Origin of the sequence: Streptomyces sp. NPDC056128, assembly GCF_042263835.1 — a bacterium.
In the GTDB taxonomy this organism is placed as follows: Bacteria; Actinomycetota; Actinomycetes; order Streptomycetales; family Streptomycetaceae; genus Streptomyces.
This window is the reverse complement of sequence record NZ_JBHJVQ010000005.1, coordinates 1-57,671: the sequence shown is the minus strand read 5'-3', so window position 1 is coordinate 57,671 and position 57,671 is coordinate 1. Positions and strand designations below refer to the sequence as shown.

Genomic DNA, 57,671 nt, shown 5'->3' with positions numbered 1-57,671 from the left:
CGAAGCGGGCCCGCTCGATGATCGTGTCGTGCGGCAGGACATCGCCGGAGGCGACCAGCGTGAAGACGCCGGTGTCCGCGGCGGACGGGGCCGGCGCCGGTCGCTTCGGCGGTTCGTGGTCGCGGGCCTGGCAGGCCGCGCCCGCGGTGAGGAGGGCGGTCAGGGCCAGGGCCACCTGACGACTGCGTGTGATCATCCGTTCACTCCGCTGAGGTCGCACACACCGAGGAATAGTCACATTTACCTACAAACAGGTAATGAGGCTCATGGCGTCACAGGCGGCTCCGACACGCCCATTAGCCCGTCCGGCGTGCGCGAAAGGGGTGCGCGACCGGCCGGACCGGACGCGCCGACCGTTCGTCGTACCGTTCATCGACGCGATCGACCGTCCGTCGCACACCCGTGCGCGCGCCCTGTCCCCGGGCGGCGCCCTGCGGTGCCATACGGCCATGACGGCCGGAATCACCCTGACGGACAGGACGCACGGGACGACCGCCGAGCACGAGCTCGCCGCACTGCAGCGCGAGCACGGCCGGCCGCTCTTCGCGCTGCTGCTGCGGCTCAGCGACGGCGACCGGCAACGCGCCGAGGACCTGGTGCAGGAGACCCTGGTCCGCGCCTGGCAGCACCCCGAGGCGCTGCGCGCCGAGAACTTCGACTCCGTACGGCCCTGGCTGCTCACCGTGGCCCGGCGGCTCGCGATCGACGCGCGCCGGGCCCGGCAGGCCCGCCCGGCCGAGGTCGGCGACGCCGTACTGGAGAACGCGCGGGTCTGCGCCGATCACGCCGAACGGGCCGCCGCGGCCCTCGATGTGCGCGAGGCTGTGAAGACACTCACTCCGGAGCACCGTGAAGTCCTGGTGCTGGTGTATTTCCAGGGGGCCAGTGTGGCGGAAGCCGCCGCGGCCCTCGGCATCCCACCCGGTACCGTGAAGTCCCGCGCGTACTACGCGTTGCGCGCCCTGCGCAGGGTGCTACCGGGTTACGCCGCCGACCTGCGGTGAAACCGGCCGAATGGTCAAACCTCCGTAAAGCGCCTTGCCTGGGACCCCGGTTGAGTAATCGGCTGTCCTCATCCGTGTTCCGGACGGGGGCCCATGACCCGGGTCGGGCGACGCGCACGCACCGGAGGAAGGCAGGAAGGGATGCTGCACAGAGGTCAAGAGAGCACGGACGGCACCGGTGGGGGCGAACTGACCGTCCCCATGGCGTGGTTGTACGCCGAGTACATCGCCGACGAGCTGCTGCGGACCGGCGACCTGATGCCGCCCACGTCCTTCGAGTTCCGCGCCGGGCGTGACGCGCTGGCGCTGACGGTCTTCCTGTCCGACACGGAGAACGAGCTGAGCGGCATCCGGGTCGTCACCCACCTGGAGACGTGGCTGTCGCTGACGGCCTACGACCAGCCGTGGCACGAGTGGGTGCGGGTACGGCTCGCCGAGGTGACGGCCGACGCGATCGCCGCCGGCCGGCACTCGCCCGACCTGGAGCTGGCCCGGGCGGCCTGGCGGTGGCTCCAGGACACCGAACTGCTCGCCCCGGACCTGAACGCGGTGCCCGGCGGTGCGGGGGTGACCGGCGAGGACGAGGGGCCGAAGGTGTGGACGCCGGCCTGGCAGCTGGGGCTGCCGCTCGGCCATCTCGCCATCCACTTGTTCTAGCCGTCCGGACCGGCCCGTGAACTTTTCCGGAGGCGGACCAATCCACGCCCCCGGCCGCTCCGAACACCTTGGCCGCGATTCTGCCGTGGCTTGAGTGATTCGGCCGTCCGGTGCGTACGGGTGGGAGCAAGGAGTAACCCCACCCGCACCCAACGGCACGAGGATTCGGCATGAGGTCCCTGGAAAGGCATCGTGACGTCGGCGCCTACGCGCTCGGCGTGCTGGACGAGGCGGAAGCGTTCCGCTTCGAGGACCACCTCATGGAGTGCCCCCGGTGCGCGGCCCAGGTGACCGAATTCGGCCCCGCCACCCGCCAGTTGATGCTGTACCGACGCGCGACACCGCGCCTCGTCCACCCCCTGACCAGGCCCGGACCGCGGCTCCTGGACCGCCTGCTGTCCGAGGTGGCCACGCGTCACCGGGCCGGCCGCAGGCGGGTGCTGTACGCCGTGGCCGCCGCGGTCGTGTGCGCCGTGGCCGCGCCCGGCGCCGTGCTCTACGCGAGCCAGGGCGAGCGGGCGGTGCCGCTCAGCGCGACCGACGAGCGGTCCGGGGTGTGGGCGCGGATCACCGCCGAGGACGAGGTCTGGGGCACCGACGTCATGCTGGAGGTCAAGGACGGGGCGGGGCCCCGGCCGTGCCGGCTGGTCGCCGTCGGCCGCGACGGCACGGAGCAGACGATCACCAGCTGGAACGTCCCCGGGCACGACGACCGGCCGAACACCATGCGCGGCGGGGCCGCCCTGCACCCCGACCAGATCGCCCGCTACGAGGTGCGGACCGCGCACGGGGAGCACCTGGTGACGCTGCCCGCGGGCTGACCGTCACTTCAGCAGCCGGGACATCCTCCGGTCCGCGAGCGGCTTGCCGCCGGTCTGGCAGGTCGGGCAGTACTGGAGCGAGGAGTCGCTGAAGGAGACCTCGCGGATGGTGTCGCCGCACACCGGGCAGGGCTCGCCGGTGCGGCCGTGCACCCGCAGCCCGCTCTTCTTCTCGGCCTTCAGCCGTCCGGCCGCGATGCCCCGGGAGCGGTCGACCGCCTCGGTGAGCGTGTCGCGCAGGGCCGCGTACAGCCGCGCGGTCTCCTCGTCGGTGAGCGAGGCGGCCAGTTTGAACGGGGACATCTTCGCCGCGTGCAGGATCTCGTCGCTGTACGCGTTGCCCACGCCCGCGATCAGGCTCTGGTCGCGCAGGGCGCCCTTGAGCTGCCGCCGCTCGTCCCGGAGCAGCCCGGCGAGGCGGGCCTCGTCGAAGTCGTCGGCGAGCGGGTCGGGGCCGAGCCGGGCCACGCCCGGCACCTCCCGCGGGTCGGCCACGACGTACACCGCGAGCCGCTTCTGCGTGCCCGCCTCCGTCAGGTCGAAGCCGGCGCCGGTCTCCAGGGCGACGCGCAGCGCGAGGGGTCCCTTGCCGGGCCGGGGCATGCCGCTGGGGAGGCTGTCCTTCCAGTGCAGCCAGCCGGCCCGGGCCAGGTGGGTCACCAGGTGCGGGCCGCCGTCGGTCGCGACGTCGAGGAACTTTCCGTAGCGGCGCACCGCGGCCACCTGGTGGCCCTCCAGGGCGGTGAGCGGAGGGTCGTACGTCTTCAGGACGCTGATCGCCACGGGCAGGACCCGGACGATCTCGCGGCCGGCGAGGTGCTCGGTGAGGAAGTCCCGGAGCGCCTCGACCTCGGGCAGTTCTGGCATACGTCAAGAGTGCCACCGGGGACCGACAACGCCCGCGGATTCAGCCCGCCCCGTGCGCCGTGCGGTGGGACACCATGAACTCGGCCCACACGCACTTGCCGCCGCCGCGCGCCTCCACGCCCCAGACGTCGGCGAGCGTGTCGACCAGGAGCAGCCCCCGCCCGGAGACACCCTCGTCCCCGGCGTCCCGGCGGCGCGGCAGGGCGCTGGAGGAGTCCTCGACCTCGACCCGCAGCCGCCGGTCGGTCCCGGTGAGCAGCCGCAGGGTGACGATCGCGGAGCCCTCGGTGTGCATGAGGGCGTTGGTCATCAGCTCGTCGGCGACCAGTTCGATCTCGTCGCTCTGCCCCTTGGCCCCCCAGGACCGGACCGCGGCGCGGACCATGTGCCGGGCCTCGGTGAGGCCCTCGGGGTCGCCCGGCGACACGTGCTGCTGGACCCGGCCGAAGGTGCGGGGCGCGCCCAGTCCGTGGCGGCGCAGCAGGAGCAGTGCCACGTCGTCGTCGCCGCGCCGTTCGTCGGCCACGTCGATGAGCCGGTCGGCCAGGTCCCGCACGTCCAGCGGGCCCGCGGTGATCAGGGCGGTGAGGACGTGCATCCCCTCGTCGAGGTCGGCGCCGGGCTGCTCGACCAGCCCGTCGGTGCACAGCAGCAGCGTGTTGCCCGGGTCCAGCTCCAGGGTGGCGACGGGGTAGGCGAGGCGCCCGAACTCGGCGGACAGGCCGAGCGGCAGCCCGCCCTCGACGCGGATGTGGCGGCAGGTCCCGTCGCCGTACCGCAGCAGGGGGTCGATGTGCCCGGCGCGGACCACCTGGACCACGCCGGTGCCCAGGTCGGTCTCGGTGTACAGGCAGGTCGCGAAGCGGTCGGTGTCGAGTTCGTGGAGGAAGACGGAGGCCCGTGCCATCACGGTGGCCGGCGGGTGGCCCTCGGCGGCGTAGGCGCGCAGCACGATGCGCAGCTGGCCCATGACGGAGGCGGCGTGCGTGTCGTGGCCCTGGACGTCGCCGATGACGGCGCCGACCCGCCCGCCGGGCAGTGGGATCAGGTCGTACCAGTCGCCGCCGATGTCCCGCCCCAGGGCGCCCCCGATGGAGGCGGCGCGGTAGCGGACTGCGACGTCGCAGCCGGGGACGCTGGGGATGGTGCGGGGCAGCATGGCCTGCTGGAGGCCCTCGGCGAGGTCCATCTCCTGCTCGTAGAGCATGGCCCGCTGGAGGCTCTGCGCTATACCGCTGCCGAGCGCGACCAGGACGTTGCGGTCCTCCGCGGAGAAGCCATGCCGGTCGCTGTAGAGCAGCCCGATGGCGCCGATCGGCCGGCCCTGGGCGATCAGCGGCAGATAGGCGGCGGCGGTGATGTCGAGGTGGGTGATGTCCTTCCACAGCCGGGGGTAGCGCTCCGCGAACTCCTCCGGCGACTCGATGAAGCGGGGGCTGAGGGTCCGTACGGCCTCGCTCATCGGGTAGGGCTCGTCGATCCGGGTGACCCGGGTGCCGGGGACGAAGCTGTCCTCGGGGCCGTCGGCGACCAGCCGGATGCGGCCCGCCTCGACCAGGCCCATCACCAGGCTGGTGGCGCCGAGCCGGGTGAGGCCGTGGGTGTCCCGCAGGACCTCGATGACCTCGTCCACCGTGCGGGCGTGCGCGAGCGCGGCCGTGGCGAGCTGGACGACGTTGGTCAATCGGCGACGGGCCTCGTCCTGCGCGGCCTGCTCGCGGCCGGCCTCGATGTCGCCGATCTCCTGGGTGGCGTCCCGGACGATGCCGATGATCCGGCGGGGGCGGCCGGTCTCGTCGCGGCGGATGTAGCCCTGGGTGCGGGTCCAGCGCAGGGTGCCGTCGCGGCGGCGCAGGCGGAAGTACGTGCCGTAGTTCTCGCTGCCGTCCTTCATGGCCTGGGCGACGATGGCGTCCAGGCGGCTGCCCTCCGCCGCGGGAATGCGCACGGCCAGGGTTTCGGGGCGCCCGTCGTATTCGTCCGGGCGCACATCGAACACCTCGTGGGCCTGGGCGTCCATGTGGAACAGCCCCGTGTCCAGGTCCCAGTCGAAGCTGCCCATGCGGTTGAGCGCCAGGATCGGGTCCGGGTGGGCGGGCCAGTCGTCCGGGACTGACAGGGCGCTCGCTCCCCGATCAGCCATGGACCCCACCTTGCCAGGATTCGCCCGATTCTTCGACTCCTGGTCCACCGCCCGGGGCCGCGGCAGGCCCCGGCCGAGCGGGGTACACGGAGCGTGGACGAGAGGAGCCCGCCCCGTGGAGTGGTTCACCGCACCCGACTACTGGCTGAGCCGGCTGGTCTTCCAGCGGGCCCTGGCCGCTGTGTATCTGGTCGCGTTCCTGACGGCGGCCCTCCAGTTCCGGGCGCTGATCGGGGAGCGCGGGCTGCTGCCCGTGTCCCGGTTCGTCGAACGGGTACCGTTCAAGCGGGCGCCGAGCCTGTTCCAGCTGCGCTCCTCGGACCGCTTCTTCGCGGGCTGCGCGTGGGCCGGGTGCGCGGTGTCGGCGGCCCTGGTGGCGGGGCTGGACTCGCTGCTGCCGCTGTGGGGCGCGATGCTGCTGTGGCTGGTGCCGTGGGTCCTGTACCTGTCGATCGTCAACGTCGGGCAGACCTGGTACTCGTTCGGCTGGGAGTCGCTGCTCCTCGAGACCGGTTTCGTCGCCGTGTTCCTCGGCAACGACGAGGTGGCGCCGCCGGTCGTCGTGCTGTTCCTGCTGCGCTGGCTGCTGTTCCGGGTCGAGTTCGGGGCGGGGCTGATCAAGATGCGCGGCGACGAGTGCTGGCGCAAGCTGACCTGTCTGGACCACCACCACGAGACCCAGCCGATGCCGGGCCCGCTGAGCTGGTTCTTCCACCACCTCCCCCGGCCCGTGCACCGCGTCGAGGTGGCCGCGAACCACGTCACGCAGCTCCTGGTGCCCTTCCTGCTGTTCACCCCGCAGCCCGTCGCGACGGCCGCCGCCGCGCTGATGATCGCGACCCAGCTGTGGCTGGTGCTGTCGGGCAACTTCTCCTGGCTGAACTGGATCACCATCGTGCTGGCCCTGTCGGTGGTGCGGTACCCCGGCGACACGCCGTCCGTGGCGGCCGCGCCGCTCTGGTACGAGGTGGTGGTCCTGGCGGTGGCGGCGCTGCTGGTGTTCCTCAGCCACCGGCCGGTGCGCAACATGATCTCCCGCCGCCAGGTGATGAACCGCTCCTTCGACTCGCTGCACCTGGTCAACACCTACGGCGCCTTCGGAACCGTCAGCCGGATCCGCTACGAGGTGGTGGTCGAGGGCACCGCCGACGAGGTGGCCCGGGAGGACTCCGACTGGCGGGAGTACGAGTTCAAGGGCAAACCCGGTGATCCACGCCGCTGGCCGCGTCAGTTCGCGCCCTACCACCTGCGCCTCGACTGGCTGATGTGGTTCGCCGCGCTGTCGCCCTCGTACGCCGGGTCGTGGTTCGGCACGTTCGTGGAGCGGCTGCTGGAGAACGACCGGGCCACCCTCAAGCTGCTGCGCCACTCCCCGTTCCCACCGGACGCGCCACCCCGCTTCGTGCGCGCCCGCCTCTTCCGCTACCGGTACACGACGTGGCGCGAGCTGCGGGAGACGGGCGCGTGCTGGGAACGGACCTATGTGCGCGAGTACCTGCCGCCGACACGGCTGGGCCGGGTGCCAGAGCGGCCGTAGGGGCGCGGACCCGGCCCACCGGGTGGCGGACCGGACCCGCGGGGTCCGCTAGGCGCGCTTCAGCCGCAGGGTCATCAACTGGAACGGACGCAGCCGTACGGCGATCCGGTCGCCGTCGGTCTCGACCGCGTCCTCCGCCCCGGCGAGCGGGCGCTCCAGGAGGTCGGTGACCTGCACCCCGGCGACCGGGAAGCCGGCCGTCAGGGTGGCCCGGACGCGGCCGCCGTGCGCCTCGTGGAAGCGGACCACGACGTCGCCGCTGCCGTCGTCGGCGAGCTTGACGGCGGTGACCACGACCGCGTCCCGGTCGGCCGACACCAGCGGCGCGACCTCCCCGGCGCCGGTGACCCGCCGCTCGGGCAGGTTGATCCGCCAGCCCTCGCGCACCGCGTCGCCGATGTCCGCGCCGGGCACCAGCGCGTGCCGGAAGCGGTGCACGCCCTGGTCGGTCTCGGGGTCCGGGAAGCGCGGGGCGCGCAGCAGGGAGACCCGGACCGTGGTGGTCGTACCGGCGTCGCCGTCGGTGCGGACGGTGCGGGTCACGTCGTGGCCGTACGTCGAGTCGTTGACGACGGCCACGCCCCAGCCCGGCTCCGCCAGGTGGACGAAGCGGTGGTTGCAGGCCTCGAACTTGGCCGCCTCCCAGCTGGTGTTGGTGTGGGTCGGCCGGTGGAAGTGCCCGAACTGGGTCTCCGACGCGTACCGTTCGGCGTGCACGTCGATCGGGAAGGCCAGCTTGAGGAACTTCTCCGTCTCGTGCCAGTCGACCTCGGTGTCCACCTCGAGCCGCCGCTCCCCTGGTGCCAGCGTCAGCACCTGGGTGACGCGGGAGGAGCCGAAGGAGCGGACGATCCGCACCGAGGCGCCGTCGTCCCCGGGGGCGGTCTCGTCGACGTCGGTGAGGTCGGTGACCGTGTTGCGGTAGAACTCGTCGACGTCCCAGGCGTCCCACATGTTCGGGAAGTCGGGGTGCAGCTGGAGCAGGTTGCCCGCGGTGCCCGGCGCGATGGTCTCGCGGTCGGAGGCGAGGTCGTACGCCGACACCACCAGCCCCCGGCCGTCGATCTCGACCCGGAGCAGCCCGTTGTCCAGGACGTGTCCGCCTTCGGGGCGGGGGGTGACCTCGGTGCGGCCCTCGGTGGCGGGGGCCGCGGCGGCACCCGCCTGGACGCCGGACCGGGTGTGCGGGGCGGAGTTGAAGACCAGCGGGATGTCGCCCTGCCCGGCCAGGGCGCGCTGGGCGGCGTCGATGACGGCGTTCAGCTCGTCGGCGACGCGGTCGTAGGTCGCGCGGGCCTCGCGGTGCACCCAGGCGATGGAGGAGCCGGGCAGGATGTCGTGGAACTGGTGCAGCAGGACCGTCTTCCAGACGCGGTCCAGGTCGTCGTACGGGTAGGGGAACCCGGCGCGCACGGCCGCGGTGGCCGCCCACAGCTCGGCCTCCCGCAGGAGGTGTTCGCTGCGGCGGTTGCCCTGCTTGGTCTTGGCCTGGCTGGTGAGGGTCGCGCGGTGCAGTTCGAGGTACAGCTCGCCGACCCAGACGGGCGGCTGCGGGTTCTCGGCCTCGGCCTTCTCGAAGAAGGCGTGCGGGGTCTCCCAGGTGACCGTCGCCGAGCCTTCGAGGTCGCGCAGGCGGGCCGCCTTGGCGATCATCTCGCGGGTGGTGCCGCCGCCGCCGTCGCCCCAGCCGGTCGGGGCGAGGGAGTGCCGGGCGACGCCCTTGTCCTTGAAGTTGCGGGCCGCGTGCGCGATCTCGCTGCCCTTCATGGAGCAGTTGTAGGTGTCGACGGGCGGGAAGTGCGTGAAGATCCGGGTGCCGTCGATGCCCTCCCAGCGGAAGGTGTGGTGCGGGAACTTGTTCGTCTGCGACCAGGAGATCTTCTGCGTCAGCAGGTACTTGGCGCCGGCCGCCTTGATGATCTGCGGCAGCCCGGCCGCGAAGCCGAAGGTGTCCGGCAGCCACGCCTCGTCGTTCTCGACGCCGAACTCGTCGAGGAAGAACCGCTTGCCGTGCACGAACTGCCGGGCCATCGCCTCGGAGCCGGGCATGTTGGTGTCCGACTCCACCCACATGCCGCCGGCCGGTACGAACCGCCCGTCGGCGACGGCCTTCTTCACCCGGGCCCACACCTCGGGCCGGTGGTCGCGCACCCACGCCCACTGCTGGGCCTGGGACATGGCGAAGACGAAGTCCGGCTCGTCCTCCAGGAGGGCGGTCATGTTGGAGGTGGTGCGGGCGACCTTGCGCACGGTCTCGCGCAGCGGCCACAGCCACGCCGAGTCGATGTGCGCGTGGCCGACGGCGCTGATCCGGTGGGCGGAGGGGACGGCGGGGGCCGCCAGGACCTCGGTGAGCCGGGAACGGGCCTGTGCGGCGGTGCCGTTGACGTCCTGGAGGTCGATGGCGTCCAGCGCCTTGTCGATCGCGCGCAGGATCTCCCAGCGGCGCGGCGAGTCGACCGGCAGCTCGGCCATCAGCTCACCGGCCACCTCCAGGTCGAGCACCAGGTTCCACACCGTCTCGTCGAGGACGGCGAGGTCCATGCGGACGAGCTGGTACTGCGGCTCGCTGCCCGCGGTGTCCTTGTCGCCGAGCCGGGTGGGCACGAAGGGGTGGTAGTCGAGGATGACGGGGTTGGAGGCGGCCTCGACGTGCAGGCGCACCTCCTCGCCGCCCTCGACGGGGGCGCCGATCCGCACCCACTGGTTGCGCGGGTTGAGGCCCTTCACCGGGGTGCCGTCGGGCCGGTAGACCAGGCCCTCGCACTGGAAGCCGGGCATGTTCTCGTCGAAGCCGAGGTCGAGGATCGCCTCGACGGTCTTCCCGGCCCATTCCTCCGGGACGGTGCCGGTGACGCGGAACCAGCTGGTGCCCCAGGGCGCGCCCCAGCGGGCGCCGACCTGGATGGGCTCGGGTTCGGCGGCGAGTCCCTCCTCGACCGGGACGGGCTCGCCGGGCGCGTGCCACACCGCCACGTCCAGTGGCACGGACTCGGGGTAGAGGGCCGGGCGGACGCGCTCGTCGAGGACGCGCTTGAGGCGGGCTTCGACCAGGTTGCGGTCGTCATGCATGCGGGGTGCTCCTGGTTGACGGGGCGGGTGCGGGCAGTGTGGGGGGTTACCAGGTGTGGGTCGCGGTGGCGGGCTGGGACGTGGTGTACAGCTCCCCCACCGCGCGTGGTTCGAACCGTGCGGAGGTCACGGGCGGGCGCCTCCCTGGCGGACGCGGAGTCCGTGCGGGGTGGGCGACACCTGGTCGGGCGTGACGACCTCAGTGATGCCGCGGGCCGCGAGGTGTCCGGCGTCGGCGGCGCGGGTGTCCAGGACGGTGGTGGGGCGGGCGCCGTCGGCGACCAGGTGGAAGAAGGCGTCGAAGACCGGGCCGCCAGGGGCGCAGGCCGAGCGCGCCGCCGGGTTGGCGGGGACGGCGAGGGCGGTGGTGCGCGGTGCGGGGGCGGGGTGGGTCCCCTCGCGTGCCGCGAGCGCCGCGCGGGCCAGGACCCGGGCCGTGTCCTTGGGGCGGCGGTCGTTGGTGAGCAGTCCGAGGCCGTACTCCAGCTCGGGGAAGTCGGCCAGCTCCCGGGACACGTCGTGCGAGCACCACCAGGTGACGCCCCACAGGTCGGGGCAGTCCAGGGCGTTCGCGACGGTGGCCTCGGTGAAGGCGGCGGCGTGCTCGGCGGGGACGAGGGGCGCGGGGGCGCCGACCTCCTGGAGCCAGACCGGGCGGCGGGGGTCGTCGGCCCACGCCTTGCTCAGCTCGATCAGGTAGGCGGCGTGGTGCTCGCTGGGCACGGAGGTGCGGCCGTGGCGCTGGGCGGTGCCGTTGAAGACCCAGGAGTGCACGGCGGTCACGGCGCCCCGCCGGGCGGCCTGGGCCGGGGTGAAGGGTTGGTCGTCCTGGTACCAGGTGGCGTCGTACTCGGCGTGCAGGTGCGTCCGGCCGGGGGCGCCCTCCTCGCAGGCGGCGAGCATCCGCTCCAGCCAGGCGTCGATCTGGTCGCTGGTGGCGCGGTCCGGGTCGGGGTGGGGTCCGGCGGAGAACTGGTTGACCTCGTTGCCGAGGGTCATGCCGAGGAAGTTGGGCCGTCCGGCCAGGGCTGCGGCGAGGGTGCGCAGGTAGGTGGCCTGTCCGTCGATGACCTCGGGGTCGGTGAAGAGGTTGCGGCGGTGCCAGGTGCGGGTCCAGGCCGGTACGTAGTCGAAGCTGCTCAGATGGCCCTGGAGGCCGTCCACGTTGACGTCGAGGCCGCGTTCGCCGGCCGCGTCGACCAGCGCGACCAGGTGCCCGACGGCGCGCTCGCGGATCAGGGAGCGGTTGGGCTGGAAGTACGGCCACAGCGGGAAGACGCGGACGTGGTCCACGCCGAGCGCGGCGACCGAGTCCAGGTCGGCACGGACCGAGTCGAGGTCGAAGTCGAGCCAGTGGTGGAACCACCCTTCGCTCGGGGTGTAGTTGACGCCGAAGCGCACGGCAGGGGGCATGCGGTGTCCTTGTGGAGAAGAAGTACGTGGCTCAGCCCTTGACCGCGCCCTCGCCGACGCCGCGGAAGAAGTACCGCTGGAGGCAGGCGAAGAGGGCGATCAGCGGCGCCACGGCGATGATCGTGCCGGCGGCGACGAGGCGTTCGTCGTTGGCGAAGGTGCCGTGCAGGTAGTTGAGGCCGATGGTCAGGGTGAACTTGGACGGGTCGCTCAGCACGATCAGCGGCCACAGGAAGTCGTCCCAGGCGCCCATGAAGGCGAAGATCGCGACGACCGCGAGGGTGCCCTTGACCGAGGGCAGCGCGATCCGGCAGAACCGCTGCCAGACGTTGGCGCCGTCGACGTAGGCGGCCTCCTCGATCTCGTAGGGGAGGTTGAGGAAGGCGTTCCGCATGAGCAGGACGTTCAGGGCGCTGACACAGCCGGGCAGCAGGACGCCGACCAGGGTGTTGTTGAGGCCCAGCTCCCGCATGGTGGTGAACTGGGCGATGATGATGCCCTCCACCGGCACGAGCATCGCCAGGATGAACACCAGGGTGGCGACGCGCCGGCCGCGGTAGCGCAGCCGGGCCAGGGCGTAACCGGCGAGGGCGGCGCCGACGCAGTTGGTCACCACGTTGGCCGCGGCGACCTTCAGCGAGTTCAGCGCGTAGTCCCAGACGGGGATGGTGTCGGCGACCCGCTCGTAGTTGTGCAGGGTGGGATCGGAGGGCAGGAACTTCGGCGGCGAGCTGAAGATGTCCTCCGTCGGGCCCTTCAGCGAGGTCGACAGCTGCCACAGGAACGGGCCGATGGTCAGGGCGAGGACGCCGAGCAGGAGCAGGTAGCGCAGGACGAGTTCCCAGACGCGTACGCGGCGGCCGTGCTCGTCGGTGATCCGGGGTTCCCGTTCCCGCGCGGTGGCCCGGGGCTTCTCCGTGGGCCGGGTCTTCTCCAGGACGCTCACGACTCCTCCTTCCGGTCGGCGCGCAGGACGAGCAGCATCAGGGCGACGGTGACGACGAAGACGACGACGGAGATGGCGGAGGCGTAGCCGACCCGGCCGGTCAGGCCGGTGCCGGTGCGCTGCACCAGCATGACGAGGGTGGTGTCCTCGCCGGCCGGGCCGCCGCTCGGGCCCGCCATCAGATACACCTCGGAGAACACCTTGAAGGCGGCGACCGAGGAGAGGGCGGCGACCAGGACCATGGTGGAGCGGACGGCGGGCACGGTGACGGTGAGGAACCGGCGGACCGCGCCCGCGCCGTCCACGGCGGCGGCCTCGTGCAGTTCGCGCGGGACGTTGGCGAGCGCCGCCAGGTAGATGATCATGTAGTAGCCGAGGCCCTTCCAGACCGTGACGGCCATGGCGCTGAGCAGGATCAGCCACTGGTCGCTGAGGAAGCCGATGGGACTGGCGCCGACCGTCTCCAGCAGGGAGTTGACCAGGCCGCGCTCGTCGAGGAGCCAGACCCAGATCAGCCCGACGACGACGATCGAGGCGACGACCGGGGTGTAGAAGGCGGAGCGGAAGAAGGTGATGCCGGGGATGTTCTTCTGCACCAGCAGGGCGAGCAGCAGCGGCAGCAGGACGAGCGCGGGGACGACCCCGAGGACGTACAGCGAGCTGTTGCGCAGGCCGGTCCAGAACATGTCGTCGTGGAGCAGCTCGCGGAAGTTGGCGAGGCCCACGAACTCGCCCGGGACCAGGGTGCGGCGGTCGGTGAACGAGTTGACGAGCGTCGAGACGAACGGGTAGAGGATGAACGCGCCGGTGATCAGCAGTCCGGGGGCGGCGAACAGCCAGGGGCTGGAGGGCAGTTGGCGCCGCACGCGCCGGGTGCCGCCCTCGCGGGTGGGCCGGGTGCCGGTGACGGTGGGACTCGCCATGACGTCTCAGCCCTGCTGCTGGAGGAGCCGGTCGCACGCCTTGACAGCGTTGTCCAGGGCCTCCTCGGGGCTCTGCTTGCCTTGGAGCGCCTTGGCGACCTCGTTGCGCAGCTCGGTCTTCATCTGCTCGCTGAACAGCACCGGCGTGTAGTTGACCGCGTCCTTCAGCGACTTGGCGGCGGCGACGCGGACCCGGGTCTCGTCGGTGCCGTCCTCCTTGGTGAAGTACGGGTCGTCCAGCGAACCGGCGGTGCTCGGGAAGATGGCGACCTGCTTGGCGAACGACATCTGGTGCGCCGCGTCGGTGACGAAGTGCGCGAAGGCCACCGCGGCGGGCTTGCGCTGGCTCTGCGCGTTCACCATCAGGCCCATCACGTACATGTTGACGTGGCCGGTGCTGGTGATCTGGTCGGTGATGCCTATGTTCTTGTACAGGTTCGGCGCCTGCTTCTTGAAGTTGGCGAGGTCGAGCGCGCTGCCCGGGTTCATCGCCACGGCCCCGGTGAGGAACTTCTTGCCCGAGGACTCGGGGGTGGCGGTCAGCGCCTGGGAGTCGAGCGCCTTGGCCTCGTACAGCTCCTTGTACCGGGTGAGGAGCTGGACGCCCTTGGCGTCGTTGAACGTGAAGGCGGTGCCCTCCTTGTTCATCAGCGGTACGCCGTAGCGGCCGAAGTCCTCGATGGTGGGGACGTTGGCGAGCGTGGCGACCTCGCCGTCGGTCTTGTCGGCGATCTTCAGGGCGGCGTCGAAGACCTCGTCGTACGTCTTCGGCGGCTGCTCGGGGTCGAGTCCGGCCTTCTCGAAGAGGGACTTGTTGTAGAAGAGTGGGCCGGTGTTGAGGTACCAGGGGAAGGCGTACGTGCCCTCCATGCCCGGTATCCGGTGGCTGGCCCAGGCGCCCTCCAGGTACTCCTTCTCGTACTGGCCGGCGGCCTTGTCCAGGTCGAGGGCGAGGCCCGCCTTGGCGAGCGGGGCGACGAGGTCCGGGGAGACGTTGACGACGTCGGGCAGGGTGCCGCCGGCGGCGTCGGCGCTGATCTTGTCGGCGTAGCCCTCGCCGGGCTGGTCGACCCACTTGACCTCGGTGCCCGGGTACTTCTTCTCGAAGTCGGCGATCAGGTCCTCGAAGTAGGGCTTGAAGTTGGCCCGCAGGTTCCAGGTCTGGAAGGTGATGTCGCCCTCGACCTTGCCCGAGGCGTCGGTCGAGCCCCCGCCGTCACCTCCGGAACCGCAGGCGCTGAGCGGGAGGACGAGGGCGGCGACGGCGGCGACGGCGAATGTTCTGCGCGAGGTGGGCACGGTGACACGTCTCCTGAAGGACGTCGGCGGCTGGATGGCAGCGACCATGCACGGCACGTTCGGGGAAAGTCAATGGATTCACGGGAACTAATGCGATTGAGCCGACATTAGTCCAGCTCAGAGTGGTGCGCGGGGGCACTTGCCAGCTTTGACTAATGCGCTTTAGGATCTTTCCACTCAAGCGCTTTAGCTTGCTGTGCCCAGAGGGCGCTTTCGTTCACTTCCGAAGAAGGGAGCGCGCATGCCGGCCAAGCGGCCCGCCGCGCGCCGGCCGACGATGAAGGACATCGCGCGGCGGGCCGGGGTATCCGAGAGCGCGGTCTCGTTCGCGCTGAACGACCGGCCGGGGGTCTCCGAGATCACCCGGGACCGGGTCCGCCGGGTCGCCGAACAGCTCGGCTGGCGGCCCAGCACGGCGGCGCGGGCGCTGTCCGGAGAGGGCGCGGCGACCGTCGGCTTCGTACTGGCCCGGCCCGCGCACACCCTGGGCGTGGACTCCTTCTTCCTGCAACTCGTCTCCGGCATCCAGGAGGTGCTGGCCGAGCGTCATCTCGGCCTGCTGTTCCAGGTGGCGCAGGACGTCGAGGACGAGTGCGCGGTCTACCGGCGCTGGTGGGCCGAACACCGGGTGGACGGCGTCCTGGTGGTCGACCCGCGTACCGACGATCCGCGCCCGGGCCTGCTCGACGAACTCGGTCTGCCCGCCGTGGTGATCGGCGGCGCGCCGGACGAACGCCATCCGGGACTGTCGACGGTGTGGGCGGACGACGCGGGCGCGATGGCCGCGCTGGTGGACGGGCTGTACGCGCTCGGCCACCGGCGGATCGCGCACATCGCCGGTCTGCCCGGCCTCGCCCACACCGAGCGCCGGATCCGGGCGCTGCGGGCCGAGGCCGGGCGGCGGGGCCTCACCGAGGTCGAGTCGGTGACCACCGACTACTCCGACGCGGAGGGCGCCGCCGTCACCCGCCGGGTCCTGGAGGCCCCCGCCGCGCCGACCGCACTGATCTACGACAACGACGTGATGGCCGTCGCCGGGGTCGCCGCCGCGGCCGAGCTGGGGTTCTCGGTGCCGGCCGACGTGTCCGTGGTGGCCTGGGAGGACTCGGCGCTGTGCCGCATGGTCAAGCCGTGGCTGTCCGCCCTCTCCCGGGACAGCGTGGAGTTCGGCCGGACGGCGGCGACCGAGCTGACCGCCCTGCTGGACAGTGGCCCGGCCCGCACGGTGCGGGTGCCGGTGCCGCGGCTGATCGAGCGGGACAGCACGGGCCCGGCCCGGTCGTCCTGAGCCGGGCGGCCGGGTGACGGCCGGGGCCTCGACGCGGGGGTGGGCGGGCGGGCAGAGTGCTGTCTGCGTACTCGCCGGTAATCCCGATCCACCGCACCCTGAGGAGCCCTCGTGACCGACTGGGCAGGCCGCACCGCCGCAGAGATCGCCGCCGCCGTCCGCGAGAAGCGGACCACCCCCCGCGAGGTGGTGGCGGAGCACCTGGCCGTGATCGAGCGGCTCGACGGCCGCGTCGGCGCCTTCCGCACGGTGCGCGCCGAGGCGGCGCTCGCCGAGGCCGAGGAGACCGGCGCCCGGGGTGATCTGGGCGAACTGCCGCTGGCCGGCGTGCCGGTGGCGGTCAAGGACAATCTCGCGGTGCGCGGCGAGTCCACCCGGGTCGGTTCGGCGGCGACCCCGGACACACCGGCCGGGGCCGACCACGTCACCGTGGCGCGGCTGCGGGCGGCCGGCGCGGTGGTGGTGGGCCTGACCAACGTGCCCGAGCTGTGCGTGTTCGGCACCAGCGAGGGCGTGCACGGCACGGTCCGCAACCCGTGGGACCCGGCCCGCTCCGCGGGCGGTTCCTCGGGCGGGAGCGCCGCCGCGGTCGCCGCCGGGATGGTGCCGCTCGCGCTGGGCAACGACGGCATGGGCTCGCTGCGGATACCGGCGGCCAACTGCGGTCTGGTCACCCTCAAGCCGGGCCACGGCGTGGTGCCGGCCGGCATCGGCGAGGGCGACTGGTTCGGCATGTCCGAGAACGGGCCGCTGGCCACCACCGTCGAGGACGCCCGCCTCATGTTCGCCGTCCTCGCGGACACCGCCCCGCCGCGCCGGGCGGACTCCGACGCCCTGCGCGTCGCCGCCTCCCTGCGCAGCCCCCTGGCGGGCGTCACCGTCTCCCGCCCCTACGCGGACGCCGTCCGGGAGGCCGCCGGGGTGCTGATGCGGGCGGGGCACCTGGTGCGGCGGGCGGACCCGTCCTATCCGGCGTCGCTGGGCGTGACCGCGCTGACCCACTGGACGGCGGGCACCTCGGTGGACGCTCGCCACCTGGACCGGCGGCTGCTGGCCCGGCGCACCCGGGTGCACGCGGCCCTCGGGCGGCCCTTCGTGCGCAGGGTCACCACCGGCGCGGCACGTGACGCGCTGCGCGGGCGCCTGGAGCCGTTCTTCGCGGAGTACGACGTCCTGCTCACGCCCGCGCTGGCCCGGCGCTCCCCCAAGGCGGGCCCCTGGCACGAGCGGGGCTGGCTGCGCAACATCGCCGCCAACTCGGCGTACTCGCCCTTCACTCCGCCGTGGAACCTCACCGGCTGGCCCGCCATGACGGTGCCGGTCGGCTCCCTGCCGTCGGGCGCCCCCTGCGCCGTCCAGCTGGTGGGGCGCCCCGGGTCGGAGGCGGCGCTGCTGGAGCTGGCGGAGCGGATCGAGGCGCTGCGTCCCTGGCGGCGGACGGCCCCGGTGGAGTGACGGGGCGGTGGACCGACACGGGGCGGTCTACAGGGCGCGGTGCATGATGTGCAGGCCGACGCGGCCGTGGCGCGGGTGGTCGAAGGCGTCCGGCACGGTGCCCAGGATCGTGAAGCCGAGCGAGGTCCACAGCCGCACGGCGGGGTTGGTCTCGACGACGGCGTTGAAGACCATGCCCCGGTATCCCTCGGCGCGGGCGGCGGCCAGGACGTGTTCGGCGAGGGCCCGGCCGGTACCGCGGCCGGCCCGGTCCGGGTCGACCATGAAGCCGGCGTTGGCGACGCGGGCGGCGGGGCCGCCGTAGTTGGGGGTGAGGTAGGCGGAGGCGACGACGGCGCCGCTCTCGTTCTCGGCGACGTAGACGCGCTTGGCGGGGTTCATCCACAGGGACCGGGCGTCCTCCTCGGACGTGTCCCGGTCCCAGGCGTAGGTCTCGCCGGCCTCGACGATGCGGTGCCAGAAGGGCCAGATGCGCGGCCAGTCGCCGGGTGCGGCTTCCCTGATCAGCATGGGCGTGAGTCTCGCACGCCCATGCGTCCGGCGGCTGCCTCGGGGCGGCGCGGGCTCAGTCCACGCTGGGCAGGATGTGGGGCTCGGCCAGGTCGTCCTCGTAGCCCGCGAGGCGGATCGGGGCGGACCGCGCCCACACGTCGAGGCTGCCGATCTCGCCGGGCCGGCGGCGCGCACGCTCGGTGCGTTCCTTGGGGCGCTGCTCTGGGCTCGTCGTCGTCTCCGGTGTCACCGCGCACTCCTTATGTGTCGGATCACCCTCGGGGCCTGTCGGCCAGTCTTCCGTCCGGCACCAGGCCCCCGCTCGGGTGTGGGTCGAGATGCACTACAGACGCGGTGGCGCCGGTACCTCGCAGGAGAGCAGACCGTTGTGAACCGGCTCGCCCCCAGACGGACCTCGGGTGTGGGTAGTGCCCTGTGCTGGCGTCCGTCCGATCCAGATTAACCAAATGAGCGGGGGTGCGCTCTATGGGGCTCAAAACATGGGAGAACCATTGCCCTTCGTTCCGCGCACAGTTGGCCCCAGTCTGCCGGGATTCGCCCCCTTCCGCACGGTGCGATGCTCACCCGTTCGGCCCAACCGCCGACCGCTCCTTCGAATGTCGGCGGCCACGGTCGCGCCGTTCAGTCGCCGTTGGCTGCGGCGCAAGCTCGCCATGGTCTGCTGCCCGTCGGCAACGGCTGTCTCGCGGGAGGACCGGGACATGGAACTGCGCAGCGTCGAGGAGCTGATGGACCTGCTGTACGCCTGCCGGGGCGAGCGGTCCGGGGAGTACGGCGGTGAGACCGTGGACCTGCACGGGCACGCGCTGCGGACCGCGGCGCTGCTGCGGCGGCGCCGACCCGCCGACAAGGAGCTCCAGGTCGCCGGCCTGGTGGCGCCCGTGGGCCGGCTGCTGTGGCCCGGCGCCCCCGACGTCCGGACCGCCGCCGCGGTGCGGCCGCTGCTCGGCGCGCGCGTCGCCCGGCTGCTGCGCCGGCCCGCCCACTCCGAGGCGTGGGCGCACGACGACGACCTGGCCGGCCTGCACCAGGCGGCCGAGGAGGCGCGCACCGCCGTCTTCGACGCCGGGGTCCTGGAGGACTGGCGCACGGTGCTGGAACTGACGGCGGCCCGCAACTCGCGGCTGGGGGCCGTCGACTAGGGCCTGTCCGGCCCTCTGGTCACCACTTGCCGGGCGCGTAGTCCTTGAGGAACACGCCGTACAGGTCCTCGCCCGCCTCGCCGCGCACGACGGGGTCGTAGACCCGGGCCGCGCCGTCGACCAGGTCGAGCGGGGCGTGGAAGCCGGCCTCGGCCAGGCGGAGCTTGTCGTAGTGCGGACGTTCGTCGGTGATCCAGCCGGTGTCCACCGAGGTCATCAGGATCCGGTCGGTGTCGAACATCTCCTGGGCGCTGGTCCGCGTCACCATGTTCATCGCGGCCTTGGCCGCGTTGGTGTTCGGGTGGCCCGCGCCCTTGTAGCCGCGGGCGAACACCCCCTCCATCGCGGAGACGTTGACGACGTAGGCGCGCCCGGCGGACGCCCGGCGCGCGGCCTCGGCCATCGAGGGCCGCAGGGCGCTGATGAGGATGAACGGCGAGGTGTAGTTGCACAGCTGGGTCTCCAGCAGCTCCACCGGGGAGATCTGCTCGATGGTCTGGACCCAGGTGTTGGAGTCGACGACGTCCGGAACGAGGCCGCCCGCGTCGATGGCGGTGCCCTCGCGGTGCCGGACCACGCTGGCGTGGCCGGCGACCAGGGCGAGGTCGGCCACCTTCTGCGCGTCGAGCCCGGAGGTGCCGACGGGCAGCGCGGTGATCCCGTCCACCGCACCGGAGTTGAAGGCGCCGATGACGTGGTGGGCGGGCAGCTCACCGGCGGGCAGCGGGGCGCTCTCGCCCTCGACGAGCGCGGCGTACGCGGAGGGCAGGCGCCGCACGGTCTGCGTGGCGTTGTTGATCAGGATGTCGAGCGGGCCCGGCTCGGTGACCCGCTCGGCCAGGGCCACCGCCTGCGCGGGGTCGCGCAGGTCGATGCCGACGACCTCCAGGCGGTGCAGCCAGTCCGCGGAGTCGTCCATGGCCTTGAAGCGGCGGATGGCGTCCTTGGGGAAACGGGTGGTGATCGTGGTGTGCGCGCCGTCGCGCAGCAGCCGCAGCGCGATGTACATGCCGATCTTGGCGCGGCCGCCGGTGAGCAGCGCGCGCTTGCCGGTGAGGTCGGCGCGGGCCTCGCGGCGCTCTCGGTTCTCGGCGGCGCACGTCTGGCAGAGCTGGTGGTAGAAGTAGTCGACCTCGACGTAGCGCTGCTTGCAGATGTAGCAGGAGCGGGGGCGCTGCAGTATCCCGGCGATCCGCCCCTGCTCGGTGCGGGAGGAGGGCAGCAGGCCCTCCGTCTCGTCGTCGATGCGCTCGGCGGAGCCCGTGGCGGTGGCCTCGGTGACCGCCTTGTCGTGGGCGGTCTTGGCGGCCCGGCGGTCCTGGCGTCGGCGCTGCTTGACCATGCGGTAGATGTGCGAGGTGGCCCGGCGCACCCGGATCGCGTCCGGGTGGTCGACGTCGAGCCCGTCGAGTTCCTCCAGCACGCTCAGGCAGACGGCCAGCCGCTCCGGGTCGATCCCGGGGCCGTACACCGCCTCGTCCGTGCTCGCCGCACCGTCCTGTGTCACCGTCATCGCCGCTGCCGTTCCCTGGTCACCGTCGCGGCGCTCCATGACGCGACCGCTGTCGAACAGCGGATTTTATTCAGCGCCGGGCCCGGAACCAAACCCGCCGGGGTCAGGGACCGCACGCCGTGAGCAACGTCTCCACCTCCTCGGCGAGGGCGAGCGCGAACCGGTCGAGGTCGGGCACCGCTTTCGCGTCCGCGACCAGCCCGTAGTGGACCTGCCCGCGGTAGGTCGAGACGGCCACCGCCAGGGAGTGGCCGCGGGCCAGCGGGGCCAGCGGGTAGACCTCGGTCAGCGGGTGGCCGCCGAGCCTCAGCCCGAGGCTGGGCAGCGGGACGCTGGTGACCAGGATGTCGAACCAGAGCCGGGCGGCGCCCGAGACGAGCGGCCCGCCGAGGCGGTGGCCGAGCGCCGGGACGTGGTCGGCGAGCAGGGCGACGGCTCCGGCGCCCCGGCCGGGTCCGGCGTCCTTGTTGCGGTCCATGGCGGCCCGGACCGTGTCGAGGCGCGACAGCGGGTCGGGGTCGGCTACCGGAAGCCGTATCAGATACCCGGAGAGCCGGTTGCCCTGCGGGTGGGCGGTGCGCGGGCGGCGCTTGGAGACGGGGATCAGGGCGCGGGGCGCGACGCCCTCGCTGCCGTCGCCGCGCTCGTCCAGCCAGCGGCGCAGGGCGCCGGCGACGACCGCGATCAGTACGTCGTTGACGGTGCCGCCGGTGGTCTTGCGGACGTGGTGCACGTCGTCGAGGTCGACGGCGACGCCCGCGATGCGGCGGGTGCCGGAGGACTCTGCGGTGAGCGCGGCCGAGGAGCGCACGTCGAGGGTGGACAGGGCCGCGGCGGCCCCGATGTCCAGGGCGCGGCCCGCGTCGGACAGGGCGCCGCGCAGCCGGTCCGGCAGGGCGCGCACGTCCGGCAGGAGCCCGCGCGGGGGCTGCTCGGGGCGGGGCCGGGGGGCGGGGAGGTCCATCGGGTCGAGGACGCCCGCGGCGAGGGTGAGGGCGCGCAGGCCGTCGGCGAGGGCGTGGTGGAACTTGAACAGCACGGCGAAGGAGCCGCCGTCCGCGCCCGGCAGGACGTGCGCCTCCCACGGGGGGCGGCCGCGTTCCAGGGGGCGTTCCATCAGGCGGCCGGCCCGGGCGTGGAAGTCCGTGGTCGGGGCGTGCAGCCGTACGTGGTCGAGCGGGTCGAAGCGCGGGTCGGGTTCGCGGGTGGCGCCGCCGAACGCGAACGGCCGGCGCAGTGCCAGCGGCGGCTGCCAGGTGTCCCGGATCCGCATCCGCAGTCCGGGCACCGCGGGCGCGCGGGCGGCGAGCAGGTCGGCCGCGTGGGCGCCGGCGGTGGGCGACTGGGCCTCGAAGACACCGAGCGCGCCGAGGTGCATGGGGTGCTCGGGGGACTCGATGTTCCAGAACGCCAGGTCGAGGGGAGCGAGCGGATCGGGAGTCAAGGGTCTGCCTCGCAGGGACGACGCGTCGACGGATGGACGGGACGGAGGGACAGGACGGATGAACAAGCAGTCAATCGTCCTCCGCCGATTACGGTCAAGTACGATCAAGCTACGCACAGTTAACAGGAGATTAAAGTCCCGCCCCTTTTGGCAGGGGCGGGACTGCTGGGACTCATGGGGCGTCTGTGCTCACGTCAGCGGCGGTGGCACCGCCTGTGCCGAGGTTCCCCACCCGGACGGGTGCGGGCCGACCGTGAACGCGAGCGACCGGACGGAGCGCAGGGCGTCGGTCGTGAGGTACGTCCGGTCGAAGGCCGCGCCGTCGGTGCGGGCCGACTGGACGTACCGGTCCGTGTCCGAGGTGCCGGGCGCCGTGACGGTCAGGGCGCCGCGCGGGTAGTAGCGGCGGTCGAGGGTGAGGTCGACGCGGTCGAAGACCGGGGTGGACAGGCCCCAGGTGTCGTAACCGGGCTGGATCGGGAAGATCCCGATCGAGGACAGCACGTTCCAGGCGGACATGGTCCCGAGGTCGTCGTTCCCGGTCATGCCGGTCGGCGTGTCCGTGAACAGGGTGAGCGCCGCGTGCACCACGTCGGTGGTCTTCCAGGGCTGCCCGGTCGACAGGTAGGTGTACGGGGCGATCAGGTCGGGCTCGTTCTGCGGGTTGTACTTGTCGGCGTTGTAGTAGTCGTACGGCCCGTTCACCCACACCTCGCGGGCGGTCTTCTCCGGGTCCGCGAGCAGCTGGTCGTAGGCGAAGAAGGAGTCGAGCCGGTCGTTGGCGGCCTCGGTCCCGCCGATGAGGTCGATCATGCCGGGCAGGTCCTGCGGCACCAGCCACTGGTACTGCCAGGACGTGCCCTCGTGGAAGCCCTCGCTCTGCGCGGGGTCGGCCGGGCCGGTGAACGCGCCGTCGGCGTCGCGGGCGCGGAAGAAGCCGGTCGAGGCGTCGAAGACGTGGCGGTAGCTCCCGGCCCGCTCGGCGTACCGCTTCGCGTCGTCGTCGTGGCCGAGGTCGCGGGCCATGCGGGAGAGCATGGCGTCGGACAGGGCGTACTCCAGGGTCGCGGAGGCGCCGTGGTCGTAGTCGGAGTCGCCGGGCTTGGCGTGCGGGCGGCCCTTGACGTACGGCGCGAAGCCGTCGGCGAGGTACTCGCGGTTGGCCTCCCGGCCGACGGCCGGCGAGTCAGCGGGCGGCACCCCGTCGGCGTTCTTCCTCAGCGCGCGGTAGGCCCGTTCCTCCCAGCCGTGCAGCAGGCCCTGCTGGTAGGCGTTGGTGAGGAAGGGCGTCACCGGGTCGCCGGTCATGATGTTGGTCTCGACCGTGCCGTAGCCCCACTTGGGCAGCCAGCCGCTCTCCTCGTCGATCTTGATGACGGAGATCGCCATGTCCCGCGCCTCACGGGGCGCGAGGAGGGCGAGGAGCTGGGACTGGGTGCGGTAGGTGTCCCACAGGGACCAGTTCTGGTAGTACGTGAAGCCCTTGGCCCGGTGGATCTCCTGGTCCCAGCCGGTGTAGCGGCCGTCGACGTCGCTGCCGATGTTGGGCGCGAGGAAGGACCGGTAGAGGGACGAGTAGAAGGTGCGGCGCAGGGTGTCGTCGCCGCCCCGGACCCGGACGTCGTCGAGCCGCTTCTCCCAGGTGCGCTGCGCGCCGTGGCGCACGGCGTCGAAGGAGCGCCCGCCCTCGGCGCGCAGGTTGAGCGCGGCGCCCCGCGCGTCCACGTAGGACAGGGCGGTGGTGGCCTCGACGGTGCGGTCCTTCGTCGTGTCGAAGCGGACGTAGGCCCCGTCGCCGCCGGTCTTCGAGCCCGCGGTCACAGTGCCGTCGTCCCAGGTGCCGTGGGAGGCGAAGGGCCGGTCGAAGCGGGTGATCGTGTAGAGGGTGTAGGGCTCGGTGTCCTGGCAGAAGCCGCTGCCGGTGATCGCGGTCCGTACGGTGCGGCTGTCGAGCACCTCGACCTTGGTGGAGATGTTCTTGTGCAGCGACTGGCCCGCGTTGAGCAGGACGTTGGCCTTGCCGGTGGCCGGGAAGGTGTAGCGCTGCACTCCGGTGCGTTCGGTGGCGGTCAGCTCCGCGTCGACGCCGGAGTCGAGGCCGACGCGGTAGTAGCCGGGACTCGCCTCCTCGTCGTCGTGGCTGAAGGAGGCGGCGTACTTCGCGTAGTCCGTCTCGGTGACGTCGCCGGTGGTCGGCAGCACCGGCAGGTCACCGCCGAGGCCACAGCCGACGCCGGAGAGGTGGACCAGGGAGAAGCCGCGGATGTGGGTGTCGGAGTGGTCGTAGCCGGTGTTGTGGCCGGTGTCCGGCGAGAACTGCACCATGCCGAAGGGCACGGCGGCGCCGGGATAGGTGTTGCCCTCGTTCTCCGTCCCGATGAACGGGTTCACCAGGTCGGTCAGGTGCTGGTCCGTCGTCGGGGCGGCCTGTGCCGCCGGGGCGGTGAGCAGCGCGGACGCTGCCACCACCCCGGCCACGCACAGGCGCAGACGCCGGGTGACTCTCATGTGCGGTGCCCTCCGGAGGTTCTGCGGTGCGGTTCGTGGTGCGGGCGCTCAGCCGGTGCAGCCCGCCGGGGCGGGCTGCGACGCGTCGTGGATCAGCGCCTCGTGGGCGGCCCTCACCCGCTCGACGTCCGGCTTGAGGACCTTGCGGTCGTACGTCGTCAGACCGTTCAGCTCGCCCTCGACGTCCGAGATCTGGGTGTAGACGGCGCCGTTGCTGCCCCGGCAGACCAGGGCGCGGACCTCGTCGAGCTTGGTGAGGTAGTCGTCCGTGTACGTCTCCGGGTCGACGTCGACGTACGACTGCTGCACGGACCAGGCGTGTCCGGGCACCGCGAGGCCGAGGCCGCCGTACTCGCCGGTGACCAGGGCGCGTTCGCCGTCCGGGGACGGTGGCAGGGCGGGGCTGGGATAGCCGTGCTCGTCCATGAGGTCGCCGGCGCCGCCGTCGGCCCCCAGGTTCAGGCCCGACTGGTTGTTGACGAGGCGGGTCGGGTCCCAGGCCTTGGCCTGTTCGGCGACGCGCTTGATGTCGTACTGGCCCCAGCCCTCGTTGAAGGTGACCCACATGATGACCGACGGGTGGCTGACGTGTTCGTCGATCATCTCCTTCATCTCGCGTTCGTACTCGGCGCGGGCGGCGGTCGACGGGTTCTTCCCGGCGGTCATCGCGGGCATGTCCTGCCACACCAGCAGGCCCAGCCGGTCGGCCCAGTAGAACCAGCGGTCGGGTTCGACCTTGATGTGCTTGCGCACCGAGTTGAAGCCGAGTCGCTTGTGCAGCTTGAGGTCGTACGCGAGGGCCTCGTCGGTGGGGGCGGTGTGCAGGCCGTCCGGCCAGAAGCCCTGGTCGAGGGTGGCCATCATGAAGACCGGTTCGCCGTTGAGCATGGTGCGCGGTACGCCGTCCACCTTCTCGACGGCGATGGAGCGCATCCCGAAGTAGCTCTCGACGCGGTCGTGTCCGACGGTGACCTTCAGGTCGTACAGGAACGGATCGTCGGGCGACCACAGGCGCGGGTCGCGGATCTTCAGGGTGAGCGGCTCGCCGGTGCGGCCGCTGACCGTGGCGACCTTGCGGTGTCCGGCGTACGCCGTCGCCCTGACCGGTACGCCGTCGCGCACGCCCTTCGGCTCGACGGTCAGGGTGCCCGCCGCCCCGTCGACGTGCGGGGTCAGCTCGAGGGATTCGGCGTGGTCCCGGGCGACCGGTTCCATCCAGACCGTCTGCCAGATGCCGGAGCTGGGCGTGTACCAGATGCCGCTCGGGTCCAGGCGCTGCTTGCCGACCGGCGGGTTCTCGCCGTCCGCCGCGTCGGTCGGGTCGTAGACGCCGACGATCAGCTCCTGGGTGCGGCCCGGCTTCAGCGCGTCGGTGACGTCGGCGCTGAACTTGTCGTAACCGCCCTTGTGGTCGGCGACCTTCGTGCCGTTGACGTACACCTCGGACTGCCAGTCGACGGCACCGAAGTTGAGCTTGAGGCGCTGTCCGGAGCCGATGTGCCAGTCGCGGGGCACGGTGAAGGTGCGGCGGTACCACATGCGGTCCTCGTGCCGCTGAATGCCGGAGAGCTGGGACTCCACCGGGTACGGGACGAGGACGCGCTCCTTCAGGTTCTTGCCGACCGGCGGACTCTCGCCGGCCTCGGCGGCAGCGAACTGCCAGCGGCCGTTGAGGTTCCGCCACTCGTCGCGGGTCAACTGCGGGCGCGGGTACTCCGGGAGGGCGTTGTCCGGTCCCACCTCGTCGGCCCAGTCGGTGCGCAGCTCGTAGGTGGAGTGGTTGCCGCCGCTGCTCCAGAAGGCGTTGACAACGTTGCCTTCGGCGTCGGTGAGGCCGCCTTCGCCGTCGTAGCGGACGTCGGCGGTGCCGGGCGCGTCGCCGTTCTTGTTGCCGACGACGGGTTCACCGAGGGCGACGAGCAGGGCGCTGGGGTCGGCCGGGTCGACCCTGGTCTCGCCGAGCGGCCACTTGGCGCCGCCGATCACCGCTTCGAGGTGGTCGGTGAGACCGTCGGGGGCGGCGGCGAGGGGGCTGGCGAAGTCCAGCCGGAGGGTGCGGCCGGTGGACTGGACGGTGGTCGCGGTGGCGCCGTTGTAGTCGAAGCCGTCGGGCAGGCGGAAGGCCGACTGCGGGATCGCCTCCTTGGCGCCGCCGGGCTCGGTCCAGCGCAGGTGGAGGTTGGAGCCGCCGAAGTGCTCGAAGTACTCCAGCCTGATGTCGTAGGACTGCCCCGCCGTCAGCTCGACGGGCGCGGAGGTCTGTTCGCGGTCCCAGTCGTCGACCCAGTGGTCGACGGCGAGCCGGCCTCCCACCCAGAGGCGGAAGCCGTTGTCGCCGGTGATCGAGAAGGTGTGGGCGCCGCTCTTCTCCGGGACGAGCTTGCCGGTCCAGCGGACGCTGACGTCGTCCGACTGCCCGGTGGCGAAGGCGAGTCGCGGCTCCAGGGTGCCGAAGTCGACCTGCGGGTCGAAGCCGGTGGCCTTGAGCTCGTGGAAGTCGAAGGCGCCGGGGGCGGACTGGGTGTAGTACTCGCCCTTCAGGCCCTGGATCTCGTCGGCGGCCGCGTCCGCCGCGTGCGCGGCCGGTACGGCGGCGAGGCCCGCCGCGCCGAGCGCGGCGACGAGCAGCAGCGCGAGTTTGTCTCTGAGTCGTTTGGTGCGCACGGACCCTCTCCTTGGGAACGGGTGGTGGCCGATGGCTCAGGACATCGATGTCATACATCGATGTAACAGCAGCAGAGGCATGACAGCACGGATTCCGCTTGGCGTCCAGGGACATGACAACAGCCCCGGACGGTGTCCAGGTGTGACGGCCGCCCCGGCCGTCACGGCACCCGCTGCGCCTTGCCGAGCGCGATCACGCCGCCCTTGGAGACCGTGTACAACTCGCCGTCCCGGTCCGGGTTGACGCCGATCGTCGCTCCCGGGGGCACGTCGACGTTCTTGTCCAGCACCGCCCCGCGCACCACCGCGCCCCGGCCGATGTGCACGTTGTCGTGCAGCACCGAGCCCTGGACCACCGCACCCGGGTCGACCACCACGCCCGGCGAGAGCACGGAGCGGGTGACCTGCCCGCGGATCAGGCAGCCCGCGCTGATGATCGACTCGCTGGCGATGCCGCCGGCGTTGAAGCGGGCGGGCGAGAGCTGCGCGGAGTGGGTGTAGACCGGCCAGTCCCGGTTGTAGAGGTTGAACGCCGGCCGCTCGGCGATCAGGTCCATGTGGGCGTCGTAGTAGGCGTCGAGGGTGCCCACGTCCCGCCAGTAGCCCTGGTCCCGCGTGGTCTCCCCCGGCACGTGGTTGGCGCTGAAGTCGTAGAGGGCGGCCTCGCCCCGGTCGGTGAGCTGGGGCAGGATCGAACCGCCCATGTCGTGCACCGAGTTCTCGTCCTCGGCGTCCCGGTACAGGGCCTCGACGAGGGCCTTGGTGGTGAAGACGTAGTTGCCCATCGAGGCGAAGACGCACTCGGGGTCGTCGGCGAGTCCGGGAGGGTTCTCGGGCTTCTCCAGGAATTCGGTGACGGTCTGGCCGTCGGAACCGGGAGTGATCACGCCGAAGGACGACGACTCGCCGCGCGGGACGCGGATCCCGGCGACGGTCACCCCGGCGCCGGACTCGATGTGCTGGGCGACCATCTGCCGCGGGTCCATCCGGTACACGTGGTCGGCGCCGAAGACCGCGACGTACTCGGGCTGTTCGTCGTGCACGAGGTTCAGGGACTGGAGGATCGCGTCGGCGCTGCCCAGGTACCAGCGCGGGCCGAGGCGCTGTTGCGCGGGGACCGGGGTGACGTAGTTGCCGAGCAGGCTGGACATCCGCCAGGTGGTGGTGATGTGCCGGTCCAGCGAGTGCGACTTGTACTGCGTGAGGACGCAGATCCGCAGGATGTCGCCGTTGACCAGGTTGGACAGCACGAAGTCGACCAGCCGGTAGGTGCCGCCGAAGGTGACCGCGGGTTTGGCGCGGTCCGCGGTCAGGGGCATCAGGCGCTTGCCCTCTCCGCCCGCCAGCACGATGCCGAGCACCGAAGGACCTCCACGACGCATGGGCCGCTCCCCTCACCCTCGTTCACCCTCGGCTGCCCCGGGGCGGGGCGCCTAAGCCTGTTTGAGGATCTCCTCGTAGAGCCGGACCGTGCGGCGGGCGACCGCGTCCCAGCCGAACTCCTCCACCGCCCGCTCGCGGCCCGCCTCGCCCATTCGCCGGGCGGTCGCCGGGTCGCCGAGGACGGAGTCCAGCGCCCGCGCGAGGCCCGCCTCGAACTCTCCGTCCCGGCCCTCGGTCCTGGGGACGAGCACGCCCGTCTCACCGTCCGCCACGACCTCGGGGATACCGCCGACCCGGGAGGCCACGACCGGGGTGCCGCAGGCCATGGCCTCCAGGTTCACGATGCCCAGGGGCTCGTACACGGAGGGGCAGACGAACACGGCGGCGTGCGTGAGCAGTTGGATCACCTCCGGGCGCGGCAGCATGCGCGGGATCCAGTGCACACCCTCGCGGGCGCGGCTCAGCCCGGCGTAGAGGTCGCGGAACTCCTGGTCGATCTCGGGGGTGTCGGGGGCGCCGGCGCACAGCACGACCTGCGCGGCCGGATCGATGTCCCGCACCGCGCGCAGCAGGTGCGGGACGCCCTTCTGCCGGGTGATGCGGCCGACGAACAGGACGTACGGGCGGGAGCGGTCCAGGCCGATCCGGTCCAGGGCGTCGGTGCCGGGGTCGGGCCGGTAGAGGGTGGTGTCGATGCCGTTGTGCACGACGTGCACGCGGGCGGCGTCCAGGGCGGGGTAGCAGCCGAGGATGTCCTCGCGCATCGCTCCGGACACGGCGACGACGGCGTCGGCGGACTCGACGGCGGTGCGCTCGGCCCAGCCGGACAGCTCGTAGCCGCCGCCGAGTTGCTCGGCCTTCCAGGGGCGCAGGGGCTCCAGCGAGTGGGCGGTCACCACGTGCGGGATGCCGTACAGGAGCTTGGCGAGGTGGCCGCCCAGGTTGGCGTACCAGGTGTGGGAGTGGACCAGTTCGCGGCCTTCGAGGGCGGCGGTCATGGCCAGGTCGACGGAGAAGGTGCGCAGCGCGTCGTTGGCGCCGTCGAGCGCGGACCAGGGGCGGTGGCGCAGCACGCCGTCGGTGCGGCCCTCGCCCCAGCAGTGCACGTCGAGGTCGACGAGGCGGGCGAGTTCCCGGGCGAGGAACTCGACGTGGACACCCGCGCCCCCGTAGACGTCCGGCGGGTACTCCCGGGTCAGCAGTCCCACACGCACCCGGAACCTCCCGTCTTCGCGGCTGGTCCCTTCATGGTCACCCAGACGCGGCGCCTTAGGAAGAGCGCGGGGCCTGCGGAGACCGGGAGGATCCCGGCGGGCGCGATCCCGGCGGCCGCGGGAAGCAGCAGTCGCCGCACACGCCCGCTCCGGGCACCCGGTAGTAGAGGCAGCAGCTGCGGCGCCGGAAGGCGGTGCCGGTGAGGGTGCCGGTCCCGGCGAGCAGGGGGTGGGCGAGCAGTCCGGCGGTCAGGGCCCCGGCCCGCTCGGCGGTGTCCGTACGGCCGTGGCGGCGGGCCCAGCGGTCCAGTTCCCGGCCGGCGCCGGCCAGCGCGGAGGCCGCGTTGCCCCACAGCAGCCCGGTGGCGACGCCGTACCTGTCGTGCACGGCGGCCGTCAGGGGCGCCAGGTGGGCGGTGAGCACGGCGTCCGCGAGGGTGGCGGTGTCCGCCGGCCGGGAGCGCACCTCGGCGAGCCAGAGGTCGTCGGGCGCGCCGGCGTCGGGGTCCCAGCGCAGCAGGCCCGGGGCGAGGTCGGGGACCCGGCCGGTGAGGGCGGCGCAGGCCAGCGCCACGGACCACAGGCGGGCCGCGAGTCCCTGCTGGGCGACGGAGGCGGCGACCCGGGCCTCGGGGGCGCGCAGGGCGTCCGCCACCTTCCGGACGCGGTGGGCCAGGGGGTCGGCCAGGGGGTCGGCCAGGAGGTCGGCCGGCGGGCCGGGCGGTACCGGAACATGAACGTCCGGGCCGGTGTCCCCGTAATCCGGTGCATAGGCGTGCGCGAGGGTGGGAAGGGGCCGGGGCGGCGACGGCCGGGACGCGTGCAGGACGAAGAAGCCGCCGAGCGGGCGGAGTACGGCGAGGGCGGGGTCGAGGTCCACGGAGAGCAGTACTATCAAGGCCCGTAGGGGTCGCGACCAGGGGTACCTGACGAAAGTCGCCCACCCTGGGGAGGACGGCGGGGTCGTCGTACTCCATCGGTAGTAGGACCCAATGAAGTCTCAGGGACGACGACGGGAAGACCCTGAGGCGGCATCGTGTTGTCCATGGAAGACGACCGTTCGCCGCGCCGGGCCCAGTGCCCCCGCCTCACGCAGAGGATCAGCCGATGAGCGCCCTCGCGTTGTCCGTGCTGCTGTCGCTCGTCTCCGCCGTGGCGTACGCGGGCGGAGCGATCGTGCAGGAGCAGGTCGCGGCGTCCTCCTCGGCCGCTCAGTACGCCCCGGTGCGCCGGCCCGGCTGGTGGGCGGCGGTCGCGCTCAACGGCCTCGGCGGCCTGCTGCACGTCGTGGCGCTCGCCCTCGGTCCGCTCAGCCTGGTGCAGCCGCTGGGTGCGCTGACCATCGTCTTCGCGCTGCCCATGGCGGCGCTGTTCGTGGGCCGCAAGGCCGGTGCGACGGCCTGGCGCGGCGCGCTCATGGCCACGGTCGGCCTCGCCGGTCTGCTCTCCCTGGTCGGCGCGGCCGACGCGCAGTCGCTGGACACGGCACAGCGGATCGGCGCGGCCGTCGTCACCGGCGCGGTGATCGTCGCGCTGATGATCGCCGCCCGGGCCGTGCACCGGCACCCGGCGGTCCGCAGCATCCTGCTGGCGGTCGCGTCCGGCATCGCGTTCGGCATGTCCTCGGTCTTCACCAAGACGGTCGCGGTCGACTGGAGCGGCGGGGTGTCCGCCGCCGACCTGCCGTCCATGGCCGTGATCGGCGTGCTCGCCACGGCGGGCATGGTGCTGTCGCAGGCCTCCTACCGGGGCGCCGGCCTCGCCGCCCCGCTCGCCACGCTGACGGTGGTGAACCCGGTGGTGGCCGCCGTGGTCGGCATCACGATGTTCGGCGAAACCTTCCGCTACGGCACCACCGGCACCGCGCTCGCCCTGAGCTGCGGCGTGGTCGCGGCGGGCGGACTGATCCTGCTGACGACGGAGCGGATCGCACGGGAGTCGGCCTCCGCCGGGGAGGGCGGGACACGGGCCGCCGAGCAGCCCGCGGCCCTTCCCGCCGCGGACGGGGCGGAGCCGGTCGCGGTGCCGACGGGTCCGGTCGGGGTACCGACGGGTCCGGTTCCGGCAGCTGTCGCGGCGGAGGCGGCGGGCGTTCCGGTGGCGCGGTTGTCCGAGAAGGTCCTGGTGCCGTCCCCGGGGTCACCGCCGGTGCCGGCGGCCACCCCCGCCAAGGAGCCCGCGAAGGAGCTGTACGCCGCACGGAGCCGGGCGGAGAGCGATGACGCCCCGCTCTCCTACGGCCCCTTCTACGGCGGCCCGTTCGTGCCGCCGCCCGTGTTCAGCCCGCACCGCGTCCGGGTCAGATCCTGACCCCTCCGGCCCGCAGGTACGCCAGCGGGTCGACGTCGGAACCGAAGCCGGGCCCCGTCCGCACCTCGAAGTGCAGATGCGGGCCCGTGACGTTGCCGGTGGAGCCGGAGCGTCCGATGCGCTGGCCGGCGCCCACCGACTGTCCGTCCCGGACGGAGATCGCCGAGAGGTGGGCGTACTGCGAGTAGCGGCCGTCGCCGTGCCGGACGACGACCTGGTACCCGTAGGAACCGCCCCAGCCCGCGCTGACGACCCGGCCGGCCGCGACCGACTTGATCGAGGTGCCGGTGGGGACGGGGAAGTCGACGCCGGTGTGGTAGCCCTTCGACCAGGAGGAGCCCGACTGGTGGTAGGGCGTGCCGACGGCGCCGTCGACGGGAGCGACGACGGCGCGGTGGGTGGTGGCCTTGTCCTCGCTGGTCTTGGTCTTGGCCTTGCTGGTGCCGCTGTCGGAGGAGGACTTCTTGGGGGCCTTCCGCTGCTCCCGCTCCCGCTCCTGCTGCGGCTTCTCCTGCTTCTGCTTCTGCGGCTTCTCCCGCTCCTGTGGTTTCTCCTGCTTCGGCCGCGGTTGGGCGGTCCCGGAGTCGGTGCGGGGGGCCGTGCCCGCCGTCCCACCGCGCAGCGACAGGCGCTGGCCCGGCAGGATCAGGTCGGGGTCCGATCCGATGGCGTCGCGGTTGGCCTCGTACAGCCCCTGCCAGCCGCCGCCGACCCGGTGGCTGTCGGCGATGCCGGAGAGGGTGTCGCCGGTGACCACCGTGTACATGCGGCCCTTGCCGGCCCGGGACTGCGGCGTGGTCTGCGGCTGGATGTCCTTCACCGAGTCCGCCTTGGCGGCGGGCTTCTTGGCGGGCTTCTCGGCGGACTTCTTGGCGGGCGTGCCGGCGGACTTCTCGTCCCCCGCTCCCCCGGCCGGCCGGATGTCGGGCGTGTCGCCGCCCCGGGTCAGTCCGGCCCGCTGCGAACACACCGGCCAGGCGCCGGGTCCCTGTCCGTCGAGCACCTTCTCGGCGATGGCGATCTGCTGGTCCTTGGTGGCCAGGTCGGCACGCGGGGCGTACCGGGTGCCGCCGAAGGCCTCCCAGGTGGACTGCGTGAACTGCAACCCGCCGTAGTAGCCGTTGCCGGTGTTGATGTCCCAGTCGTTGGTGGACTCGCAGGCGGCGACCTTGTCCCAGGTCTCCACGTCGGCCGCCTGGGCCGTACCGGTACCGACGAGCGGGAGGGCCAGACCCGCGCCGCCCGCGGTGACGGTCAGTGAGGCGCGGTTGATCCTGTTCGGCTGATACCGGCGGTGCCGGCCGCGTACGGCCATGGAGGTCCCCCTCGACATTGCGTCAGGAGGGGCAAAAGTAAGCGCCGCGAACAGGCCATGACAAGACGGCAATCGGCCGGTTCGTCCCGCCAAGTGGCGCGGAATGGATGCCGGTTGGCCGGATGCGGCGTCCGCCCGCTGAGGCGCGGGACGCGTTCCGTGCGTACTGGAGTCCGCCGGGCCAGAAAGTGCGACCGGCGAACGGGCACGTCAGGATGGTCACGGGGCGGAACCGGCCATACTGGCGGACACGACCGGCACCACAGACACCAAGGTCACTAGGAGCCATCCCAATGAGCACTACAGCGCAGATCGGCGTCACGGGTCTCGCGGTCATGGGCCGCAACCTCGCCCGCAACTTCGCCCGCAACGGCTACACGGTCGCGGTGCACAACCGGACGGCGTCGCGCACGCACGCGCTGGTGGAGGAGTTCGGCGGCGAGGGCGACTTCGTCGCGACCGAGACCGCCAAGGAGTTCGTGGCGGCGCTGGAGCGGCCCCGACGCCTGGTGATCATGGTCAAGGCCGGTGACCCGACCGACGCGGTGATCCAGGAGTTCGCCCCGCTCCTCGAGCCGGGCGACATGATCATCGACGGGGGCAACGCCCACTTCGCGGACACCAGGCGCCGGGAACGCGAACTGCGCGAGCAGGGCATCCACTTCGTCGGCACCGGCATCTCCGGCGGCGAGGAGGGCGCGCTGCACGGCCCGAGCATCATGCCGGGCGGCTCGAAGGAGTCGTACGGGTCGCTGGGCCCGATGCTGGAGAAGATCTCCGCGAAGGCGGCGGACGAGGCGCCCTGCGTCACGCACGTGGGCCCCGACGGTGCCGGGCACTTCGTGAAGATGGTGCACAACGGCATCGAGTACGCCGACATGCAGCTGATCGGCGAGGCGTACCAGCTGCTGCGCGACGTCGCCGGGTACTCCCCCGCGCAGATCGCCGACATCTTCCGCACCTGGAACACCGGCCGGCTGGACTCGTACCTGATCGAGATCACCGCCGAGGTGCTGTCGCACGTGGACGCGGAGACCGGCAAGCCGTTCGTGGACGTGGTGGTCGACCAGGCGGAGCAGAAGGGCACGGGCCGCTGGACGGTGCAGATCGCGCTGGACCTGGGCGTGCCGGTGTCCGGTATCGCGGAGGCCGTCTTCGCCCGGTCCCTGTCCGGGCACGCGGCGCTGCGGGAGGCCTCGCGCGGGCTGGCGGGTCCGAAGGCGTCGGCGCTGAGCGAGGCCGAGGCGAGCGCCTTCGCCGACCGGGTGGAGCAGGCTCTGTACGCGTCCAAGATCGTGTCGTACACGCAGGGCTTCCACGAGATCGCGGCGGGCAGCGAGGAGTACAGCTGGGACATCGACCTGGGCGCGGTCTCCGCGATCTGGCGCGGCGGCTGCATCATCCGCGCGGCCTTCCTGGACCGCATCCGCGCCGCGTACGACGCCCGTCCCGACCTGCCGAGCCTGCTGTCGGACGAGACGTTCGCGCAGGAGATCGCCGCCGCCCAGGACGACTGGCGCGAGGTCCTGGTCGCCGCGACCCGGCAGGGCGTGCCGACGCCCGGCTTCGCCGCCGCCCTCGCCTACTACGACGCACTGCGCGCCGAGCGGCTGCCCGCGGCGCTGACACAGGGGCAGCGGGACTTCTTCGGCGCGCACACGTACCGGAGGACGGACCGGGACGGCGCGTTCCACACGCTGTGGGGCGGGGACCGGTCGGAGGTCACGGCGTAACGCGAAGCGGGGCGGTGGCAGGCCGAAGGGGCCGGTGGACGGCCGTGGTGAGATCGCGGTGAGATCGCGGTGAGTGAGGCCGCGGTGAGGCTCGTCCACCGGCCCCTTCGCCTTGGTTGTGCCTGGTCGGCCCGGGTGTCCCTCAGGTGAGGGGCGGTCCCGGTTCCGGGTTGGGCACCGGCTCCGGTCCCGGCGGGATCGGTGACGGCGAGGGCTCGGGAGGCCCCGGCGGCTGCGGTGTCGGCTGCGGGCCGGGGCCCGGGGGCTGCGGCGTGGGTTCCGGGCCGGGCCCCGGAGGCGGAGGCGGCGGGGTCGGTTCCGGGCCCGGGCTCGGTGGCGGCACCGGGTCGGGGTGCGGCTGTGGGGGCTCCGGGTCCGGACCTGGTGTGGGCCCCGGAGTGGGCCCCGGCGGAACGGGATCCGGATACGGGTTCGTCATGGCGCTGTCCTCCGGCCAGTCGGTCGACGTCGGCTCTGGACTTGTCCCCCGCCTACCCGACGCCCGCCTCCGCACTCACTCCCCCGCATGAACCCCCGGGCCCAGGTGGCCGAGGCGTGCCGCCTCCGCTCCGGCGGCCAGTCCGGGGGCGGGGCTGGCGAGCACCGGGACGCGGGTGCCGGCCGACTCCCGGGCCGGTGCCATGGATGCCTGGGCCAAGACGATCACGTCGGCACCGGTGACGGCGTCGGCGGCCCCGGCCACCAGCCGCAGGTAGCCCTCGGTGTCACCGGCCTCGAACCGCGCCCAGGCGCCCTCGACCAGCCGGGTCCGCAGCAGCACGGCGCGGCCGGCGCGCCGGGCCTCCTCCTCGACGAGTGCCGCCGTCGGAGCGAGCGTGCTCTCCAGGGCGGCGAGGACGACGACGCGTGGACCGGCGGCCACCGCGGCGGCGGCCATGGGCCGGTCGACCCGCAGCACCGGCACCCCGGCCTCGCCGGCGGCGCCTTCGGCGACGGCACCGATGGTGGAGCAGGTGCACAGCACGGCGCGCGCCCCCTCCCCCACGGCCCGCCGCAATGCGCCGCGCACGGCGTCCGTCACGGCCTCGGGCCCCTCGCGCCGCGACCGCTCCAGCAACCCGGCGTCGACGTGGTGCCGCAGCTCCAGTCCCGGGTGCGCCGCGTCGCGCAGGGCGTCGAAGACCGGGACGTGGACGGGCGAGGTGTGCAGCAGTGCCAGCAAGCGCGCTCCCTTTGTCCCTCGTCCTTCGTCTTTCGTCCTTCGTCTTTCGTCCCTCGGGTCCGGGTCAGAACCGCTCGGGGTGCGCCACGAGCCACTCCTTGGCCGCGCGCAGCAGCTCCGGATCGGCGGCGGGCGCCTCGTCGGGGTGGCGCTCGGCCCATTTCACGACGTACGGGCAGAGCGGGGCGACGGCGACGTCCTCGCGGCGCGCGAGGACGTACAGCTCACGCGCCAGCGAGCCCGCGATGCCCCGGCCCTCGTGGTCCGGTTCGACGATGGTGTGGACGGGCACGAGGGCCCGCTCGGGAGCGTCCAGGACGAAGTACTCGACCCGGCCGACGACCTCGCCGGCCGCGAGCGCCTCCAGCCGGCCCGCCGCCCGGTCGTCACGGATCTCGATGTCGCTCACGGCCACGCTCCTCGTCCCCTGGATCGGTACGTCAGACCGACACGGCCTGCGGGCTGCGCTCCTGGTCCGAACCGGGCACCGGCTCGGACGCGTCGGCACCCAGGGCGACGATACGGTTGTCGCCGTCCACGTGCACGACCCGCGGCCGCAGCGCCCGCGCCTCGGCGTCGGTGACCTGGGCGTAGCTGATGATGATCACCAGGTCACCGGGGTGCACGAGATGCGCGGCGGCCCCGTTGATCCCGACCACCCCGGACCCCCGCTCGCCCTCGATGACGTACGTCTCCAGCCGGGCCCCGTTGGTGATGTCCACGATGTGCACCAGTTCCCCGGGCAGCAGGTCGGCGGCGTCGAGCAGATCGGCGTCGATGGTCACCGATCCCACGTAGTGCAGGTCGGCCTGGGTGACGGTGGCGCGGTGGATCTTGGACTTGAACATGGTGCGCAGCATGTTGGACTCCTGGAAGACAGCTCCCTGCCTGCTTTGTGCAGGTCAAGGGCGTTCTTCACTCTACACTGGCACGCCTCGGACTCGAGGGTCGTTGCGAACCAGGCTGGTGGGGCAGGCGACAGGCCGCGGTGGGGTGGTCACTGGAGCAGCTCGATGTGGGGGTGGGTCGGGTCGGCCGGGCAGGCGTGGAGCTGGAGGTTGTTACCGCCGGTGATGTCGATCAGGGTGAAGTTGGCGTCCTCCGCGCCCAGATGATGCGGGGCCGGGGTCGTCCGGTCCTCCTCGGCGATCCATGTCTCGCTGCCGCCGTCCCATTCCGAGGAGGCGATGGTGAGGAGCGGCACCTCTTCGGTGCCGCACTCGGGGCAGGAGCGGTTGACGGGATCGGTGGGGCTCCAGCGAGTCCAGCCGCCGGTCTTCCAACCGGGTGCGGTGGAGAGGTTGTTCAGATAGAGCTCGCCCGGGTCGTCCGCGTACGTGTTGTACCGCGCGGGGACGATCGTCTCCCAGCGGCTCATGTCGTCCAACAGGTCCCGAAGCTCATCGCTCAGTTCCGACGGGTTGGGATAATCGGTGACCTGCTCCGGTGAGAACAGGCACGGCTCCGGGAGGTAGTGCATGGACTGGATGATCGGCGGCTCGGGCGATGCGTCGAGGACGTCGGTGACGGTGGTGGCGGAGCGCCAGAAGAGGGCCGTACGGGGATGGGCGGCCTTCTCGTGGTCGAAGGGGCACCACAGGACCTGGAGGAGGTCCGCGTCGGGTGGGCACGTAAAGGGGATGTCTCGAGCGTAGAGCTGGGCGACGGGGAGGAGGGGGATCGGGCCGTCAAACCACGGGCGCCCCTCGCGGAACCGCTTCGCGGCCACCAGTTCCTCGGGGGTGACTGCGGGTGCCTGGGGGTCGAGGCGCAGCCGCTCGGCCACTGCCTCCTGCCTGCGGCGAAAGAGCCGGACGTCGTCCGGGGAGTGCACCGCGCTCGTCGCGCGGCTGTCGTGCGGCTCGTCGCAGTACGGCCATGGCTCGTCGGCGGGCCACAGGAGCGGCCCGCCGACAGAGCTGTCGTGCACCGTCGGCGACCCCGGCCGCGGGTGCAGCCGGGTCGCCGTGCGCGCCAGCGGGGCCAGCTCAGGGAAGAGTGCGGCGATGTCGAACGGCCGCGGTGGGGTCGTGAAACTCATGTCGGCTCCCGTTGGCGCGATCTGGGTGAAATCAGTTACCGAGGTTGTGCAACCCAGTGTTGGTGTAGGTGTTGGTGACGTAGACGTTCGGGAACAGTTCCTCGGTTGTCCCGTTCGCCCGTTGGATCGTCGCTCTCATCGTGACACCGGTCGGGACGGTGCTGTTCGCGTACCTATAGACGGGCGTCACCTCGTAGAAAATCGCGTCGGCCGGCCCGAAGAGGGCGATATCGCCCTTGACCAGGTCCTCGGCCATCTTCTCGTACGTCCGCATGCTGGGCGTGCCTGTGTTCATCCCGCTCTGCCAGCAGGGGACGAGGTTGCGCCGCGTGAGCTCGCTCGTACCCTTTCCGCCGAGGACGCTCGGGATGAGATGGCACCGGGACTGGTCGTAGGTGAGGCCGTTCGCCGTCTTGTATGCCTCCGCGTCCTTCATGCCGGTAACGGGATTGCTGGTTCCGGTTCCCTTGCCGCGCTTGCGAGCAATGCACCCCTGCGCCCGGGCAGGCCGCAGTCCGGGCCCGTCCGCGTGGTCGGTCTGGTTGACGAACGGAACCGGCTCGGTCTCGTTCCTGAACCAGCCGTCACCGTTGGGGATCGAAGGGGTAGGGGCGGGGTTGCTCAGGCACCTGGCCTGCCCCGTCGTGTCCGGCGTCGAGACCGGCAGCTCGAACGCGTCGCCGTCGATCACCCGCTGGTCCGTGAATCCTTCGGCGAGCTGCGTTGCGGCGAACTGCTTCTCCGCGGGAGTGACATGGGACTGCACGCAGGGAGAGGCGGGGTCCAGGACATGGCCGTCGTTCAGGACGTAGGTGTCCCATTCCCCGTTGCCGAGGTTGGGGATCACGTCGACGCACCGGTCGCCGGGCGCACCGCCCTCCTTCGCCTCCCCGAAGGGGAAGTCGGCGCAGGAGTCGGTGTCGACGAGCTCGGGCTGGGCCGTGAAGCCCCCACAGGTGGCGGCCGTGCGGCCAGCCACGCCGGTCGTCGACCGGGTCAGCGGGCTGCCCTTCTTGCCCCAGGCGCCGTTGAGGTTCTTCTGGGCCCAGCCGTAGGTGGCCACGACGCCGCCCGCGTCCGAGCTCGTCGCCTTCATCGGCACGACGGCCATCTCGGAGGGAACGGCACAACCCGCCACCGAAGTACCGCCGACCGCGTCGTCGCACCTCACCTGACGCGCGTTGTCCCACGACGCGTTCGGGTCGGTGGCCGTCGCACCCGGGGACGTCACGAACATCGCGTAGGACGTGAGGAAGGAGGCGGAAGAGCCCGTCGTCTGGGGCGAGGAGTAGGTGACGTTTCCGGTCAGGGTCTGGCCGAGGGTGATGGCGCCGCCGTACCAGGGGGCGGTCTTGGTGGCCGTGCAGCCGGCGCCGCAGGACACGCGGAACTTGGCGTTCAGGGCGGTGACATCACCGGAGGCGCCTGTCATGGTGACGGTGACCTGCTCGCTCCAGGTCGTGGCGGTCGCGGACAGGTCGGCGCCGGTCGAGACCGCCAGGGTGCCGCGTCCGATCTCCAGACCCCTGCTGTCGCGGAGGATGTAGGTGACGTTGATGCCGGTCACGCAGTACGAGAAGCGCTCGTAGCTGTAGTTGCCGGGGTTGGTGATGTCGCAGCTTCCGGCGGCGGCAGCGGCGGCAGGGGCGCCGGCTGCTCGGGTCTTCGCCTTCGCAGGGGCAGGGGTGACCGTCACACAGGACTCGACCGCGCCCGCGCGGCGCTCCTTGGAGCCCGGCGCGGTGGCGGTGCAGTCCTCACCGGAAGCGGATGCGAACGGGCTGGTCTCGGTGGTCTCCGCGCTGGGCGCTGCGGACTTGGTGGTGGCCGAGGCCTTCGCCGTCGCGGGCGGCTCGGCCGCCTGACTCGTCGCGGCTGTCGTGACGACGAGGGTGAGGGCGGTGAGGACGGTCAGAACCGTCGAACGGGCGCGTCTCCTTGTGGCGCGCCCGCCACGTATTCCATGCACGGAGGCAGGACCTTTCGGTGAGAGGTGAGAGGCGGGAGGCAGGGGGCGCCGCTTGATTGCGACGCCCCCTGGAGTAGCGAACGGGCGGGATCAGGCCGCCAGGTCGTAGAGGTCGCTGAGGCCCTTCGTGATGCCCGAGACCAGGTCCTCGCCGGTGTCTGTGATCTTGCTGACGACAGGCTTGACGAGGCCGCCGCCGAGCGCCTTGTCGGCGGCGCCGACCCACTTGTAGGCGCCGAAGGAGACCAGGCTCAGGCCCGTACCGACGGCGGACTCCCAGAAGGCGCCGCTGGTGAAGCCGTGTTCGATGCCCGTGAAGATGGTGCCGAGGGCGCCCGCGCCCGTGGAGACGGCGGCGAAGAAGCCGGCCGCGGCGAGGGCCGGCGGGAAGACGATGGCCGCGAGGGCACAGCCGGCCGCCAGGAACCCGGCGCCGATGCTGACCACGTTGGCGGCGTCGGCGTAGAACTGGGCGTCGTTCCACCACTCGTCGGCGTCGCCGTCCGCGGTGCCGTTCGGGTTGACCTTGTCGTTCTTGCCGTTGTTCGCCGGGTCCCGCTTGGCGTCGCGCTCCTCCTTGGCCTTGCGCGCGGCTGCCTTGGCCTTCGCGATCTCCTCGGCCCGCTTCTTGGCGGCCGCGATCTGCTTCGCCTGGGCGTACGCGGCGGCGGCGGCCGTCGCGTCGGCGGAGGCGGCGAGCTCGGAGGCGCGGGCCGCGGCGGCGGAGCGCTGGGCCTGGGCGGAGGAGGCGAGGGCCGAGCGCGCCGAGTCGACGGCCTTGTTGGCCGAGTAGTTGGCGGAGCGGGCGGCGCCGCGGGCGGTGGCGGCGGCGTTCTTCGCCGTGTTGGCGGAGGCCCGGGCGTCGGCGGCCGACTTGTCGGCGGCGTTGGCGTTGTCCCGCGCCTGCTGGGCGTAGTCCTCGGCCTTGGCGGCGGAATCGAGCGCCTTCTGCGCCCACTTCTGGGCCTCGGCCGCGGCGTTGCGGGCGTTGGCGGCGGCCTTCGAGGCGAGGGCCGCGTCCTCCTGCGCCTTCTCCGCGACCTTCGCGGCGGCTGCGATGGCCCCGCGGACAGCGGCGACGTGGGCGGCGGTGTCGAAGTCGAGCTGCGACGTGCGGTACTGGACCACGGTGATGAAGTTGCGCAGCATCCACTGCGGCCCTTCGAGCGCGACCTCCGCGTAGGCCTTGGTGAAGGCGCCCCCCGTCTTGATCAGCTCGTTGGCCCGGACCCGGTCGTCCTCCTGGACGGCCAGCGGATAGGCATGGTCGAAGAAGTAGTTGAGGGATTCGGTGTTGTTCTTCTCGAGCGCGTCGTTGGCGGCCTCGTTGACGGCCTTGCCCGCACCCTCGGAGATGATCTTGATGATGGCGACGCGCAGGTCCTCGTCCGAGGCGCGCTTCATGCCGCCGGTGAGGAAGTCACCGACGGCCTTGGAGTCGGTGCTCTCCAGCGCCGCGGCGGCCGCCTCGGCGACCTTCGGTCCGCCGATCGTCGCCACGTGGAGGGTGGTCTCGCGGTCGTCCTGCGTCTCTGCGAGGGCTCGGTCGAGGTCGATCCAGGCGTAGACGTCGTCGTCGGAGCCGGCGAGGGCGTGCTGGGCGGCCTGCCGGGTGTTTGCCCCGCGGGCGTCCATCAGGGCGATCGCGGCCTTCCGGCCCAGGGTCGCCGCGACCGACATGTCGCCGGAGTACAGGGCCTCCTCCGCCTTGGAGATGAGGTCCTTGGTCGCCTGGGTGGTGCGCTCCGCCATCAGCCGCTTCTCGCGGACGTCGGAGAGCTCGGTCTGCTCGATGGCGGCGAGCTGCTGGGCCTCCTCGATGGCCTGCTGCTTGTCCTGCGCCAGGGTCTGCGCCTCGGCGGCGCGGGCGTTCTTCTCCACCTCGATGGCGTCGCTGACGGCCTTGGTGGCGAGGTTGGCGGCCTTCACGGCCGTCGCGGCGTGGGCGGTCGACTTGTTGGCGTAGTCGACGGCCTGACCCGCGTACTTCACGGCCTCCTCGGCGGCGTCCGCGGCCTTGTCGGCGTGGTCGGCGGCGGAGTTGGCGGCGTCGCGGGCGGTGCGGGCCGCCTTGGCGGCGGCGGTCGCCAGTGCCTGGGCGGCGGAGGCGGCGTTGGTGGCGCGGTTGGCGGCGCTGGTGGCGATGGCGGCCTGACGCTTGGCCTCGTTGGCCTCCGCCTGGGCGGCACCGGCGGAGACGGCCGCCTGGGCGGCGGCGTTCGCGGCGGCGGCCGAGTTGCGGGCGGCGGAGGCGGCGGCCGCGCCGGCGGCCGAGGACGCGTCGCCGGCGCGGGCGGCCTTCTCGGCAGCGGCGGCGGCGCTGCGGGCCTTGGCGGCGGCGTTGCGGGCGGCGACCGCGGCGTTCTTGGCGTACTCCGCCTTGCCGGCGTCCTTGGACGCGGCGATCGCGGCGTTGTAGGCGCGGGCGGCGGCGTTGCCGGCCTTCGCGGCGGCCTGGGCGGCGCCTGCGGCGGCCCAGGAGGCGCGGCGGGATGCATTCACGGCGGCGTTGGAGGCGTTGACGGCGTTACGGGCGGCGTCGGCCGCGCCCTTCGCCGCGCTCGCCGCCTTGCGGGCCGCGGCCCCCGACTTCTGCACGTCGCGCTGGGCGGCGGCGGCCTCGGCGGCGGCCTTTTCGGCGGCTTCCCTCGCCTTGGTGGCGGCGGTCTCTGCGCGGGCCCCGGCCTCGACGGCCAGGTTCGTCTCGGCCTCGGCGCGCCTGCCCTCGCGCTCGACGACGGCCACCAGTTCCTCGATGGTCGCCGCCTCCTGGTCGCGGGCGCGCGCGATGTGCTGGCCGGTCTCGATGAACCACTCGACGTCCTTGGCGGTGCCGCTGAGCGCGCGGTCCGCGTACTTCTGCACCTCGGGGCCGCCGGTCGTCAGCATGGTGGTGACCTGGACCCGGGTGTCCTCCATCCGCGCGTCGTACTGCCCGTCGCCGAGGAAGTCGACGAGGGCCTTCTCGGTGCCGGTGTCGAGCGCGGCGTTGGCCTCGCGGACCACGGCCCTGTTGCCGGTGGACGCGACGATGCTGGTGGCGACCCGGAAGTCCTCCAGCATGGCGGGGGCGAAGCCGTCCGAGAGGAAGCCGGCTATCGCTTCGTCGCCGTTGTCCAGGGCGGCGACCGCCTCGCGTCGCAGGCCCTTGCCCGCACGGTCCAGGCTGCTGACGATCGCGACCCGGTTGTCCTGCACGGTCTGCTGCGGCAGCGTCTCGGCGAGGAAGGTCTGGATCTCGGTGTCGGTCCCGTAGAGCGCCGTGGTGGCGGCCGCTTTGACGCCCTTGCCGCCGGTCAGCCACGCGCGGACGGCCTTGGCGCGCTCGGTGTCCGGCAGCGGCACCGGGTCGGCGCCTGCTGTCGGGGCGGCCGCGGCGACGGCCGGCCGCAGGACCGAGGGAGTGGCGGCGACAGCGGTCGCGGCCGCGAGCGCGCCGAGGACGCGGCGTCTGCTCCAGAAAGCATTCTGCATTCGAGACTTGTCCTTCTACGAGTAGTGCGCTGACGTGTCGGATTTCGCGCCGTGACGGACGGCGAATCCGTGGATCGAGGCCCGCCACAAGTCGTGAACAGTATCAACGTTGCAAACAATCTGCGGGAGTTGGACCTACGGAGGCTTCAACAGGGCAGTTAGCTGTCCAGATCTGACGGTTCAGCAGATTCTTTACTCAACCATTACCTCAGCCCGTACAGCCTTTTCTCGATGTGACGTAGGTCATGCATTACCCGCTTCCAATGTCCAGATATGAGCAGTTCTCTGCGCTGGACATGGGTGGGTCGCCGTGCTGGGATGCCAGAGCCGATGACGATCACCGGGGGTTCGAACAGCGCGTCGCGGAGGCGCGCCCATGGTGCGCAAGGGGGGCTTTCCTTTCACGTGTGCAGCTTCTCCTGTTCGCGACCGGTTTCGCGACCGATGGTTTTTCAAGTCCGGCCGGTGGCTACGAAATTAGGGATGCAATGAAGGAAATCAGCACCAACGGTGGAAGGCCGCGGAGAATGCGGCTCACGGTACGGGTAATCGGCGCCGCCGCCGGTGGCGCACTGGCCTGTATCGCGGTGATCGGCGGCGTGCAGAGCGGAGGCACGGAATCCGCAGAGGCAGCCGACACCGCCGCCCTGGTCGCGGAGGGCGCCCCCGGCTATGCCGTGGAGGACTTCAACTACCCCTTGGCCGACAAGATCCTGGCGGAGCAGAACATCGTCCTGAAGCGGGGCGACGGTCACATCACGCTCGCCGACTGCGTGACGGGGACCGGGCAGTTGGAGCTCCTGGCCCGCGACAGGGCCGAAAAGATCTGCTTCAACACTGTGGGCACCGAGGGCTGGCTGACCCTGGAGATCCCCGCCGTCTTCTCGGTCAAGGGCAACGACTACTCCACCACGGTCGACATGACCGTCGGCACCGAGGAGAAGTCCTACGAGATCGGCAAGAACACCTGGACCCCCGTGGGCGAGACCGCGGACCCCGAGGGCCGCGACCACATGCTCGTGGAGATCCGGGTCGCCAAGTAGCCGGAGCCCCGGAACAGCTTTGGCGGGAACAGCACCTCCCGGTGCCCGGCGCCAGGAACGCGGACACGCTCCCGGCTGCGATCAACTCCCGTCAGGCCTTGCGTGAATCGGCCTTCAAGACCCGGTCGTGGTCTTGAAGGCCGACGTTGTCGCATGGGTGGGCGTGGATGCCGATGCAGTCGAGCGCCGCCTGGTGGGTCCGCCCATGGCCGGGGCGGCGAACATCGGTGCGCAGATCCGGCCGAGTGTTGCGTCACTGTCCGACCGGAATTGGGTATGCCCCCAGCACACGGTTCCAGCCAGGACCGGGCGACGCGCGCGAGGAGGACACCGACAATGTTCCTGCCCCTCCCTCACTGGTGGACGGCCTGATGTCCGGCGGGGACGCGGTGCGCGCCGGCGCCGAGGAGAAGGCCGTGGACACGGCCTGGCGCATCCACGCGGCGGTGGGCGAGTGGACGGCCCGGGTCGATGCCAAGGCCTCGTTCGCCCTCACCCTCGAATCGGCCGCCGGAGCCGGGATCATCGCGCTCTCCGGGAACGGCAACATCTTCGCCGATCTGCAGGGCTGGACGCCCCGTTGCCTGCTCTGGTCCGGCTGCACGCTCATCATGATCGCGGCCGCTTTCGCCGCACTCGTCGTCGTACCCCGCCTTCGAGCCGCCTCACTCCGGGCCGAAGCCCGCGACAATTTCGTCTACTTCGGTCACTTGATGCACCGTGAGGCCGACGAGCTCGCGGAGTCCCTCCGGTGCACCGAGCCGCTCCCTGCTCTCAGCCGTCAGCTGATCGTCATGAGCAAGATTGCCTGGAGCAAGCACCGACGCCTGCAACTGTCCCTCGCCTCGTTCGCTCTCGGCCTCTGCCTGGTCGTCCTGGCAGCAGCGTTCGCCTGACCACGGCTGGCGACCGAGAGGTCATCCGGCCCCGGTCAACGGGTGGTCACCTCGTGCTCCCTTCACCGGGAGACGTGTACAGCCAGGCGTCCGCCTGGTACCCCTTCACCACCGCAGTCACGCGGGTGAAGTATTCCGCGTTGAGCCCGGGATACCCCGGAGCCAGTACCTGATTGTAGAGAAACTCGCTGATCAGCACGCCGAGTTCGACATCCCGGTGGGGCCTCAGGGCGTTGCGCAACGGCGGGCTGTCCAGCAGACGGCTGAAGCCCAGGACCGCTTCGCCCTCATAGCCGTTGGCGCCTGCCCTGAACGTGCCGGCTTCGCAGGCCATCCGCAGTCGCATCCGGTCGGCATGGCGCTCGTTGTCCCGGCTGAGCCGGGCCGCCGTCGCGTTGATCAGCGCTGGTAGCGCCTGAGTGATGTCGGTCTCCAGAGGCAGCACGACGTTCATGCCATCGCCGCTGGGCTGGTGCTCCAGGCGTGTCAGGTCGAATCCGAGGTCCTCGAGGATTTCCCGCACGAGTCGGTCGAGCCGCGTCTGGAGTGCCGACCTGCCCGGGGCGTCCCGCTGGGAGTACCCGACCACGTCGACGCCGAAGCCCATGCGCACCTCGGTGTTGCTCCGGGCAACCTCCTGCCTGTGGCCGGACGCCCACGTCGGGCCTCGCGACGTGGCAGGCTCCAACGGCTCGGGCACCACGGGGGTGGGCACGGGGAGCCGTATGGTGAACTCGCCGGTGCCCGCGTGGGGTCGCATACCCATCGCCGCCTCCTCGGTGAGGGCGTAGCCCGCCGTCGCGGTGACGTGCACCTCGTCGCAGCCGTCCGGCACCAGGAGGACGATCCACCCCACGTGCGAGCCCAGCCGGACTTCGCTGCCGTCCACCGTGCTATGACGCCAGCGACAGGCGCGTCCCCCGACCCCGAAGACGGTGATGTCCGGCGTCAGCGCGGGCAGCGGCACGCGTGCGAGCCAGCCGTCACCGCCGGAGCCGCCGTGACCGGCCGGGCCCGCGCCATCCGGACCGTTCGCCTCCGGCAAGGTGAAGTCCAGGGCGTGCGTCAGTATGTAGGTCCGTTCCGGCTGGGGTCCGGCCACGCGGGCGGGCAGTGCTGCGGTGACGACGAGGTCCCCGGCGTCGAACGAGAAGCCCGCCTCGGCCCAGCGTGGTCCCGGCATCTCGGGGTCGAAGTCCACGTCGTAATGGGCCCTCACGAGATACGCGGCCCGGCCCGACGGTCCGGACTGCGTACGTGGCAGTGGCCGTACCCGCCAGCCGTGGAAGACAATGTTGCCGACCGCCGCCCCCGTGGGATGCGCTTCCCAGGAGCGGACATCGTCCACAAGGAACAGTCCGAGCTCCGCCAGCGGTTGAGCTTCCTCCGGAGGGAACTCGGGGTGGGACTCAGCGTTCTCGCCAGGGTATTCCGTCGACACGGTTCGCTTCCATTCACCTGCGGGCCCACCGGCCCCGGGGATTCATGACTGTCCGTACCTGGGTCGTTCCCCTGCACGGCTCGCTCTGCGCAGTGTAAAGAGTACGAAGGGTAGTCATGCGATGAGGTGGAGAATGCGACAGCACGGGGGGCACACGTGACGGTTCCCGAGTCCATAGGCGAGCTGTTGGACACGTACCGGCGCACGGAGGATCCGGACGTCCTGCGACACGCCGTCCGTGAGCTCAGGAAGGCCGTCGCCGCCCCACAGGCACGTGACACCCTCTTCTTCCAGTTGACCGGCGCCCTGTACACCCTGTTTCTGCGGACCGGGGAGACCGAGTTGCTGACCGAGGCCGTCGAGACCGGCCGCGCGGCGCGCGGCCGGGCCGCGGCGGCCGGCCTGCCGTCGCACGTCGCCCTGCTGTCGAATCTCGGTGCGGCCCTGGAGGAACTGCACCAGCGGCAGGGAGGTACCCACCTGCTGGCCGAAGCGGTCGAGGCGAACCGCGAGGCCGTGCTGCGCTCGGGCGACGAGGACCCCCGACGACCGGGCCGCATGGCAAACCTGTGCAACTCCCTGCACTCGCTGTACGGCGAGGACACCCGTGAACGTGCCGCTCTGGACGAGGCGGTGATGGTGGGCAGGGCGGCGGAGACGCTCACCCAGGACCGCCGGGACCCGCTGCGTGCCATCGTGACGGGCAATCTGCAGAATGCGCTGGTGTCCCTGTTCGTACGCACCGGTGACCACGGCGTCGCGGACGAGGCGATCGCGATGGGGCAGGCGACGATCGCGGCCTTCCACGCTGACGATCCGCGCCGAGCGGTCGCCCTGTCCAACCACGGCAGCGCGCTGCGGGCGTTGGCCGCACGCACCGGCGACCGGACACTGACGCATGCTGCGGTCGCGGCTGCACGAGAAGCCGTGGAGACCGCCGGCGACGACCGTCTGGACCGTATCGTGTGCCTGTCCGGACTCGCGGCGTCCTTACGGCTGCTGTACAGCGACACCGGCGAGGACGCCTGCCTGGAGGAGTACGTCCGCCATACCGTGGCCGTCGCACGCGAGGCGTCTTCGGGGCCCATGGGCGTCACCGCTCTCGCGGACCTGTGCCTCGCGCTGCGGCTGCGCCACGACCGGGACGGCGACCTGCAGTCTCTGCTGAGCGCCGTGGAGGCGGGCCGCCGTGCACTGGCGGCCACGACGCAGGGCCGGGCGGACCGCGTTACGGTGATCAACAGGCTGGTCAACGCCCTGCACATGCTCTCCACGTACGAACAGGACCCCGCACCGCTCGCCGAGGCAATCACGCTCGCACGGCTTGCCGTGAGCAGCTGCCCACCCGACCACCCGCACTACGCCGGGAACCTGTACGACCTGGCCCGACTGCTGCTGGACGCGGCTCGGAGCGGCGCCGATCCCGCGGGCGCACGGGAGGCCCTCGGCATCTGCCGCTCGGCGGTGGCCGCGCTGGACGAGGACGACCCGGATCTGGCCGCAGCGCTGCTGATCCTGTCGCAGGCCCTGTGCGAGGTGGGGACGAAGGAGGCGGCTGCGGACGCGAGCAGCCTGGCACCCTTCGAGGAAGCGGTGGCCGCTGCCCGCAGAGCGGTGGCACTGCTGCCCGAGGAATCCACCCTGATGTCCTCCGCGGTCCGTACTCTCGGGCAGGCCCTGTTCACGCTCGGCAGCGCCCATCCTCGGCCCGAGCTGGGGCGCGCGGCACTCGAAGCGGCGCACGACGGGCTGATGGCAGGTGCCGTCGGACGCACGGGAGCGAGGGTGAAGGATCGCATCGCGGCCGCGCGGCTGGCCGGCCGGGCGGCACATCTGGCCGGCCACTACACCAACGCCGTCGCCGCCTTCGAACAGGCCGTCGAGCTGCTGCCCAGGATCGCGCCCCGCGAACTCTTCCGTGAGGACCGGGAAGCCGGCCTCGGGTCGGTGGCCGGGCTGGCCGCCGAGGCGGCGGGCGCCGCCACCGCCGCGGGGCGCCCCGGAAGGGCCCTGGAACTGCTGGAACAGTCACGCTCCCTGCTCCAGTCCGAGCTGGTGGGAACCCGCACTGCTCCGGACGCCCTAGCGCGTCACGATCCGAGCCTCGCCGAGGAGTTCCGCGTCCTCCGCTCCCGGACCCGAGCGGCTCAGAGCGTCTCCCACTCCAGCACCGCACCCGGTCTCGACCCCGCCCTGTCCGACGACGCCGCCGCCCGGCGCCAGAGGGAACTCGCGGACGACTGGGCGGAGCTGCTGGTCCGTATCAGACGCTCCCATGACGCCCTCTCACGCTTCCTGCTCCCGCCCACCCTCGAGGAATTGCGGGCCGAGGCCGCCGAGGGCCCCGTCGTCACGGTCTACGCGGGCCCACTGCGCAGCGACGCGCTCGTCCTGCATCGGCGTGACGACCATCCGGTCGAGATCGTCGAACTGCCTGGGCTGTCGTGGGATCAGGCCATGGACATGGTCGTACGCCTGCGGTCGGCCTGCACGCGGATCTACGGCGAGCCCGGCTACGGCGGCCGACGGACGGCCCAAGGCGACCTGGGCAAGGTGCTCGGTGATCTGTGGGACACCGTGGTGTCGCCCGTGCTCGACGCCTGTGCCATGAGCGTTCCTCCCCCCGAGGGCACAACCCTGCCCCGGCTGTGGTGGTGTCCGGTCGGCATCATGGCCTTCCTCCCACTGCACGCGGCCGAGCGCCACGACGAAACCGGCGGTGGGCCGTCGGTCCTCGACCGCGCTGTCACCTCCTATACCCCCACCATCGGGGCGCTGGCCTACGCACGCCGGGCGACGGGTGCCGGTGGAGATACCGGGACCGCCGAGGCACCGCGCGCGGATGCCACCTCCACCGAGGTGTCCCCCGAACGGGACGCGCTGATCGTCGCGCTGCCGCACACGCCGGGGGCGCCTGCCCTGTACTCGGCCGAGGAAGAGAGCGACGCCCTGCGACGCCTGCTCCCCGGCGCCACGCTCCTCCACGGCTCCGACGCGACCCGGCGCGCGGTGATGACCGCCATGGGCCGCTGCTCGGTCGCCCACTTCATCTGCCACGGGATCAGCGACACACGGGGCAGGGGATACAGCAGACTCTTGCTCCACGACCACGGGACGCGCCCGTTGACGGTGGCCGACGTCTGGCAACTCGACCTACCGCACGCGGACCTGGCCTATCTCTCGGCCTGCGAGACCACTGGCACCGCGCCGAGGTTCGTCGACGAGGCGCTGCACATCACCGCGGCCTTCCAGACCGCCGGATACCGCAACGTCATCGGCAGCCTGTGGAAGATCCAGGGCAGCACGGGTGCCCGCATCGCTGCGGCCGTCTACGCCCGGCTGACGGCGGACGGCACCAGGCCCCCGGATGTCACCGAACCGGCCCGGGCCCTGCACGAGGCAGTCGTCGCCGTGAGAGCCCGGCATCCGCTGTCGCCCGGTCTTTGGGCGGCTCATGCGCATTTCGGTCGCTGACGATCCGACCGGATGCGTTGCACGCGACGCCACGGCAGCGGGTGCGAGCTCTCCAGCCGAGACAGCCGAGACAGCCGAGAGGGCCATGAGGGAGGCCTTCGTGTCGGTCGCCACGGCTCAGGCCGGTTCGGCGTTGAGGGCGCGGCCGGCCGGGATGCGGGTGTGGGCCCAGGCGGGCAGGGCGGTCAGGGCTCCGACGGCCAGGAGGACGCCGAGGGCGGCGGCGAGCAGCCACGTCGTCGGGGGCATGGCCATCTCGGGGCTGACCAGCCAGTACACGAGCAGTCCGCTCGGCATGCCCACCACCAGCCCGGGCAGGGCGGGCAGGAGTTGTGCGGCGCACAGGGCCGTGACCACCTGGCGGGGGGTGGCGCCGAGGGTGCGGGTGATGGCCAGGGCGCGCCGGGCCTGCACGGCGGTGCTCCAGCCGAGGAAGATCGTGTTGAGCGCGGACAGCGCCACCAGGACGAGGGTGACGCCGTGCAGCGCCTGGCTGGTCACGAGGTTGCGTGCCGCGAGGGGGTTGTCCGGCGCGTAGGCGGTACTGGTGTCGGGTGCCGCGTGGAAGGCGAGTACCGCGGTGATCAGGAGGCTGGTGGTCGCCGTACCGATGGCGGTCAGGGCGGCCCGGCCGGGTCGGCGCGCGAGCAGCCGGATGCCGACCAGGAGCGCGGTGGGCAGGTGTGCCGTCATGGCGTTCAGCCGGGGGTGATGGGTGGACAGGTGCGCCGAGTCGGCCAGGGAGTGGACGGTGCTGGAGCGTGCGGCGCGGACGACGGGGCCGAGCGTCCCGGCCAGGGAGACCAGGACGGCGAGGAACACGGCGGCCACGACGGTGTCGGTGGTCGGGCCGCTGACGGTGTTGAGCAACCCGGCACCGGGATCGGCCAGTTCGGGTGCGGACAGGGTCCCGGCGGTCAGCCCGAGGGCGGTGGCCACCACGGTCAGCAGCAGGTACTGCGCCAGCAGGACGGCGGCGACGTGGCCGGGGCCCGCGCCGACGGCCTTGAGCAGCCCGGCACGCCGGTTGTCACGGGTGGCGCGTACGGCGGCGAGCGCGGCGAGGGTGACGAGGGCGGCCGAGGCGAGCAGCCAGCCGCCGACGACCAGGGCGGGCTGAGCGAATTTGATCATGCTCGCGTCGGTGCGGAGGATGCCCTGCCAGTGGTGGGTGTTGACCCATTCGGGGCCCCTGCGCTCGTCGGTGAAGACGGTTTCCCGCCAGGTCAGGGTCGCGGCCGGGTCCTTCAGCTTCAGATGGAACAGGTGGACGCCCGACGTGTCGCCCGCGGCGGCGCGGGTGTCGGCGGTGGTGAGCCAGATCCTGCCGCCGCCGTAGTCGGACGTCCCGGGCCCCTGGGCCCAGTCGTTCCACGGATACACCGGGGTGGCCGCGCTGATGGCGAGGCCCACGACGGGGTAGTCGCGCCCGCTGATGGTGACGCGGTCGCCGACGTGCAGGTCGAGCGTCTGCGCGAAGCCCCGCTCGACCACCGCGCCGCCGGAACGCACCCACGTACCGGAAGTCACCAGCGGCTGGTCGACCTTGGCCGGTTCGTCACCGCGCCCCTCGATCGCGGAACGGGCGGTGTGGCCGTTCGTCCGGATCTTGGTCTCGAAGGCGAAGACCGGATCGGCCTGCTCGGCCACCCCGGGGGTCCGCTCCAGCCGTCCGGCCAGGCCGGAGGGATCCTTGGCCGTCGTGATGGCGACGATGTCGGGGCCGTCGGTGGCCTCGCGGGTCTTCAGGTACGCCGTGGTGACGGCGTCGTTGGTCGAGAGTCCGAGGGTCAGCGAGGCGATGGCGGCGGTGACGGCGACCACGAACATCACGGACTCACCGGGACGGCGGCGCATGTCGCGCACGGCCAGACGCCAGATCAGCAGCAGGCGTCCCACGGTCAGCCCTCCCAGCTCAGCAGCGCGCCGAACTCGTTGCCGCTGCCACCGCCGCCGCCGAGGCGGGTGTCGCCTGCCAGCGTGCCGTCGCGCAGGGAGACGACGCGGTCCGCCGTGGCGGCCACCCGCTCGTCATGGGTGACCGTGATCAGGGTCTGCCCGCCGGCGCGCAGTTCGTCGAAGAGCCGCAGGATGTCGTGGGTCGCGGCGCTGTCCAGGTTGCCGGTGGGTTCGTCCGCGAGGACCACCAGCGGCTCGTTGACCAGGGCGCGGGCGATGGCGACCCGCTGCCGCTGGCCACCGGACAGCTCGGAGGGCAGATGCCGGGCCCGGTCCGTGAGCCCGACCCGGTCAAGGAGTCCGACGGCGCGGTTCCGGGCGGTGCGCGGTGAGGCGCCGGCCAGCAGCGCGGGCAGCTCGATGTTCTCCGCGGCGGTCAACTCGTCCATCAGATGGAAGTCCTGGAAGACGAAGCCGACGGCGCGGCGCCGCAGCCTGGCCAGCGCCCGCTCGCCGAGCTCGTCGATGCGCCGGCCGCCGAGCCAGACCTCGCCGTCACTGGGGCGGTCGAGCCCGCCGAGGAGTTGAAGCAGCGTCGACTTGCCGCAGCCGCTGGGTCCGGTCACGGCGAGCGTCTGCCCGGCGGGTACGTCGAGGTCGACGCCGTCGACGGCCCACACCGCGCTCTCGTCCTCCCCGTAGACCCGCGTCAGACCGAGAGCCCGCAGTACCGGTGCGCGCACGTCGCCCCCGACGTCGGACCCGTGCCCGACCGGTGCCGGGCCCGGACCGTCGTCCGCGCCCCTGCGCCGTGACCGGCCCCTGGCCCGCCGACCGTCGTTCGTCATCCGAATGCTCCGCCTTTCCCACGCGGGGCGCGGGTGGACCAGGTCCGCTCGCACGCCTCCAGCCAGCGCAGATCGGCCTGCAACCGGAGCGCGATGCCCTCCAGAAGCAGCCCGGCCTCTGAATCCGTGTCCTCCAGGAGAGCGGCGTGCTGGGCCTCGGCGAGGCTGCGCAGCAGCTCCCGCCGCCGGGCCTCGACGAGCGCGACCGGGTCGGCCAGACCCGACACACCGGCGGCCACCAGTTTCAGGTGGAACTCCGCCACGTCCGCTTTGGGCCCGCCGCCCTCGGTCATCCACGCGGCCGCCCGCTCCTGCCCGGCCGCGGTCAGCGCGTACACCTTGCGCCGGGGGCCGCGCACCGGCACGTCCTCACGTTCCTGGACGACCAGCCCGGCCTTCTCCAGCCGGGTGAGCGTGACGTAGATCTGCCCCGCGTTCAGTGTCTCTCCCAACGGTCCGAGCGCCGCCGCCAGCCGCCTGCGCAGGTCGTAGCCGTGCGACGGCTCCTTGACCAGCAGCGCCAGCACCACGTCCTGCACCAGACCGCCCTCCTCAGCGACCACCAATAGATAGCGGTTATACAAAGAGGCGTCAAACCAATCCGAAGGAGGCCGACACCTGAGGATGTTGTTCCGAAGCCCCGGACGGGGAACGGGAGAAGAGTGGGAGGGGAGCGGGCGGGGCGGAGACGAGCCGCGAACAGCCGCCGAGGCGCAACTGGAGTACTACGCCATGCTCCAACGCATGGGCGACACACTCTAGACACGAAAGCCAACAGGTCTCAACAATGGTCCGTACCCCCGTTCGTCGTAACGAGACGGCACCGTGCCCCCGGCGGTGGGAAGGCGCTCATGGTTCACCCGTGGCTCAGTTCTGCTGTCAGACCACCGCGACCGTCCCGGCAGTTACGGCTTCGCGCCGCCGGCACCGACAGAGACACGGTCCTGTCGAGAGCCGACCGTCGCTGACTCTCTCCACGCCTTGCAAGCGTCAAGACGCCCTCCAAGCGTCAAGACAGAGCTGTGTCCTGAGTGATTCCTCCGCGGGAGTGAAGAAACTTGAACCAGGCACCTACCGGATTACTAGACGAAGCTGACAGCGGAACGGCCGACGATTCGATTCGGGCCACCAACGGGGTGGGGTCGTACGCACCGGGAGTTCAGACGATTCACATCTCCTCCTTACTGCCCGGCGACTCACCGCGTTCGACGGGGCAGAGCGAGGAACACATCACCCGGCTGGCGGAGTTGGACGAGCCGCTGCCTCCCATCCTGGTCGATCGCCACAGCATGCGGGTGATCGACGGCATGCACCGGCTGCTCGCCACGCTGTTGCGGGGGCAGGAGAGGATCGAGGTCGAGTTCTTCGACGGGACTCCCGAGGACGCCTTCCTCCGCGCCGTCACGGCCAATGTGACACACGGTCTCCCCTTGTCGCACGCCGACCGCAAAGCGGCTGCGGCACGCATCATCGCCTCACACCCCCACATGTCCGACCGCGCCATCGCGCGGGCCTCGGGCCTGGGAACGAAGACGGTCGCGGCCATCCGGCGCGATTCGGCCGACCCGTTGACCCAGGTGAGCGCCAGGGTCGGCAGCGACGGCAGGACACGCCCGCTCAATCGGGCCGAGGGACGCCTCAGAGCCGCGGAAGTACTGGCCCGGCGTCCGGATGCCTCACTGCGGGAGGTGGCGCGGATCGCCGGAATCTCACCGGCGACCGTGAGCGACGTACGCAAACGCCTGGCGGTCGGCGAACTGCCCGTGCCGGAGGGATGCGGCACGCCCGGCCGCCGGGAGGACGGAGCGGAGGCGGGCGCGGGATCCGACGCCGGGACGGGGCAGGACCTCGGTCACGACGCCGGGCGGAAGCTGCGACGGCTGGAGCAGGTGGATCCCACACCGGTCCTCAGAAAGCTGCTGCGGGACCCTTCCCTACGCCACAACGAGGACGGCCGGAACCTGCTGCGCCTGTTGCAGCAGAACGCGATGACCATGTCCTCCGAACTGAGCGTCGCCGTACCGGCCCACTGCCGGGAACTCGTCGTGAAGCTGGCACGGCAGTACGCCGAGGCCTGGTACGAGTTCGCCCGGGAACTGGACGAGCGGACACAGACCAGGACGCGTAAACAGGCGTGAACTGAGCCTTGACGCAACGGACTTCAGGCCGAGAGGGGGGCGGCAGCGGGCCTTCGCCGTCGGGGTGGCCGGACTATCGCACGGGTTGATCGACCGGGTTGATCGACCGGACTGTCGCACGGGTTGATCAAGAGGTCGTCCGGTGGATGGTCGCCAGCCAGGCGTGGGCCTCGCCGCCGAACCGCGGGGCGATCGCGAAGGTCGTCCCCGCGATGTCGGCCACCGTCCATCCCTCCGCGAAGGCTTCGACCAGCTCCTCCTGCCGTACCCGGCGCGGGCCGAGCGCACCGGCCTGGCGGTCACTGAAGCACATCAGATAGCACGTGCCTCCCGGCTGCGTCGCCGACGCCAGACTCTCCACGTAACGTCGGCGCTCCTCGTCGTCGAGGACGTGGAACATCCCGACGTCGACGACCGTGTCGAAGGACGTCCCGAGGCCGGCGAGGTCGAGCACGTCGCCGACCTCGAAGCGAGCAGACACCCCGCGCTCCTCCGCCTTCCGCCGCGCTCTGCCGATGGCGGTCGCCGAGCAGTCGACGCCCGTGGCGTCAGCGCCCTGGTGAGCCGCCAGCAGCGTATGGTCCCCTGTGCCGCAGCCCGCGTCGAGCACCCGCCCGGACGACAGCAGACCGGCCTCGGCGAGACGCACCACCGCCGCCTGCGGGCGGCCGACCTCCCACGGCGCGAGTTCCGCCGCCCGGTATATCGACTCCCAGTCGGCCGAGCGTGTCGCCATGCCGTCGCCTCCCTTTGTCGTTCGCTTTCGTGGGTTCTCTGACGTCCCTCTAGCGGCCAAGGTCTTCCGAGTCGGCGGCGTTCTCCAGGCCCAGCCAGTCGGAGATACCGCGCCAGACCTGCGCCAGCACCTCCGGGCGGGCCATCTCCGTGTGCTTGCAGGGGAGATGGGTCTCCGTCACCTGACCGGAGACGTTCTCCTCCCAGGCCGCCGCACCAGGGGCGGCGTCCTCCGGCTTTCCTTCACCGGCGGACAGAAGAAGCAGGTCGCCGTCGAAGACACCCACCTCGTGCTGCCGCAGGAGCCTGGCGGCGTTCTGGAACATGCGCAGGTTGCCGGGCCTGCGATGCCTCTCCTCCCCCTCGAACTCCGCCTCCAACTCCGCCTCGCCGCGATCCGGGCCGGGCGCGGGCGCGTCTTCCCGCGCTTCGTCGTCGGACCTCGGTTCACTCTGCTTCGGCGGCACCGCGTCCAGGGAGACCAGCGCCCCGACTTCCTGGCCGGCCGCCCGCAGCTGTACCGCGATCTCGTGGGCGATGATGCCACCGAACGACCAGCCCAGCAGGTGGTACGGGCCGGTCGCCTGGACCGACCTCATGTGCCGGATGTAGTCCGCCGCCATCTCCTTGACGGAGCCCGCCGGGTCGCCCGACTCCCGGACGCCCCGGGCCTGGAGCCCGTAGAGCGGATACTCCTCCGGCACGTACTGGGACAGCGGCATGTAACACCAGCTGAGTCCGCCGGCCGGATGTACGCAGAAGAACGGCGGCTTGCTTCCGCCGGGCCGGATGGGGAGGAGCACGTCCAGTTCGTTGCCCGCGTAGGGCAGGTCGAGGCGGGTGACGAGTCCGGCGGGGGTCGGGGCTTCGAACACGGCGCGGACCGAGAGGTTGAAGCCACGGAGGCGCAGTCGTTGGACCAGCGCCACGGCCAGGAGTGAGTGTCCGCCGAGGGCGAAGAAGTCGTCGTCGACGTTGACGCGTTCGACACCGAGGACTTCGGCGAAGGCCTCACACATGGCGTCTTCCGCCGCCGTCGCCGGGGCGCGTCCGGTGTCGGCTGCGGCGTATTCGGGGGTGGGGAGTGCGGCTCGGTTGAGTTTGCCGTTGATGGTCAGGGGGAGTTCGGGCAAGGGGACGAAGGCTGCGGGGATCATGTAGGCGGGGAGGTGGGCGGCGGTGTGGGCTCGCAGGGCGGCGGTCAGGGTGGCGGTGTCTGTGACGGTGGTGGGGGTGTCTGTGACGGTGGTGGTGGGGGTGGTTGAGTCGGGGGTGGTGGTTTCGGGGATGATGTAGGCGATCAGGCGGGTGTCTCCGGGAGTGTCGGTACGGGCGACGACGGCCGCCTGGGCCACCGCGGGATGCG

General features: G+C 71.9%; 43 protein-coding genes (1 of these 43 running past the window's edge). 13 read left to right on the top strand and 30 right to left on the bottom strand.

All coding sequences use genetic code 11. The features are described 5' to 3' along the window. Positions 1–196, bottom strand: partial view of a CapA family protein gene (locus ACFC1X_RS13280; RefSeq protein WP_376352311.1) — the 5' portion only. It extends 959 nt beyond the left edge of the window; only the first 196 of its 1,155 coding nucleotides appear in the window; its start codon is at positions 194–196; its stop codon lies off the left edge, out of view. Between the two features lie 253 nt (positions 197–449). On the opposite strand from ACFC1X_RS13280, the gene ACFC1X_RS13275 reads away from it, so the two are divergent. From ACFC1X_RS13275 to ACFC1X_RS13265, 3 genes are all read left to right on the top strand, one after another. Further along, positions 450–1,004: a sigma-70 family RNA polymerase sigma factor gene (locus ACFC1X_RS13275; RefSeq protein WP_161331174.1), complete on the top strand. Its 555-nt coding sequence runs from the start codon at positions 450–452 to the stop codon at positions 1,002–1,004. A gap of 141 nt (positions 1,005–1,145) precedes the next feature. Next, positions 1,146–1,661: a hypothetical protein gene (locus tag ACFC1X_RS13270; RefSeq protein ID WP_376352308.1), complete on the top strand. Its 516-nt coding sequence runs from the start codon at positions 1,146–1,148 to the stop codon at positions 1,659–1,661. A 170-nt stretch (positions 1,662–1,831) separates the two neighbouring features. Further along, positions 1,832–2,482, top strand: a complete 651-nt coding sequence (locus ACFC1X_RS13265; RefSeq protein ID WP_376352305.1) for a zf-HC2 domain-containing protein — start codon at positions 1,832–1,834, stop codon at positions 2,480–2,482. 3 nt (positions 2,483–2,485) lie between these two features. Here ACFC1X_RS13265 and ACFC1X_RS13260 read toward each other — a convergent pair whose 3' ends face one another. Continuing rightward, complete coding sequence (locus ACFC1X_RS13260) at positions 2,486–3,349, bottom strand: Fpg/Nei family DNA glycosylase (protein ID WP_376352302.1); 864 nt, start codon at positions 3,347–3,349, stop codon at positions 2,486–2,488. A gap of 40 nt (positions 3,350–3,389) precedes the next feature. Then, positions 3,390–5,492, bottom strand: a complete 2,103-nt coding sequence (locus ACFC1X_RS13255; RefSeq protein WP_376352299.1) for a SpoIIE family protein phosphatase — start codon at positions 5,490–5,492, stop codon at positions 3,390–3,392. Between the two features lie 115 nt (positions 5,493–5,607). Between ACFC1X_RS13255 and ACFC1X_RS13250 the strand changes: the two genes are divergently transcribed. Beyond that, a complete protein-coding gene (locus ACFC1X_RS13250) occupies positions 5,608–7,029 on the top strand; it encodes a lipase maturation factor family protein (RefSeq protein ID WP_376352296.1) in 1,422 nt (473 codons plus the stop codon). A 48-nt stretch (positions 7,030–7,077) separates the two neighbouring features. On the opposite strand, the gene ACFC1X_RS13245 is transcribed toward ACFC1X_RS13250, so the two are convergent. The 5 genes from ACFC1X_RS13245 to ACFC1X_RS13225 form a co-directional block, all read right to left on the bottom strand. Continuing rightward, on the bottom strand, positions 7,078–10,101 hold the full coding sequence (locus ACFC1X_RS13245) for an alpha-mannosidase (RefSeq protein WP_376352293.1): 3,024 nt from the start codon (positions 10,099–10,101) through the stop codon (positions 7,078–7,080). 126 nt (positions 10,102–10,227) lie between these two features. Next, on the bottom strand, positions 10,228–11,514 hold the full coding sequence (locus ACFC1X_RS13240; protein WP_376352291.1) for a glycosyl hydrolase: 1,287 nt from the start codon (positions 11,512–11,514) through the stop codon (positions 10,228–10,230). A gap of 31 nt (positions 11,515–11,545) precedes the next feature. Next, positions 11,546–12,460: a carbohydrate ABC transporter permease gene (locus tag ACFC1X_RS13235; RefSeq protein ID WP_125495639.1), complete on the bottom strand. Its 915-nt coding sequence runs from the start codon at positions 12,458–12,460 to the stop codon at positions 11,546–11,548. Further along, positions 12,457–13,383, bottom strand: a complete 927-nt coding sequence (locus ACFC1X_RS13230) for a carbohydrate ABC transporter permease (RefSeq protein WP_376352287.1) — start codon at positions 13,381–13,383, stop codon at positions 12,457–12,459. The genes ACFC1X_RS13235 and ACFC1X_RS13230 overlap by 4 nt, the downstream gene beginning before the upstream one ends. Positions 13,384–13,389: 6 nt before the next feature. Continuing rightward, positions 13,390–14,682 carry an ABC transporter substrate-binding protein gene (locus tag ACFC1X_RS13225; protein ID WP_376352285.1) on the bottom strand — a complete coding sequence of 431 codons (1,293 nt, stop codon included), beginning with the start codon at positions 14,680–14,682 and terminating at the stop codon, positions 13,390–13,392. A 241-nt stretch (positions 14,683–14,923) separates the two neighbouring features. Between ACFC1X_RS13225 and ACFC1X_RS13220 the strand changes: the two genes are divergently transcribed. Together ACFC1X_RS13220 and ACFC1X_RS13215 are read left to right on the top strand one after the other, a co-directional pair. Further along, on the top strand, positions 14,924–15,970 hold the full coding sequence (locus ACFC1X_RS13220) for a LacI family DNA-binding transcriptional regulator (protein ID WP_376352282.1): 1,047 nt from the start codon (positions 14,924–14,926) through the stop codon (positions 15,968–15,970). Positions 15,971–16,081: 111 nt separating this feature from the next. Continuing rightward, a complete protein-coding gene (locus tag ACFC1X_RS13215) occupies positions 16,082–17,425 on the top strand; it encodes an amidase (protein ID WP_376352279.1) in 1,344 nt (447 codons plus the stop codon). A gap of 27 nt (positions 17,426–17,452) precedes the next feature. Here ACFC1X_RS13215 and ACFC1X_RS13210 read toward each other — a convergent pair whose 3' ends face one another. Together ACFC1X_RS13210 and ACFC1X_RS13205 are read right to left on the bottom strand one after the other, a co-directional pair. Further along, complete coding sequence (locus tag ACFC1X_RS13210) at positions 17,453–17,935, bottom strand: GNAT family N-acetyltransferase (RefSeq protein WP_376352277.1); 483 nt, start codon at positions 17,933–17,935, stop codon at positions 17,453–17,455. A 55-nt stretch (positions 17,936–17,990) separates the two neighbouring features. After that, a complete protein-coding gene (locus ACFC1X_RS13205) occupies positions 17,991–18,167 on the bottom strand; it encodes a hypothetical protein (protein WP_122615378.1) in 177 nt (58 codons plus the stop codon). 472 nt (positions 18,168–18,639) lie between these two features. On the opposite strand from ACFC1X_RS13205, the gene ACFC1X_RS13200 reads away from it, so the two are divergent. Beyond that, entirely contained in the window at positions 18,640–19,080 is a 441-nt protein-coding gene (locus ACFC1X_RS13200) for a hypothetical protein (protein ID WP_376352273.1), read from the top strand. Between the two features lie 19 nt (positions 19,081–19,099). Here the strand turns inward: ACFC1X_RS13200 and ACFC1X_RS13195 are convergent, their stop codons facing one another. The 7 genes from ACFC1X_RS13195 to ACFC1X_RS13165 all read right to left on the bottom strand — a co-directional run bounded on the left by ACFC1X_RS13195 (position 19,100) and on the right by ACFC1X_RS13165 (position 30,686). Next, positions 19,100–20,593 (bottom strand): SDR family NAD(P)-dependent oxidoreductase, encoded by a 1,494-nt coding sequence (locus ACFC1X_RS13195; RefSeq protein ID WP_376352271.1) that lies wholly within the window; start codon positions 20,591–20,593, stop codon positions 19,100–19,102. A gap of 103 nt (positions 20,594–20,696) precedes the next feature. Then, positions 20,697–22,037 carry a wax ester/triacylglycerol synthase family O-acyltransferase gene (locus ACFC1X_RS13190; RefSeq protein ID WP_376352268.1) on the bottom strand — a complete coding sequence of 447 codons (1,341 nt, stop codon included), beginning with the start codon at positions 22,035–22,037 and terminating at the stop codon, positions 20,697–20,699. Between the two features lie 189 nt (positions 22,038–22,226). Further along, entirely contained in the window at positions 22,227–24,545 is a 2,319-nt protein-coding gene (locus tag ACFC1X_RS13185; RefSeq protein WP_376352265.1) for a GH92 family glycosyl hydrolase, read from the bottom strand. 48 nt (positions 24,546–24,593) lie between these two features. Next, complete coding sequence (locus ACFC1X_RS13180; RefSeq protein WP_376352262.1) at positions 24,594–27,209, bottom strand: PA14 domain-containing protein; 2,616 nt, start codon at positions 27,207–27,209, stop codon at positions 24,594–24,596. A 161-nt stretch (positions 27,210–27,370) separates the two neighbouring features. Beyond that, entirely contained in the window at positions 27,371–28,591 is a 1,221-nt protein-coding gene (gene glgC, locus ACFC1X_RS13175; RefSeq protein ID WP_376352259.1) for a glucose-1-phosphate adenylyltransferase, read from the bottom strand. A gap of 51 nt (positions 28,592–28,642) precedes the next feature. After that, positions 28,643–29,806, bottom strand: a complete 1,164-nt coding sequence (glgA, locus tag ACFC1X_RS13170) for a glycogen synthase (RefSeq protein ID WP_376352256.1) — start codon at positions 29,804–29,806, stop codon at positions 28,643–28,645. 55 nt (positions 29,807–29,861) lie between these two features. Continuing rightward, positions 29,862–30,686: a (2Fe-2S)-binding protein gene (locus tag ACFC1X_RS13165; RefSeq protein WP_376352253.1), complete on the bottom strand. Its 825-nt coding sequence runs from the start codon at positions 30,684–30,686 to the stop codon at positions 29,862–29,864. Positions 30,687–30,913: 227 nt separating this feature from the next. Here ACFC1X_RS13165 and ACFC1X_RS13160 point away from each other — a divergent pair, with 227 nt between their 5' ends. Continuing rightward, positions 30,914–32,116 carry a DMT family transporter gene (locus ACFC1X_RS13160; RefSeq protein WP_376352250.1) on the top strand — a complete coding sequence of 401 codons (1,203 nt, stop codon included), beginning with the start codon at positions 30,914–30,916 and terminating at the stop codon, positions 32,114–32,116. Here ACFC1X_RS13160 and ACFC1X_RS13155 read toward each other — a convergent pair. Further along, complete coding sequence (locus ACFC1X_RS13155; protein ID WP_376352247.1) at positions 32,106–33,431, bottom strand: transglycosylase family protein; 1,326 nt, start codon at positions 33,429–33,431, stop codon at positions 32,106–32,108. The genes ACFC1X_RS13160 and ACFC1X_RS13155 overlap by 11 nt on opposite strands. A 293-nt stretch (positions 33,432–33,724) precedes the next feature. On the opposite strand from ACFC1X_RS13155, the gene gndA reads away from it, so the two are divergent. After that, the gene (gene gndA / locus ACFC1X_RS13150) at positions 33,725–35,164 is read left to right on the top strand and encodes an NADP-dependent phosphogluconate dehydrogenase (protein WP_376352244.1); all 1,440 of its coding nucleotides are present in this window, start codon (positions 33,725–33,727) and stop codon (positions 35,162–35,164) included. A 514-nt stretch (positions 35,165–35,678) separates the two neighbouring features. On the opposite strand, the gene ACFC1X_RS13145 is transcribed toward gndA, so the two are convergent. The 6 genes from ACFC1X_RS13145 to ACFC1X_RS13120 form a co-directional block, all read right to left on the bottom strand. After that, entirely contained in the window at positions 35,679–36,347 is a 669-nt protein-coding gene (locus tag ACFC1X_RS13145; RefSeq protein WP_376352241.1) for an aspartate/glutamate racemase family protein, read from the bottom strand. 64 nt (positions 36,348–36,411) lie between these two features. Then, entirely contained in the window at positions 36,412–36,756 is a 345-nt protein-coding gene (locus tag ACFC1X_RS13140; RefSeq protein WP_376352238.1) for a GNAT family N-acetyltransferase, read from the bottom strand. A gap of 31 nt (positions 36,757–36,787) precedes the next feature. Further along, positions 36,788–37,207 (bottom strand): aspartate 1-decarboxylase, encoded by a 420-nt coding sequence (panD, locus tag ACFC1X_RS13135; RefSeq protein ID WP_161326811.1) that lies wholly within the window; start codon positions 37,205–37,207, stop codon positions 36,788–36,790. A 137-nt stretch (positions 37,208–37,344) separates the two neighbouring features. Beyond that, positions 37,345–38,388, bottom strand: a complete 1,044-nt coding sequence (locus tag ACFC1X_RS13130) for a hypothetical protein (protein ID WP_376352235.1) — start codon at positions 38,386–38,388, stop codon at positions 37,345–37,347. A gap of 31 nt (positions 38,389–38,419) precedes the next feature. Next, the gene (locus tag ACFC1X_RS13125; protein WP_376352232.1) at positions 38,420–40,357 is read right to left on the bottom strand and encodes a DNA/RNA non-specific endonuclease; all 1,938 of its coding nucleotides are present in this window, start codon (positions 40,355–40,357) and stop codon (positions 38,420–38,422) included. A 90-nt stretch (positions 40,358–40,447) separates the two neighbouring features. Further along, positions 40,448–43,831: an ALF repeat-containing protein gene (locus ACFC1X_RS13120; RefSeq protein WP_376352229.1), complete on the bottom strand. Its 3,384-nt coding sequence runs from the start codon at positions 43,829–43,831 to the stop codon at positions 40,448–40,450. Between the two features lie 527 nt (positions 43,832–44,358). Between ACFC1X_RS13120 and ACFC1X_RS13115 the strand changes: the two genes are divergently transcribed. Next, on the top strand, positions 44,359–44,874 hold the full coding sequence (locus tag ACFC1X_RS13115) for a hypothetical protein (protein WP_376352227.1): 516 nt from the start codon (positions 44,359–44,361) through the stop codon (positions 44,872–44,874). A 371-nt stretch (positions 44,875–45,245) separates the two neighbouring features. Further along, entirely contained in the window at positions 45,246–45,770 is a 525-nt protein-coding gene (locus ACFC1X_RS13110) for a Pycsar system effector family protein (RefSeq protein ID WP_376352225.1), read from the top strand. Positions 45,771–45,816: 46 nt separating this feature from the next. On the opposite strand, the gene ACFC1X_RS13105 is transcribed toward ACFC1X_RS13110, so the two are convergent. Beyond that, a complete protein-coding gene (locus ACFC1X_RS13105; RefSeq protein ID WP_376352223.1) occupies positions 45,817–46,971 on the bottom strand; it encodes a hypothetical protein in 1,155 nt (384 codons plus the stop codon). A 396-nt stretch (positions 46,972–47,367) separates the two neighbouring features. Between ACFC1X_RS13105 and ACFC1X_RS13100 the strand changes: the two genes are divergently transcribed. Continuing rightward, the gene (locus ACFC1X_RS13100) at positions 47,368–50,685 is read left to right on the top strand and encodes a CHAT domain-containing protein (protein WP_376352221.1); all 3,318 of its coding nucleotides are present in this window, start codon (positions 47,368–47,370) and stop codon (positions 50,683–50,685) included. 117 nt (positions 50,686–50,802) lie between these two features. Here ACFC1X_RS13100 and ACFC1X_RS13095 read toward each other — a convergent pair whose 3' ends face one another. Genes ACFC1X_RS13095 through ACFC1X_RS13085 form a run of 3 tightly spaced genes read right to left on the bottom strand, consistent with a single transcriptional unit; the run spans position 50,803 to position 53,971 of the window. Continuing rightward, a complete protein-coding gene (locus tag ACFC1X_RS13095) occupies positions 50,803–52,584 on the bottom strand; it encodes an ABC transporter permease (protein ID WP_376352218.1) in 1,782 nt (593 codons plus the stop codon). Between the two features lie 2 nt (positions 52,585–52,586). After that, positions 52,587–53,432, bottom strand: a complete 846-nt coding sequence (locus ACFC1X_RS13090) for an ABC transporter ATP-binding protein (protein ID WP_376352216.1) — start codon at positions 53,430–53,432, stop codon at positions 52,587–52,589. Beyond that, entirely contained in the window at positions 53,429–53,971 is a 543-nt protein-coding gene (locus ACFC1X_RS13085; RefSeq protein WP_376352213.1) for a PadR family transcriptional regulator, read from the bottom strand. Before ACFC1X_RS13085 ends, ACFC1X_RS13090 begins: the two co-directional genes overlap by 4 nt. 519 nt (positions 53,972–54,490) lie before the next feature. On the opposite strand from ACFC1X_RS13085, the gene ACFC1X_RS13080 reads away from it, so the two are divergent. Beyond that, on the top strand, positions 54,491–55,570 hold the full coding sequence (locus ACFC1X_RS13080; protein ID WP_376352211.1) for a transcriptional regulator: 1,080 nt from the start codon (positions 54,491–54,493) through the stop codon (positions 55,568–55,570). A 127-nt stretch (positions 55,571–55,697) separates the two neighbouring features. On the opposite strand, the gene ACFC1X_RS13075 is transcribed toward ACFC1X_RS13080, so the two are convergent. Both ACFC1X_RS13075 and ACFC1X_RS13070 read right to left on the bottom strand, forming a co-directional pair. Then, positions 55,698–56,306: an SAM-dependent methyltransferase gene (locus ACFC1X_RS13075; protein ID WP_376352208.1), complete on the bottom strand. Its 609-nt coding sequence runs from the start codon at positions 56,304–56,306 to the stop codon at positions 55,698–55,700. 49 nt (positions 56,307–56,355) lie between these two features. Next, positions 56,356–57,671 (bottom strand): alpha/beta fold hydrolase (locus ACFC1X_RS13070; protein WP_376352205.1); only part of this gene is annotated, 1,316 nt, incomplete at its 5' end.

What these genes read in the sequence shown, in the direction of transcription:
- ACFC1X_RS13275 (WP_161331174.1), top strand. Translation starts at nt 450, where the DNA reads ATGACGGCCGGAATCACCCTGACGGACAGGACGCACGGGACGACCGCC.
- ACFC1X_RS13270 (WP_376352308.1), top strand. Translation starts at nt 1,146, where the DNA reads ATGCTGCACAGAGGTCAAGAGAGCACGGACGGCACCGGTGGGGGCGAA.
- ACFC1X_RS13265 (WP_376352305.1), top strand. Translation starts at nt 1,832, where the DNA reads ATGAGGTCCCTGGAAAGGCATCGTGACGTCGGCGCCTACGCGCTCGGC.
- ACFC1X_RS13260 (WP_376352302.1), bottom strand. Translation starts at nt 3,349, where the DNA reads ATGCCAGAACTGCCCGAGGTCGAGGCGCTCCGGGACTTCCTCACCGAG.
- ACFC1X_RS13255 (WP_376352299.1), bottom strand. Translation starts at nt 5,492, where the DNA reads ATGGCTGATCGGGGAGCGAGCGCCCTGTCAGTCCCGGACGACTGGCCC.
- ACFC1X_RS13245 (WP_376352293.1), bottom strand. Translation starts at nt 10,101, where the DNA reads ATGCATGACGACCGCAACCTGGTCGAAGCCCGCCTCAAGCGCGTCCTC.
- ACFC1X_RS13240 (WP_376352291.1), bottom strand. Translation starts at nt 11,514, where the DNA reads ATGCCCCCTGCCGTGCGCTTCGGCGTCAACTACACCCCGAGCGAAGGG.
- ACFC1X_RS13230 (WP_376352287.1), bottom strand. Translation starts at nt 13,383, where the DNA reads ATGGCGAGTCCCACCGTCACCGGCACCCGGCCCACCCGCGAGGGCGGC.
- ACFC1X_RS13220 (WP_376352282.1), top strand. Translation starts at nt 14,924, where the DNA reads ATGCCGGCCAAGCGGCCCGCCGCGCGCCGGCCGACGATGAAGGACATC.
- ACFC1X_RS13210 (WP_376352277.1), bottom strand. Translation starts at nt 17,935, where the DNA reads ATGCTGATCAGGGAAGCCGCACCCGGCGACTGGCCGCGCATCTGGCCC.
- ACFC1X_RS13200 (WP_376352273.1), top strand. Translation starts at nt 18,640, where the DNA reads ATGGAACTGCGCAGCGTCGAGGAGCTGATGGACCTGCTGTACGCCTGC.
- ACFC1X_RS13195 (WP_376352271.1), bottom strand. Translation starts at nt 20,593, where the DNA reads ATGACGGTGACACAGGACGGTGCGGCGAGCACGGACGAGGCGGTGTAC.
- ACFC1X_RS13185 (WP_376352265.1), bottom strand. Translation starts at nt 24,545, where the DNA reads ATGAGAGTCACCCGGCGTCTGCGCCTGTGCGTGGCCGGGGTGGTGGCA.
- glgC (WP_376352259.1), bottom strand. Translation starts at nt 28,591, where the DNA reads ATGCGTCGTGGAGGTCCTTCGGTGCTCGGCATCGTGCTGGCGGGCGGA.
- ACFC1X_RS13160 (WP_376352250.1), top strand. Translation starts at nt 30,914, where the DNA reads ATGAGCGCCCTCGCGTTGTCCGTGCTGCTGTCGCTCGTCTCCGCCGTG.
- ACFC1X_RS13155 (WP_376352247.1), bottom strand. Translation starts at nt 33,431, where the DNA reads ATGGCCGTACGCGGCCGGCACCGCCGGTATCAGCCGAACAGGATCAAC.
- gndA (WP_376352244.1), top strand. Translation starts at nt 33,725, where the DNA reads ATGAGCACTACAGCGCAGATCGGCGTCACGGGTCTCGCGGTCATGGGC.
- panD (WP_161326811.1), bottom strand. Translation starts at nt 37,207, where the DNA reads ATGCTGCGCACCATGTTCAAGTCCAAGATCCACCGCGCCACCGTCACC.
- ACFC1X_RS13130 (WP_376352235.1), bottom strand. Translation starts at nt 38,388, where the DNA reads ATGAGTTTCACGACCCCACCGCGGCCGTTCGACATCGCCGCACTCTTC.
- ACFC1X_RS13120 (WP_376352229.1), bottom strand. Translation starts at nt 43,831, where the DNA reads ATGCAGAATGCTTTCTGGAGCAGACGCCGCGTCCTCGGCGCGCTCGCG.
- ACFC1X_RS13115 (WP_376352227.1), top strand. Translation starts at nt 44,359, where the DNA reads ATGCGGCTCACGGTACGGGTAATCGGCGCCGCCGCCGGTGGCGCACTG.
- ACFC1X_RS13110 (WP_376352225.1), top strand. Translation starts at nt 45,246, where the DNA reads ATGTCCGGCGGGGACGCGGTGCGCGCCGGCGCCGAGGAGAAGGCCGTG.
- ACFC1X_RS13090 (WP_376352216.1), bottom strand. Translation starts at nt 53,432, where the DNA reads ATGACGAACGACGGTCGGCGGGCCAGGGGCCGGTCACGGCGCAGGGGC.
- ACFC1X_RS13075 (WP_376352208.1), bottom strand. Translation starts at nt 56,306, where the DNA reads ATGGCGACACGCTCGGCCGACTGGGAGTCGATATACCGGGCGGCGGAA.